The sequence below is a fragment of the Jiangella ureilytica genome (assembly GCF_004348545.1).
Taxonomy (GTDB): Bacteria; Actinomycetota; Actinomycetes; order Jiangellales; family Jiangellaceae; genus Jiangella; species Jiangella ureilytica.
The window spans coordinates 1-47085 of record NZ_SMKL01000045.1; the positions used below are offsets into that span (position 1 = coordinate 1).

Here is a 47085-nt window from a genome sequence, read left to right on the forward strand (position 1 = left end):
ACGCCGCACCACCGAAGGCCTCACACCCCGCGACATCCGCCGCTGCCTCAAGCGCTACATCGCCCGCGAACTCCACCCCATCCTCACCGCAGACCTCGCCGCCTTGACCACATAGGAGCGTCGTTCACCACCCGATTCGGTGCCACAGCAGCTTTCCAGACCTGGTGATGCGCGGACCATCCTCGTGATGCCCGGGCGATCCCTGTGACGTGTGCATCACGAGGATCGCCGGCGCATCACGAGGTCTGCAGGCCTCGTGGGGCAGGGAGTCGGGTGGTGAACGTGGTCATTCCGGGGGAGGGGAGAGGGTGGCGGCGAGGCGATCCAGGAACGCGGCCTGCGCCTTGACGATCTTCTCGCGGGCGACGTCGAGCGGGAACCACTCCACCCGGTCGACCTCGGGGAACTCCTGTAGCCGCCCGGACCGCGGCGGCCACTCCAGCGCGAACGTCCCGGGCACGACCGCGGCCGGGTCGAGGTCGCCGCGCAGAGCCCAGGCCGTGACCGTCTTGCCGCCGGACTGCCGCACCGTCCCCAGCTCGACCAGGTCGCCGTCGGGCACCGGGAGGCCGAGCTCCTCGGTGAACTCGCGCCGGGCCGCGTCCTCGGGCGTCTCGGCGTCGTCGTACTCGCCCTTCGGCAGCGACCACGCGCCGGCGTCCTTCGTCGCCCAGAACGGCCCGCCCATGTGCCCCAGCAGCACCTCGACGCCGCCGGCGCCGTCCCGGTGCAGGAGGATCCCCGCGCTCTGCCTACCCGCCATGACGGCCGAGTCTGTCAGACCCCCTGCGGCAGCGGCTCGGCGACGATGACGGTCGCCTTCCCGGCCACGCGCGTCACGACGAAGGTGGCGACGGCGTCACCCTGCGGCCGGACGGCGGCGCGCAGCTTCTCCGGCTCGACCCCGACGCCGCGCTTCTTCACGGTGAGGATCCCGATGCCCTGCTCGCGGACGTACCTGCGCAGCGTCTTCACGTCGTAGGGCAGCGTGTCGACGACGCGGTAGCCGCGGGCGAACGGGGTGGCGACGGCGTCGTCCGCGGTCACGTACGCGATCGACGGGTCGACGAGGCCGCCGCCCACGAGCGCGGCCGCCGCCGTGACCAACCCGGCCCTGATGACGGCGCCGTCGGGCTCGTAGAGGAAGCCGCCGAGCGGGCGCACCACCGGCCCGGGGTCGTCGCGGTCGGTCAGCGTCGCGCCCGACGGCAGCAGCGTCGCCCGCCGCTGGACCCCGCCGGGCGCCAGTCCGCCGGACCAGAGCGCGGCCTCCTTCACCTCGCCCCGCTCGGACACCCACTCGGCCTCGACGCCGCCGGGCAGCAGGTCGTGCGGAATGCCGGGGGCGACCTTCACACACGCCGTCGCCGCCAGCAGCTCCAGCACGAACGGCCAGGGCGGCCGGTAGGCGCCGGGGTCGAAGACGCGGCCGCGGCTGCCGCGCCGGGCCGGGTCGCACACGACCGCCGCGAACGCCGTCCGGTCGACCGCCGTCGCGTCGCCGCACTCGACCCGGGCGGCGTCCGTCAGCTCCAGGGCGGCCACGTTCGCCGCCGCCATGGCCGCCGTCAGCGGATCCGCCTCGACCCCCGTCACCGCCAGTCCCGCGCGGGCCAGCTCGACCAGGTCGCCGCCGATGCCGCAGCAGAGGTCGGCCACGGCCGCACCGGCGCCCGAGGCGGCGGCGAGACGGCTCGCGCGGTGCCGGGCCACCGCCACTCGGGTCGCCTGCTCGTAGCCGTCGACGGTGAAGAACATCCGGGCGGCGTCGGCCGGCTCGAACTTGTCTGCGGCGCGGGCGCGCAGCCGGGCCTGGGTCAGCGCCGCGGCCACCAGCTCGCCCGGGTGCGAGCGGCGCAGCCGGGTGCCGAGCGCGAACTCGTCCTCGCGCCCGTACGCCGCCGTCGCCTCGGCGAGGAGCGCGGCGCCGGCCGGAGTCAGGAGCGCCTCGAACGTGGCCGTCTGCACGGCGCTCAGCCTCTCACCCCCGGCGCTGTTCCCCGTTCCCCTGCGGGTCCCTCCTCAGCACGGGACGTCGCAGCCGGCCGCGGGGCTGGCACTCTCCAAGACCGAGTGCTAAGTTGGGCGTTGGCACCCTCCACTGGAGAGTGCCAACGGTCGAGTCGCCGGCACCCGCGACGACGGCGGCATGCGGCCGGTCCACCAGAAGCATTCGTGACATCCCGCGAAAGGGGAGGTCAGACAAGTGTCGGTCTCCATCAAGCCACTCGAGGACCGTATCGTGGTCAAGCCGCTCGAAGCGGAGCAGACCACGGCGTCCGGGCTCGTCATCCCTGACACCGCCAAGGAGAAGCCCCAAGAGGGTGAGGTCGTCGCCGTCGGCGAGGGCCGCTGGGACGACGAGGGCGAGAAGCGCATCCCCCTCGACGTGAAGGTCGGCGACGTGGTGCTCTACTCGAAGTACGGCGGCACCGAGGTGAAGTACGGCGGCGAGGAGCTGCTCATCCTCTCCGGCCGCGACGTTCTGGCGATCGTCCAGAAGTGACGCGCTGACGCCCTGACCCGACTCGGCTTCGCCGCCGGCTCGGGTCGGGGCGTTTTTCACGTTCGTTCAGCACGACCCTCCGAAAGGGACCGGTTCCTCATGCCCAAGATCCTCGAGTTCGACGAGGACGCCCGCCGGCGCCTGGAGCGCGGTGTCGACGCCCTCGCGAACACCGTCAAGGTGACGCTCGGCCCCAAGGGCCGCAACGTCGTCCTCGACAAGAAGTTCGGTTCTCCCACCATCACGAACGACGGCGTCACCATCGCTCGCGAGGTGGAGCTGGAGGACCCGCACGAGAACCTCGGCGCCCAGCTCGCCAAGGAAGTCGCCACGAAGACCAACGACGTCGCCGGTGACGGCACCACGACGGCGACGGTGCTCGCGCAGGCCATGGTGCACCGCGGCCTGAAGTCCGTGGCCGCCGGCGCCTCGCCGCTCGGCATCAAGCGCGGCATCGACCTCGCCGTCGAGGCCGTTCGCGCCCGGCTGGTCGAGTCGGCCCGCCCGGTCGACGAGAAGTCCGAGATCGCCGCGGTCGCCGCCATCTCCGCCCAGGACCCGACCATCGGCGAGGTCATCGCCGACGCGTTCGACAAGGTCGGCAAGGACGGCGTCATCACCGTCGACGAGTCGCAGACCTTCGGTACCGAGCTCGAGTTCACCGAGGGCATGCAGTTCGACAAGGGCTACCTCAGCCCGTACTTCGTCACCGACGCGGAGCGTCAGGAGGCCGTCCTCGAGGACGCCTACATCCTGATCCACCAGGCCAAGATCTCGTCGGTGAGCGACCTGCTGCCGCTGCTCGAGAAGGTCGTCCAGGCCGGCAAGCCGCTGCTGATCGTCGCCGAGGACGTCGAGGGCGAGGCGCTGTCGACGCTCGTCGTCAACAAGATCCGCGGCACGTTCACCTCGGTCGCCGTCAAGGCGCCGGGCTTCGGCGATCGCCGCAAGGCGATCCTGCAGGACCTCGCCGTCCTCACCGGCGGTCAGGTCGTCGCCGAAGAGCTGGGCCTCAAGCTCGACCAGGTCGGCCTCGAGGTGCTCGGCACCGCCCGCCGCGTCGTCATCAAGAAGGACGACACCACCGTCGTCGACGGCGGCGGCGCGCAGGCCGACATCGACGGCCGCATCACGCAGATCCGGGCGGAGATCGAGAACACCGACTCCGACTGGGACCGCGAGAAGCTGCAGGAGCGGCTGGCCAAGCTGGCCGGCGGCGTCGGCGTCATCAAGGTCGGCGCGGCCACCGAGGTCGAGCTGAAGGAGCGCAAGCACCGCATCGAGGACGCCGTGTCGGCGACGCGCGCGGCCATCGAGGAGGGCATCGTCTCCGGCGGCGGCGCCGCCCTGGTGCACGCCCGGTCGGCCATCGACGCGCTGGACCTGTCCGGCGACGAGGCCACCGGTGCCGCCATCGTGCGCGGCGCGCTGGTCGAGCCGCTGCGGTGGATCGCCGAGAACGCCGGCGAGAACGGCTACGTCATCGTGGCCAACGTCGAGAACGGCACGCCCGGCCACGGTTACAACGCGGCCACCGGCGAGTACGGCGACCTCATCGCCCAGGGCGTCCTCGACCCCGTCAAGGTGACCCGCTCCGCGGTCGCCAACGCGGCGTCGATCGCCAGCCTGCTGCTCACCACCGAGGTCCTCGTGGCCGAGAAGCCCGAGGAGCCGGTGGCCGAGGGTGGCCACGGCCACGGTCACGGCCACTGAGGTTCTGTCTCATCGTTCGACGGCGGCCCGGGTCCCCTGCGTGGGGGCCCGGGCCGTTCGCTTGAGAGCATGGCCGGCATGAAGGTGTTGCGCTGGGTCGTTCCGCTGGGTGTGGTGACGGTGGCCGCGTGCGGGTCGGCGGCGGCCGACGCCGACGAGCTGGCCTCGCGGGCGGCCGCGATCGGTGTCGACCCTGACGTCGTCTACGCGGTCGCGCTGGACGGGTTCGAGCCGGTGTCGCAGTCGGTCGGCGTGTCCGGCGACGCCGGGTTCAGCACGGCGTACGTGTCGGCGGAGGGCGGCGTCGTGATGCTCACCACCGATCCGCGTGGCGCGACCTCCACCGGCTGCGGCGTCTCCGGCGAGCAGCAGGAGTGCGTCGCCGTGCACGACGGTGTCGCGGTGACGCTGACCGCGCCGGCGGGGGTGGTGGACGAGGACGCCCTGCGGGCCGCCGTGGCCGGCGCGCACCCGCCGTCGTCGGAGGAGCTGGCCGCCTTGTTCGCATCGATGCCCGCTGACGGCGGTGACGGCGGCGGGCCGGTGGAGCGCGGCGACCTGCCGGCCGAGGGCGACGGCGCGCCGCTCGACCCGGAGGGCGCGGCCGGGTGAGCGGTCGGTTCTCGTTGCTGGAGCAGAACGCCGCTGTGTATGCCCGGACGGCGCTGGCCTGCATCGATCGCGAGTACCCGCACCTGCCGATGGTCTACGCCGTCGAGCCGGGGCCGTACCCGCAGCACCGCGACCAGCACCCGGCGTTCTACGGCTCGCTGGACTGGCACTCGGCGGTCGAGATGCACTGGGTCCTGGTGCGGCTGCTGCGGCTGGCGGGTGACGCGCTGCCGCCGACGCCGGCCGCCGCGGCGCGGGAGGCGCTGGGGGCGCACCTGACCCCCGCTCATCTCCTGCGGGAGGCCGAGTTCTTCGAGTCCGGGATCGGCCGCACCCGCGAGCGGCCCTACGGCTGGGGCTGGCTGCTGACGCTGGCGCACGAGCTGTCCCTGTGGTCCGCCGACGCGGACGGGCGCGCGTGGGGCGACGCGGTGCGGCCGCTGGCGGACGTGCTGACGGCGAACCTCCTCGGCTGGCTGCCGGCGCAGACCTATCCGGTGCGCGGCGGGCTGCACCCGAACTCGGCGTTCGGGCTGCTGCGCTCCTACGACTGGGCGCTGGCTGCCGATGGCGAGCTGCGGGCCGCGATCGGCGCCGCCGTCCGCCGCTGGTACCTCGGCGACACGGACTATCCGGCCCACTACGAACCGTCCGGCAGCGACTTCCTGTCCCCGGCGCTGGCCGAGGCGGAGCTGGTGGCGCGGGTGCTGCCCGCTGACGAGTTCGGCGTGTGGTTCGGCCGGTTCCTGCCCGGCGCGGCGTCGTCGTCGCCGGTGCAGCTGTTCGCGCCGGTCACCGTCTCGGACCCGTCGGACGGGCAGTTGGCGCACCTGGCCGGGCTGAACCTCAGCCGTGCCTGGTCGATGATCGCGGTGGCGGGCGCACTGCCGGCCGGCGATGCGGCCGCGGGTGCGCTGACGGCGTCCGCCGCGGTCCACGCCGAGGCCGGCCTGCCCTACGTGGCCGGTGGCGACTACATGGTCGAGCACTGGCTCGCCGCCTACGCCGTCGGCTACCTGACCGCCTGACCGTCCGGCGAGGACGAAGGTGCCCCGGCGCGCAACCGCAACAGGAACGCGCCGGGGCTCGCCGGGATCGTCGGTGCGAGCCGGCCCCGTCGTGCGTCCTTTCAGAACTCCGCCTGCCAGACGCGGGGGGTGCGGATGCCGGGGCCGACCTCGCCGCTCGCGACGACCAGGTCGCCGTCCCAGTTCACGGCGGGCGTGGTGGCCGGCGGCGGGCCGGGGAACCAGCCGTCGACGCTCCAGCGGTCACGCCTCGTGTCGTAGCGCAGCAGTTCTCCGTTGAAGCCGGTGTGGTGGTCGTAGATCCAGGTCACGATGTCGTTCTGCCGCTGCCACTCCGCCGACCCGGGCGGTGCGGCGGCCCGCAGCGCCACATGGTGCTCGATGAGGTTCCAGCGGTCGATGTCCTTGTCGCCGCCCACGACGACCAGCCCGGTCCGGCCGGCGGGGTGGGCGAGGCCGGCCGTCACGCACCACGGGAGGTCGGCGATCCGGTCCCAGCGCCGGCGTCGCGGCGAGTAGGCGTACGCGTCGCGGTGGAAGGTCCAGGACGTGTCCGGGTGCCGGGCCCGGCCGCTGAGCAGGAAGAACCGGCCGTCCTGGGCGGCGCCGACGGCGACGGTGCGCGGCTCGCCCGGCCAGCGCGGCAGCGTCTCCCAGCCGCGACCCGGCCGTTCCAGGTCCAGGCCGTAGAAGTCGCCGCCCTCCGCGACGTACACGACCCCGTCGACGACGCCGGCGACGCCGTAGGACATCGGCCGGGGCAGCGGCGGCAGGTCGGTGCGTTCGAGCCGTGACCGCCGCGCGTCCCAGCGCAGCACGAACACGTCGGCGAACTTCTGCGCCGGCCGCTGCAGCGTGCCGCCGGGCCCGCCGCGGTAGCCCTCGCCGCCGATGACCAGCACGCCGTCGCCGGTGCTCAGCGTCGCCGCGTAGCCGATGGCGTCCGGCAGCTGCCCCGCCGCCCGCCAGCGGCCCGTCCGCCGCGAGTACACGAACGCGTCGGTCCAGTACACCTTGCCGAGCGTGTTCTCCCTGGTCGCGGTCAGCGCGGGCTCCGGAAAGTTGGCCCCGCCGGCGACGATCAGGTGGTCGCCGTGCGCACCGGCGACCGGCCCGGCCAGCCCGAGCTGGGTCCAGTACGGCTCGCCGACCGGGATCGCCTCGTGCCAGTCGGTGGTGTTCGCGGGGACGTCGGGGAGTCGCGTCCAGGTGGCGCCGCCGGCCGGGCCCTCCACCAGGGCCGAGGCTGACGCCGTCGTCGATGAGACTGCCCAGCCGATCGGGCCGGCCGCCGCTGCCAGGGTGAGTGCTGACCGTCGCGTGAGGTCCGTCATATCGGATATCCGACCAAAATCGTCACTGTTCGTCAACGTTCTTGACACATATCCCATATGTGATGTGGGATGGATCTTCCCGACGAAGGAGGACCTCCATGCGCCTGCCCGTCGCCGTCGCCATCGGCCTCACTCTCGCCCCTCCGGCCGGTGTCCTCGCAGCTCACGCCCCAGCCGAAGCGGCGCCACCCGTCCGGCAGACGGTCGTCTTCGAGTCCGGCACCGAGGGCTACGACACCTTCCGCATCCCCGCGATCGTCCGCTCCGAGGCCGGCACGCTGCTCGCGTTCGCCGAGGGCCGGGTCGGCGGCGGGGGCGACACCGGCGACATCGACCTGGTGCTGCGCCGCTCGCACGACAACGGCCGCACGTGGGGACCGCTGCAGGTGGTCGGCGACAACGGCCTCAACGTCTTCGGCAACCCCACGCCGGTCGTCGACCCCGCCAGCGGCGACATCGTCCTGCTCAGCACCCACAACGCCGGTGACGCCACCGAGGCGGAGATCATGCGCGGCGAGGTCACGCCGGAGCAGAGCCGCCGCGTGTTCGTCCAGCGCAGCAGCGACGACGGCGCCAGCTGGTCGCCCGCGCGCGACCTCACCGCCGCGACCAAGCTGCCCGAGTGGCGCTGGTACGCGACCGGTCCGGTGCACGCCATCGCGCTCGAGCACGGCGAGCACCGCGGCCGGCTGGTCGCACCGGCGAACCACTCGACCAGCCCGGCGCCCGGCTCGGCCGACAGCGGGCAGGAGGCGAAGTACTACGGCGCGCACTCCCTCTACAGCGACGACGGCGGCCTGACCTGGCAGATCGGCGACATCGACACCCCGCTGACCGGCGTCGTGAACCCGAACGAGAACACCGTCACCGAGCTCGCCGACGGCACGCTCTACTTCAACGCCCGCGACCAGAACGGCACCGGCATCGGCACCCGGGCGACGACCACCAGCAGCGACGGCGGCGAGACGTTCGACGCGCCGTTCGCGCTGGAGCCGGACATCGTCACGCCGGTGGTGCAGGGCTCGGTGCTGCGGCTGCCGCGGGCCGGCGACCGGCTGGTCTACGCGGGACCGTCGAACCCGACGGCGCGGCGGACGCTGCAGCTGCGGTACAGCTCCGACGCCGGGGCGACGTGGACCGGCGGGCCGGTCCTGCACGACGGGCCGGCGGCGTACTCGGACCTGGTCGAGGCCGGCGGCCGGACGCTCGGCGTGCTCTACGAGAACGGCGACACCGGCACCTACGAGCGCATCACCTTCGCCCGCGTGCCGTTCGCCGCGCTGGACCGCGGGCTGGCGCCGGTGGTGACGACTCCGGACACCTCGGAGAGTGGCGAGGACGCGGTGGTGGGCGGGGCGCCGACGGTGGTGGCCGACGGCGCCGTCGGCGGTGCGCTGCGGCTGGCGGCGGCCGGTGACCACGTGGCGGTGCCGCGCAGTGCGCGGCTGGACGTCGGCGACGGGCCGTTCACCGCGGCCGGCTGGTTCCGCACCGACGTCGCGGCCGACCAGGCGCTTCTGTGGGCGTACAACTCCGGCAGCGGGCGGGACCAGTGGTGGGTCCGGCTGGAGCCGGGGAGCAACCGGATCCGCGCGCTGGTCGACACCTCGCTCGGTACGGGGACGCTGGTCGCGCCCGGCTCGTTCGCCGACGGCGCCTGGCACCACGTCGCGCTCGTGCGCGGCGCCGGCGGGCTCGCGCTGTACGTCGACGGCGCTCTCGTCGCGTCGGGCGCGCCGCTCGCCGGCTCGGTCACCACCGATGCCGCCGTCGGCGTCCACCTCGGGCAGCGGCCCGACGGCGCCAACCAGCTCCTCGGCGACCTCGACGACGTCTGGCTGCTCGGCCGTGCCGCATCGGCCGCCGAGATCGCCGCGCTGGCCGCCGGCGACGCCGCCGACGACCCGCTAGTCCACCTGCCCCTCGACGAGTTGCAGCGCTGACCTCGTACGATGAGTGTCCCTGACGTCGAGAAGGGGGCACGATGAGCCGGGCACGGGTCGGCTACGCGGCGATGCTGGAGCGGTTCGCGCCCTCCGAGGTGGTGCAGCTGGCGGTGGCGGCCGAGGCCGCCGGCTTCGGCGGCGTCATGGCCGACGACCACTTCCAGCCGTGGACGCCGCAGCAGGGACAGGCCGGGTTCGTCTGGAACGTCATGACGGCCATGGCCGAGCGCACCCGTGGCTCGGTCGGCGTGGGCGCGACCTGCCCGTCGTTCCGGTGGCATCCCGCCGTCGTCGCCCAGGCGGCGGCCACGCTGGAGCAGCTGTACCCGGGCCGGCACTGGCTGGGCATCGGGTCCGGCGAGGCCATCAGCGAGCACGTCGTCGGCGGATACTGGCCCGAGGCGCCGCAGCGGATCGCCCGCATGTTCGAGGCGGTCGAGATCATCCAGAAGCTCTTCACCGGCCGCGACGTCCGCCACGACGGCCGGTTCTTCACCCTCGAGCGCACCCGGCTGTGGACCATGCCGGACGCGCCGCCGCCCGTCTACATCGCGACGTCGGGGCCGATCACCGCACGCCGGGCCGGCGCCTCCTGCGATGGCATGATCACCGTCGCCAGCACGCCGGACAAGGTCGCGGCTCTCTTCGGCCGGTTCGACGAGGGCGCCCGGTCGGCCGGCAAGGACCCGTCGACGCTGGCGAAGATCGTGCAGGTGCACCTCTCGTGGGCGCCCGACCCCGCCGAGGCGGCAGCCCAGGCACTGCGCGAGTGGCCCAACGGCGCCATGCGGTTCTCGAAGGCCGACATCCGCTCGCCCTACGACTTCGACCAGATCGCGCGCATGGTCCGGGTCGAGGACTTCGAGGGCCGGGTCACCATCTCCGCCGACCTCGAGGTGCACCGCAAAGAGATCCAGCGCTACCTCGACGTCGGCGCCACCCACGTCTACCTGCACGATGCCGGCCCCGACCAGCGCACCTGGATCGACGTCTTCGGCCGCGAGGTGCTCCCCCACCTCACCGCCTGAGCGACGACGGCGTCAGCCCCGGTCCCGCCGTGGTCGGCGAACCGGCCCTGCGGGCCGAACTGCTCACGATGATGGAGGCCGAGGCCGACCAGGGCGAGCTCGACCGGGGCCCGGCGCAGGGGCTCGGCGCGCTGAAGCGCTCCACCACGGCTGCGGTCCGGGCGCCATCGGTCGCCTTCAGCGAGCCAAGAGGGCACCGTCAGCGTGCCGAGCGCCCAGCGGTCAGAGCGGCGAGAACGTCAGCACCGGCCGGCCGGTGCGGGGACTGAGGTGGATGTCGGCGTCGACGCCGAAGACCGTGCGCACCACCTCTGGGACCAGCACCTCGGACGGCGCGCCGGCGGCCGCCACCCGGCCGCCCGCGAGCACCACCACCTGGTCGCAGTAGGCGGCCGCCAGGTTGAGGTCGTGCAGAGCCGCCAGCGTCGTCACCCCCAGCGACCGGACGTGCGTCAGCAGCGCCAGCTGGTAGTGGATGTCGAGGTGGTTGGTCGGCTCGTCGAGCAGCAGCAGCTCCGGCTGCTGGGTGATCGCGCGGGCGAGGTGCACCCGCTGCCGCTCGCCGCCGGACAGGGTGTGCCAGTCGCGGTCGGCGAGGTCGTGCATGCCGACGGTCTCGAGCGCGGCCAGCGCCAGCGCCTCGTCCGAAGCGGAAGCCCGATGCGGCGTCCGGCCCAGCAGGACCACGTCGAGGACCTGCAGCGGCACGTCCGTCGTCGACTCCTGCTCGACGACGGCGACGCGGCGGGCGCGGTCGCGCCTTCTCATCGTGCCCAGGTCCGAGCCGCCCAGCAGGATGCGCCCGCCGTCGGGGCGGTGGGTGCCCGCCACCGTCCGCAGCAGGCTGGACTTGCCGGAGCCGTTCGGCCCCAGCAGGCCGGTCATCGTGCCCGGCGGGACCGACAGGCCGACGCCGTCGACGATGAGGCGGCCGTCGGCGGACCAGGAGACCCCGGCCACCGACAGCGAGGGCGCGTCCGACGCGGCGGTCGGAACGCGCAGAACGGGAGTGTCGAGAACGGTCATCGGCCTACCCTCCGGCGGCGTAGCAGGACGGCGAACGCGGGAGCGCCGAGGAAGGCGGTGACGACGCCCACCGGCAGCTCGCGCGGGTCGAACAGGGTGCGGGCCAGCGTGTCGGCCCAGATCATGAAGCTCGCGCCGGCCAGCGCCGACAGCGGCAGCACGCGGCGGTGCCCCGAGCCGACGACGAACCGGACGGCGTGCGGGAGCATGAGCCCGACGAAGCCGATGGCGCCGCTGACGGCGACGGCGGCACCCGTGAGCAGCGCGACCAGCGTCAGCAGCACCCATCGGGTCCGGTTGACCTCGATGCCCAGGGACAGCGCCGTGCTGTCGCCGAACGCGAACGCGTCGAGCGTCCGGCTCCGCGACACCAGCACCGCCCCGACGGCGGCGACGGCGACCCAGACGATGGCCGCGTCGGCCCAGGAGGCCCCGCCGAGCGACCCCAGCAGCCAGCTGAGGATCTCGCGGTAGGAGTCGCCCGTCGCGGACCAGAAGATGATGAACGACGTCGCGGCGGAACACAGGTACGACACCGCGAGCCCGGCCAGCACCGTCCGCGTCGGCGCCAGCTCGCCGCGCCGGTTGGCCAGCGCCAACGTCACCAGCAGGGCGAGCAGCGCGCCGGCGAACGCGGCCACTGGCAGCCCCAGCCGGCCGACCCCGAGGATGAGTACGGCCACCGCGCCCACCGACGCGCCGGACGACAGCCCCAGCAGGTACGGGTCGGCGAGCGGGTTGCGGGTCAGGGTCTGCATGACGGCGCCGCAGATCGCCAGCGCGGCGCCGACGGCGGCCGCCGTCAGCACCCGCGGCAGCCGCAACTCCCACACGATGCCGTCGCGCAGCTGCGACAGCGACGACGAGGACAGCCCGAGGTGGTCGCCGATGGAGCGCCAGACGTCGAGCGGGTGCAGGTCGGCCGAGCCGATGGTGACGGCCAGCGTGATCGACGCCGCGAGCACCGCCGCCATCGCCACGATCCAGGCCGTCGTGCGCACCCCGTGCCGGACCGGAGGCGCCGAAGCGCCGCCCGGCGCGGTCGCGGGAGCTGCCGCCGTCGTCGTCACAGTCCCAGCTCCTCCAGCTGCGCGGCGAGGTCGACGACGGCCTGCGCGTTGCGGACGCCGGCCTCGGCGGCCGGGAACGGCAGCGTCAGGTACCGCTCCTCGGCGACGGCGGGCAGCGCGGCGGTCGCGGGGTTGTTCGTCAGCCGCTCGATCTTGCTGTCGGCGGTGTTCCAGGCGGCGTCGACGAGGATGATCACGTCGGGGTTCCGGTCGATGATCTGCTCCCAGCTGACGTTCGACCAGCTCGCCTCGACGTCGGCGAAGACGTTCTCGACGCCGAGCTCGCGCATCATCATGGCCGGCGCGCCGATGTCGCCACCGACGAACGGCGCGTCCTCACCCGAGGAGTACCAGAGCGCCGTCAGGCCCTCGCCGGGCGCGTCGACCTGGTCGAGCAGCGCCTGCTGCTCGGCGACCAGCGTGTCGGCGGCCTCGGTGGCGCCGAAGAACGAGGCGACCTCGTGGATCTCGGCGAACAGCTCGTCGAAGGTCATCGGGTTGGGCTGGTAGGCCGGTTCCTGGCAGGCCGCCGGCGACACGTACGTGGTGATGCCGAAGTCGGCCAGCGACGGCCGCTCGCCGGCGGTGTCGGCGCCGAAGTTGCTCTCCCAGCCGCCGTAGACGAAGTCGGGCTCGACGTCGAGGAGGGCCTCCTGGCCGGGGACGTTGTCGGACAGCACGGGGACGCCGTCGAGGTCGGACGCATACTCGTCCGGCACCGGGCCGTCGGCGAACGCCGTGCCGACCAGCCGGTCGGCCAGGCCGAGGGCGAGCATCATCTCCGTCGACGTCGACTTGATGGTGACGACGCGCTCCGGCGGGCTGTCGACGGTGACCTCGAAACCGCAGTTGTCGACGGTGACCGGCTCGAACTCGCCGGATCCGGCCGTCGACGTCGACGCCGCCTCGGTCGCGTCGTCGCCGGATCCGTCATCGGAACCGCAGCCGGCCAGGATGAGCGCGCCGGCCGCGGCGGCCATCAGGGCAGCGCGCAACGGTGGGGTGGGTGATAGCGCCACAGTGGTCTCCACATGCGAAGGCAGGGTTCGTGGGAGACGGTGCAAGGCGACCGCCGAACCAGCTGCCCACTGACCGGGCAGACGCATCAGAGCACAAGCGGTGCTCCGGGGCTCCTGCCATCTTAAGCAGCCGGACGCGCGGAAATCATCCCTCCGGGCTCACTTTTATCAAAAATCCAATGCGAGCGTACGGAGGAGATCGGCGACGAACGCCTCGCGGTCGACATCGGTGACGACGACGGTGCCGGCCGGCGGTTCCGTGCGGGCGGCGGTGATCCAGGCCGGTCGCAACAGCAGCGCGGCGGCCAGGGCGTCGTGCACCGGCGCGGCCCGGCGGCCCCACCGGCCCTCGTAGGCGTCGATGTAGCGCTCGACGAGGGCGGCGGCGAACTCGCCCCGCGCGGTTCCGGCCGCACGTAGCCGACGCACGGCCTCGTCGTCGGCGACCACCGTCGAGGTGACGTCCACGCCGAGGTGGAGCAGCCGGGTCCTGGGCGCCGCCAGCACGCGGCGGGCCGCCCCGGGGTCGTGGCGGACGTTCGTGTCGCCGGCGGAACCCCCCATGACCAGCACCGACCGGAACAGCGTCAGCAGCTCGGGCTCGAGCTCCAGTGCCAGTGCGACGTTGGTCAGCGGGCCCAGCGTCAGCAGGTCGTAGTGGCCCGGCCGGCCGCGCGCCAGCCCGGCCAGGTATCGCGCGGCGGCCTCGCCGACGGCGGCGCGCGGCGGCGTCTTGGCCGCGACGAGGTCGCCCAGCCCGTCGGACCCGTGCGTTCCCGAGGCGGCGCGCCGCGAGCCGTCCATGGGACCACCGGCGCCGACGGCGACCGGCACGTCCGGCGGTCCGGCCAGCCCGAGCACGTGCCCGACGTTCGCCACGACGGCCTCGACGGGCGCGTTGCCGTGCACCGTCGTGACGGCGGCGAGCTCGCAGTCGCGCGGCCGCCCGGCCAGGTACAGCAGGGCCAGCGCGTCGTCGATGCCGCAGTCGGTGTCGACGACGACGTGCCGGATCTCGCGCCTCGGCTGCGCCGCGAGCCGCTGCCCGCGGCGCGAGTACCGTGAATCCGTGCCAGCACGCCGACCCGCGCTCGTCGAGCGGATGCGTCCGTTCACGTCGACCATCTTCGCCGAGATCACGGCGCTCGCCACCCGAACCGGCGCGATCAACCTCGGGCAGGGCTTCCCGGACACCGACGGCCCCGACGTCATCCTCGACACCGCGACGGCCGCCATTCGCGGCGGGCTGAACCAGTACCCGCCCGGTCCCGGCATGCCGGTGCTGCGCGAGGCGGTGGCCCAGCACCAGAAGCGGTTCTACGGCCTCGACGTCGACCCCGACACCGAGGTGCTCGTCACCGCCGGCGCCACCGAGGCCATCGTGGCGACGATCATGGCGCTGTGCGAGCCGGGCGACGAGGTCGTCACGTTCGACCCCGTCTACGACTGCTACGCCGCGTCCATCGCGCTGGCCGGCGCCGTCAAGCGCACCGTCACGCTGCGCTGGCCCGACTTCGCGCTCGACGAGACCCGACTGCGGGCGGCGTTCGGGTGGCGCACCCGGGTCGTGCTGGTGAACACGCCACAGAACCCGACCGGCAAGGTGTTCGACCGGGCCGAGCTCGAGCTCATCGCCCGGCTGGCGCGCGAGCACGACGCCGTCGTCGTCACCGACGAGGTCTACGAGCACCAGGTCTTCGACGACGGCGTCCACGTCCCGATCGCGACGCTGCCGGGCATGGCCGAGCGCACGGTCACCATCTCGTCGGCCGGCAAGACGTTCTCGGTCACCGGCTGGAAGGTCGGCTGGCTGCACGGCACGGCCGAGCTGGTCGCCGCCGCGCGCGCCGTCAAGCAGTTCCTCACCTTCGTCAGCGCCGGGCCGTTCCAGCCGGCGGTCGCGACCGGCCTCGGCCTCGGCGACGACTTCTACGCCGCGCTGGCCGGCGGGCTGCAGGCCAAGCGCGACCTGCTGGTCGAGGGGCTGCGCGCGGCCGGGTTCGCGGTGTCGGTGCCGCGCGGCACGTACTTCGCCATCGCCGACGCCGCGCCCCTCGGGTTCGCCGACGGCGTCGAGCTCTGCCAGCGGCTGCCCGAGCTCGTCGGCGTCGCCGCGGTCCCGGTGTCGGTGTTCTACTCCGACCCGACGGCGGCGCCGTCGCTGGTCCGGTTCGCGTTCTGCAAGCGCGACGAGGTCCTGCACGACGCCGTCGAGCGGCTGAGCCGGCTGTCGGCGCTGCTCTAACGCCGTCAGTCCAGCGCGAACTCCAGCGCGGCCCGGACGGTGGCCGCCGGGGTGCCGTCGGCCACCTCGAGCAGCGCCGAGCGCCAGGCCGCGACCAGCAGGACCGAGGCGAGGCCGACGCCGTCGGGCAGCAGGCCGGCGAGCGTGGCGCGGACGCGGTCAGGGTGATCGGCCGGCGCGGTCTCGCCCAGCAGCCGGCAGACGCCGAAGCGCACCGTCGCGTCGAACGCGACCAGCAGTGCGGCCCGCGCCGCGTCGCGTCCCGGGCCGCCGACGGTCTCAGCGGCGCCCTCCATGCGGTCGGTGATGCGCTTCTCGAGGTCGTGGCGGACGACGGTGTAGAGCCCGAGCTTCGAGCCGAAGTGGTGGTAGAGCGAGCCCGTGGTGACGCCGGCCTTCGACGCCAGCTCGCTGACGGTGGCCGCCTCGAAGCCCGCCTGCTCGAAGTGGTGCATGGCGGCTTCGATGAGCCGGGCCTTCGCAGACCCGGGTACCGGGATCCACTCCTGCATGCTCCTCACCGTAACACGTTGACGGCGAGACGTAATGTCGTTACGGTCTGAGGACATGAAGCTCACCTTCGTCTACGTGTCCGTGCCGGATCTCGAGGTGGCGCTGCGGTTCTACCGGGACGAGCTCGGCCTGGACGAGTCCTGGCGAGAGGGCGACGGCACAGTCGTCTTCCAACTGCCCGGATCCGAGGTCCAGCTGATGCTCTCCGTGCCGCCGGACGACGGGCCGAGGTGGCGCACCGGTCCGTTCTACGCGGTGGGCGACGTCGAGATGTTCATGAAGGAGCACGACTCGTTCGAGTGGGTCGGTGAGCCCAACGACGTGCCGGGTGGGCGCTCCGTGTCGTTCCGCGACCCTGCCGGCAACATCATGCACGTGTTCGACCGGTCCGCGCCCGAGTGATCCGGCCCCAGGGCTTGAAGACCGACAGCAGGAACGCCACCAGCAGCAGCGACGTCGACACGATCGGCGGGAAGACCATGTCGCCGGGCGCGGGGAGTGCGGCCGTCCCGCCGTCGAGCAGGAGCCGGCCCTGCTCGCCCGCCTCCCGTACGCCCGGGCGCAGCGCGATCAGCACCAGCGTCGACAGCAGCACGTTGAGGCACAGCTTCACCGCCACCCACCAGTACCTCACCAGGCCGTACTTGCCTCCCAGGCCCAGCAGCACGCCGCTGGCCAGGCAGACCAGGCCGGCGGTCGCCATCGGCCAGACGGCGAACAGCTCGAGCGCCTGGTAGGTGACGGCGCGCGTCTCCTCCGAGCTCGTGCCGACGGCGGTGAAGACGAGCACCGCCATGACGATGTCCATGCCGAACCACGTGCCGGCGGACAGGATGTGCGTGACCAGCACGGCCTTGCGGGTCCGGCCGGACAGCCGCCACGGCCTCGTCGGCCGGGCCTCGGATGTCGTCGTGGTCGTCATGCCGTTCAGCCTCGCGGGCCGCGGCCGTCACCGTCGTCGGCCCTGCTGCGTATCCGCGGCTACGTCCGGCTGCGTAGCGCCTGCGGTCCGCACCGTTCAAGGCTGTCCTGCTGCCGTGCTTGACCATGATCATCGACCTTGTGTGTCGGCGGGGCAGTCGGCGGGGCAGCACCACGGGTTGATGATCACGGAGAACCGCACACCCGGCGAGACCTGACCCGACCCGGAAGCAGCCCGCACCATTTGTAAGGGTTTCTGCCCCCCGCAACCCGGTTGCCCGGTGGTGCGTCATGAGGGTCATCACCATCGGGCACCAAGGGGGAACCGTCATGAGACGCACCATTGCCGTCCTGATCGCACTGCTGGCCGCCGTGCTGGCCTCCATGGTCGCGCCGGCCGCATCGGCCGCACCGTACTGCGGCATCCGCTGGGGGTCGCTGCCCGAACGGGCCGCGGCCACCGAGACCGCGCCGCTGGTCGATGTCCGGGCCGGCCGGCACACCTGCTTCGACCGTCTGGTCCTCGACGTCGCCGGCGACGCCGACGGCTACTCCGTCCGCTACGTCTCGGCGGTCCGGATGGACGGGTCGGGGCAGCTGGTGCCGCTGCGGGGCGGCGCCTACCTGGAGGTCGTCGCGATCGCGCCGGCCCACGACAGCGCCGGCCGGCCGACCTACCGTCCCGCCGATCCGCGTGAGCTCGTCGCCGTGTCCGGCTGGCGGACGTTCCGGCAGGTCGCGTGGGCCGGGAGCTTCGAGGGCCAGACGACCATCGGGCTCGGTGTGCGGGCGCGGCTGCCGTTCCGGGCGTTCACGCTGGACGGGCCCGGCGCCGGGTCGCGCCTGGTGATCGACGTCGCCCATCGGTGGTGACGGCCGGTCCGCGGTGCCCGGACCGACGACCGTCCGGGCACCGCGGGTCCACCTCCGGCGTCGGGCCGGGTCAGCCGTCGAGCGGGCTGGTGTGCAGCGCGTACCGCACGTCCGCGACCTCGATCGTCACCCGCACGGGGGCGACCGGGCCCTCGACGGTGAGGGTCAGCAGGTACGGCGTGACGGTCCACCGCTCGACGCCGCCGTGGGTGTGGTCGACCAGCCGCGTGGTGCGCCCGTTCGGGGTGAGCGTCGCCGTGGCCGCCGCCTCGCCGACCGTCTCGCCGGACTCGTCGATCATCCGCAGCGTGCCCGTCCAGCTGCCGCCCCTCAGGTCGACGGCGCCGGCCGCGTGGATCGGGGCGTCGGCGTAGGCGAAGGTGACGCCGAGGTCGTCCAGGGCGCCCTCGAGGAAGAAGTCGGTGGCGTTCTCGGCCTTCGGCTCCCCGAAGGCGACGAACTCCTCGCGGCCGACGAACGTCGCCGGGTTCGTGACGAACAGGTGGCCGAGCTCGTGGTACCCGTCGGCGAACCGCAGCTCCCACGGCACGCCGTCGAGGGCCACCGTGACGTCGGCGATCGCCAGCGCGGTCGTCGTGTGCTCCATGTGGACGCGGATGTTGCCGTCGTTGAACTTCTGCACGTCCTGCTGCGGGTCACCGGCGAGGGTGTACGTGCCGGCGACGGTGACGGTGCCGGCCGGCGCGCCGTCGTCGTCGGACAGCTCGACCGTGGCCCGGAACGTCGAGCCGGTCCAGTCGCTGGTGCCGCTGCCCTCGGCGAGGTGCTCGCCCTCCGGCCCACCCCAGAGCCGCGCCCGCGCCTCGGTGCCGGTCGTGGCCGACCGGGCCAGCGCGATGTCCAGCCCGCGGTCTTCGTCGGCCGCCTCGAGATAGGCGAACGTGACCTCGTCGTCCATCCGCGTCGGCTCACCGGCCGCAGCCGGTGCCGTCGCCGCGAACCCGGACACCAGCGCCGCCACGGCGCCCAGCGTGTCGAGTGCCCCCCTGACTCTTCCCACGTGTGTGTCTCCTGTCGATACGCCCGCGCTCGTGGCGACGGGCTGGCTTGACGTGCGGTATCCACACCATTGACTTCCGGCCCGGTTGTCCGGTTGCATGCGTTGAGAGATGGGTCGCCAAGGGGCGGTCGACGGGGGCCGGCCCGCGACTCACCAGGGGGACTCCATGACTTTCGACTCGACCCTTCCCACGCTCGCCGACGCGTCGGCGCTGCGCGACTCGTGCGGAGCCGTACATCTGCCCGACGATCCGGGCTACGACGTGGCCCGCATGCCGTGGAATGTCGCCTTCGACCAGCGGCCCGCGGCCGTGGCGTACCCGGCCGACGCGTCCGAGGTGGCGTCCGTCGTGCGGGCCGCGGCCGCCGCCGGCCTGCGCGTCGCGCCGCAGGGCACCGGCCACAACGCCGGTGCGCTCGCCGGCGATCTGGACGACGTCGTCCTGCTGCGCACGGCCGGCATGACCGGCGTGACGGTCGACGCCGACGCCCGGACCGCCCGGGTCGGTGCCGGCGCGTTGTGGCTCGATGCCGTCGAGGCCACGGCCCCGTACGGTCTGGCGACGCTGCACGGCTCCTCGCCCGATGTCGGCATCGCCGGGTACTCCCTCGGTGGTGGGCTCGGCTGGTACGCACGCGAACTGGGCCTGCAGGGCAACAGCATCACGGCGGTCGAGCTGGTGACGGCGGACGGGTCACAGGTGCGCGCCGACGCCGGCCACGAGACCGAGCTGTTCTGGGCGCTTCGCGGCGGGGGTGGGAACTTCGGCGTCGTCACCGCGCTGGAGTTCCGGCTCTATCCCATCCCCACCGCGTACGCGGGCATGCTCGTGTGGGACTGGACGCATGCCGCGCGTGTGCTGCCTCGGTGGGCGGAGTGGGCCGTCGAGGCGCCGGACGCCGTCACGACGTCGTTCCGCATCCTGCAGCTGCCGCCGTTCCCGGAGATCCCGGAGCCGGTCAGGGGCAGGCAGCTCGTCGTGATCAACGGGGCCGTGCTCGCGGACGACGAGCGCGCCGCCGCGATCCTCGAGCCGCTGCGCGAGCTCGGACCGGAGCTGGACACGTTCGCGACCGTGCCGTCGGCGTCGCTGGTGCGACTGCACATGGACCCGGAAGGGCCGACCCCGGCGGTGTCGGACAGCTCGCTGCTGGCCGACCTGCCCGCGGCGGGCGTCGACGCCTTCATCGCCGCCGCGGGACCGGACTCCGGTTCCTCGCTGCTCATGGCCGAGCTCCGGCAGCTGGGCGGCGCCTTGTCCCGCACCCATCCGGACGCGGGCGCCCTGCCCATGCTCGACGGCCGGTTCCTCCAGTTCGGGGTCACCATCGCGGCGACGCCGGAGCAAGCGGCGCAGGGCAGCGCGGAGGCCCGCAACCTGGTGACCGCGATGTCGCCGTACGCGACCGGAACGACGTACCTCAACTTCACCGAGACCCCGTCCGACGCTCGCACGGGATACGGCGAGGCGGCGTGGCCGCGGCTGCAGGCCGTCCGGTCGGCCGTCGATCCGGGCGGCTTGTTCGTGGCCAACCACCCGATTCCACCGGCCTAGCGATCGCGGGAGCGAACGAGTCGGTGGATCCGCGCTCGGGGTCGGCCATACGATGGGAGGCACCGCCCACGCCGACTCAGGAATGTGTGATGGACCCCATCCAGTCCGCCCTGCCCGACTCGTTCGCGCCGCTCGCCCTGACCTTCGACGACGTCCTGCTGCTGCCCGGTGAGTCCGACGTCATTCCCAGTGAGGTCGACACCACCTCGCGGGTCTCGCGGAACGTCTCGGTCAGCATTCCGCTGCTGTCCAGCGCCATGGACACCGTCACCGAGTCGCGCATGGCCATCGCCATGGCCCGCCAGGGCGGCCTGGGCGTCCTGCACCGCAGCCTCTCCATCAACGACCAGGCGCACCACGTCGACCTCGTGAAGCGGTCCGAGTCGGGCATGGTCACCGACCCCGTCACCATCGGCCCCGAGGCCACGCTGGCCGAGATGGACCGCATGTGCGGGCAGTACCGCATCTCCGGCCTGCCGGTCACCGACGACGACGGCGTGCTGCTCGGCATCATCACCAACCGCGACATCCGGTTCATCCCGTCGGCGGAGTTCCACGAGCGCCGGGTCAGCGAGGTCATGACCCGGATGCCGCTGGTCACCGGCCCGGTGGGCATCAAGTCCGACGACGCGTTCGCGCTGCTGGCCAAGCACAAGATCGAGAAGCTGCCACTGGTCGACGACGCCGGCCGGCTCAAGGGGCTCATCACCGTCAAGGACTTCGTGAAGTCCGAGGAGTACCCCAACGCCACCAAGGACGCCGAAGGACGGCTGGTCGCGGCCGCCGCCGTCGGGTTCTTCGGCGACGCGTGGGAGCGGGCCATGACGCTGGTCGAGGCCGGCGTCGACGTGCTCGTCGTCGACACCGCCCACGGCCACACCAGCGCGCTGCTCGACATCGTCCGCCGGCTCAAGGCCGACCCCGCCGCCCGCGGCGTCGACGTCATCGGCGGCAACGTCGCCACGCGGGCCGGCGCACAGGCCCTGGTCGACGCCGGCGCCGACGGCATCAAGGTCGGCATCGGGCCGGGCTCCATCTGCACCACCCGCGTCGTCGCCGGCGTCGGAGTTCCGCAGGTCACCGCCATCCACGAGGCGTCGCTGGCGGCCCGGCCGGCCGGCATCCCCGTCATCGGCGACGGCGGCCTGCAGTACTCCGGCGACATCGCCAAGGCGCTCGTGGCCGGTGCCGACACCGTCATGCTCGGCTCGCTGCTGGCCGGCGTCGCCGAGAGCCCGGGCGAGCTGATCTTCATCAACGGCAAGCAGTTCAAGTCCTACCGCGGCATGGGCTCGCTCGGCGCGCTGCGCAAGCGCGGCGCCGAGACCACCGGCTCGCGCGATCGCTACTTCCAGGCCGACGTCACCAGCGACGACCAGCTCATCCCCGAAGGCATCGAGGGCCAGGTGCCGTTCCGCGGCCCGCTCGGCGGGGTCACCCACCAGCTGGTCGGCGGGCTGCGGCAGTCGATGTTCTACACCGGCGCGCGCACCATCACCGAGCTGCAGGAGCGCGGCAGGTTCGTCCGCATCACGTCGGCCGGGCTCAAGGAGTCGCACCCGCACGACATCCAGATGACGGTCGAGGCGCCGAACTACTCCTCGCGCCGCTGAGCCAGCCGGTCGGCCAGGCCGTCCAGAACGAGGTCGAGGCCGTACCCGAACTCGGACCCGTAGGTGTAGTCGCGGCCGATCACCTGCTCCTCGATCATCTCGGTCAGGTACGGGTACTCGTCCACGGGCAGCACCTGCCGCAGGTCGACGGCCAGCTCCTCGGCGCCGGACGGGGAGTCGAACGGCAGGTTCAGCTCGGTCAGCACGAACCCGTAGACGTAGGCGTCGAGAGCCGAGAACGCGTGCGCGGCCAGCGCGACCGAGAAGCCGTTGCGGCGCAGGCAGCCCAGCACGGTGTCGTGGTGGCGCAGTAGCGCCGGCCCGGCGTCGCGCCGCGACTCGATCAGCCCCAGCGCCCAGGGGTGCCCGCCCAGCGTCGCGCGCGCCGACACCGCCCGCGCCGTCATGGCCGGTCGCCAGGGATCGTCCAGGCCGGGCAGCGCGATGCGGGTGAAGATCCAGTCCGCCAGGGCGTCGAGCAGGTCGTCCTTGCCCTTGAGGTGGTGGTAGAGCGACATCGCCTCGACGCCGAGCTCGCGGCCCACGTTGCGCATGCTCACCTGCGCGAGGCCGCCGCCGTCGGCCACCCGGACGGCTGCCTCGACAATCCGGTCGCGGGTCAGGGCCGGGCGCGTGCTCAACGGCGTCACCTCACTCGGGGCTTGTCATCCTTACGAGTGTAAGGCTATCGTGCTCCTGAGACTTACGGGTGTAAGGGAGCGCATCATGAAGGCAGCGGTGTCCAACCGGTACGGCCCGCCCGACGTCGTGCGCGTCGCCGACGTGCCGCGGCCGGAGCCGAAGGCGGACGAGGTGCTGGTCCGGGTGCGTGCGGCTGCGGTCACGTCGGGCGACGCCCGGCTGCGGGCCGCGCGGTTCCCGCCCGGCTTCGCGCCGTTCGCGCGGCTGGCCTTCGGCGTGTTCCGGCCGCGGAGGAAGATCCTGGGCAGTGCCTACTCCGGCGTGGTCGAGGCGGCGGGGTCCGCCGTCACCCGGCTGAAGGAGGGCGACGAGGTGTGCGGCCTGCTCGGCGCGAGGATGGGCGCGCACGCGGAGTACGTGACGGTCCGGGCTGACAAGCCCGCGCTGAAGCCCGCGCCCGTGAGCCACGACGACGCCGCCGGCGTGCTGTTCGGCGGCACGACGGCGCTATTCTTCCTGCGCGACAAGGGACACCTCACGGCCGGACAGACGGTGCTGGTCAACGGCGCGTCCGGCGCCATCGGCACGAACGCCGTCCAGCTGGCCCGCCACTTCGGCGCGACGGTCACGGGGGTCACCGGCGGCGCCAACGCCGCCCTGGTGACCGAGCTGGGCGCGGCCCACGTCGTCGACCACACCCGCCACGACGTCACCCGCACGACCGAGCGCTACGACATCGTGCTCGACACCGTCGGCAACCTCTCGATCAAGGCCGGCCGGCCGCTGCTCACCCCGTCGGGCCGGCTGCTGCTGGCCGTCGGGAGCCTCGGCGACACCGTCCGCGCCCGCGGGAACGTCGCCGCCGGCGTCGCCCCGGAGCGCCGGGCCGACTATGAGCTCCTGCTCGGCCTGGTCGCCGACGGCGCCCTCACCGTCGTCGTCGACGAGGCGTACGACCTCGCCGGCATCGCCGAGGCCTACGCACGCGTCGACACCGGCCACAAGGTGGGCAACGTCCTGCTGCATCCCTGACCGCTCGGCGGCTCCGATATCCTCTGCAGGTGGCGGAGATCGAGATCGGCCGTGGCAAGCGCGGCCGCCAGGCGTATGCGTTCGACGACGTGGCCATCGTGCCGTCGCGTCGTACCCGCGATCCCGAGGAGGTGTCGACGCACTGGCAGATCGACGCCTACCGGTTCGAGATCCCGTTGCTCGCGGCTCCCATGGACTCCGTGATGTCGCCGTCCATGGCCATCGCCCTCGGGCGGGCCGGCGGGCTGGGCGTGCTCGACCTCGAGGGGCTGTGGACCCGGTACGAGGACCCCGAGCCGCTGCTCGAGGAGATCGCCGGGCTCGAGGAGGGCAAGGCGCTCAACCGGCTGCAAGAGATCTACGCCGCTCCGGTGCGCGAGGACCTCATCGCCGACCGGCTGCGCGAGATCCGCGACTCCGGTGTCACGGTGGCCGGCGCGCTGTCGCCGCCGCGCGTGAAGCGCTACCACCAGGCCGTCATCGACGCCGGGGTCGACATCATGGTCATCCGCGGCACGACGGTGTCCGCCGAGCACGTCTCGGGCCGGGCCGAGCCGCTGAACCTCAAGCAGTTCATCTACGAGCTCGACGTCCCGGTCGTCGTCGGCGGCTGCGCCACGTACCAGGCGGCGCTGCACCTCATGCGCACCGGCGCGGCCGGGGTGCTGGTGGGCTTCGGCGGCGGCTCGTCGCACACCACCCGCTCCGTCCTCGGCCTCACCGTCCCCATGGCCACGGCGGTGGCCGACGTCGCCGCCGCCCGGCGCGACTACCTCGACGAGTCCGGCGGCCGCTACGTGCACGTCATCGCCGACGGCTCCATCGGCCGGTCCGGCGACATCGCCAAGGCCATCGCCTGCGGCGCCGACGCCGTCATGGTCGGCTCGCCGCTGGCCCGGGCCACCGAGGCGCCGGGGCGCGGCTGGCACTGGGGTTCCGAGGCCCATCACGCCGATCTGCCGCGGGGCGAGCGGGTGCACGTCGGGAGCATCGGCCCGCTGGCCGAGATCCTGGGCGGGCCGTCCTACCTCGCCGACGGCTCCATGAACCTCGTCGGCGCGCTGCGCCGCGCCATGGCCACCACCGGCTACACCGAGGTCAAGGAGTTCCAGCGCGTCGAGGTCACCGTCCTGCGGTAGACGAGGCACTTCTTGCGCCCCGCACCGTAGGCTGGCGGCGATGAGCAGCACAGTCAGCGTCGACGCCGTCGTCGACCACGATCTCCTCGAGCGGCTGACCGACCGCGTCGTCGCCCGCCCGCGCGCCGAGCGGGTCGTCGCCGTCGCGCCGTTCAGCGGCACCCCGCTGGCCGAGGTGCCGCTGTCCACGCCCGACGACGTCGCCGCCGCGGCCGCCGCCGCCCGCGACGCCGCCCACTGGTGGGCCGCCCGGCCGGTCGCCGAGCGCGCGCGCATCATCGGCCGCATCCACGACCTCGTGCTCGACCGGCGCGCCGAGATCGCCGACCTCGTCCAGGCCGAGGCGGGCAAGGCCCGGCGCGACGCGTTCGAAGAGGTCGCCGACGTCGCGCTGGCGGCGCGGTACGTCTCCGCGCGCGGGCCGCGGGTGTTGCGCGAGCGCCGTCGCCTCGGTGCGCTGCCCGGGCTGACCCGCGCCATCGAGGGTTACCGCCCCAAGGGCGTCGTCGGGGTCATCTCGCCGTGGAACTACCCGCTCACGCTGGCCATCTCCGACTGCCTGCCCGCGTTCGTCGCCGGCAACGCCGTCGTGCACAAGCCCGACTCGCAGGCCGTGCTGACGGCGCTGCTGGCGCGGTCCATCGCCATCGAGGCGGGGCTGCCCGAGGCGCTGTGGCAGATCGTCTCCGGCGACGGCCCGGTCATCGGGGGCGCCGTCGTCGAGCACGCCGACTACGTCTCGTTCACCGGTTCCACCGCCACCGGCCGCATCGTCGCGGCGCGGCTGGGCGAGCGGCTGGTCGGGGCGTCGCTCGAGCTGGGCGGCAAGAACCCCATGCTGATCCTCGACGACGCCGACCTCGATCGCGCCGCCGAGGCCGCCGTCCGGGCCTGTTTCTCCAACGCCGGGCAGCTCTGCATGTCCATGGAGCGGCTGTACGTGGCGGCGCGGGTGCGCGAGCCGTTCCTCGAGCGGTTCCTCGGCCGGGTCGAGTCCATGCGAGTCGGCGCGGCGTTCGACTACTCCTGCGACATGGGCTCGCTGATGTCACAGGCCCAGCTCGACAAGGTCCGCTCCCATGTCGACGATGCCGTCGCCAAGGGCGCACGGGTTCTCAGCGGCGGGCGGGCCCGGCCCGACCTCGGGCCCTGGTTCCACGAGCCGACGGTGCTCGACGGCGTCCGGCCCGGCATGCTCGCGGCCGACCTCGAGACGTTCGGCCCGCTCGCCTCCGTCTACTCCGTCGCCGGCGACGACGAGGCCGTCGAGCTGGCCAACGACACCCCGTACGGCCTCAACGCCAGCGTCTGGACGTCCGACCTGCGCCGCGGCGTGGCCGTCGCCCGCCGGCTGCGGGCCGGGTCGGTCAACGTCAACGAGGGCTACTCCGCCACCTGGGGCAGCCACGACCTCCCCATCGGCGGCATGGGCGCGTCGGGCCTCGGCCGGCGCCACGGCCGCGAGGGCATCCTGCGCTACACCGAGCCGCAGGCCATCGCCGTCCAGCGGGCGCACAACATCGCCCCGCCGGCCGGCATGTCCTACGACACGTTCAGCGACGCGCTGGCCAAGTCGCTGCGCGTCATGCGCCGGTTCGGGCGCCCGTGACGCTCCGCGCGCTGCACGACGGCTGGAGCGTGCGCGCCGCCGGCGGGCCGGTGCCCGCCGCCGTCACCGGCCGCTCGGTGCCTGCCGTGGTGCCGGGCTGCGTGCACACCGACCTGCTCGCCGCCGGCCTGATCCCCGACCCGTACCTCGACGACCACGAGCACCTGGTCGCCTGGATCGGACGGTGCGACTGGGAGTACCGCACCACGTTCGGGTGGTCGCCGGACGGCCACGAGCGGCACGACCTCGTCCTCCACGGCCTCGACACCGTCGCCACCGTGGTGCTCAACGGGCAGGAGCTGGCGCGCACGGCGAACCAGCACCGCACGTACCGCCTCGACGCCCGGGCCGCCCTCGTCGACGGCGCGAACGAGCTGGTGGTGACGTTCGAGTCGCCGGTCCGGTACGCCGACCGGCAGAGCCTCGAACTGGGCTACCGGCCGCACACCATGCACCACCCGTACAACGCCATGCGCAAGTCCGCCTGCAACTTCGGCTGGGACTGGGGACCCGACCTCGCGACCGCCGGCATCTGGCGGCCGGTCGAGCTGCACGCGTGGTCCGGGGTGCGGCTCGCGTCGGTGCGGCCGCTGACCACGGTCGACGGCGACACCGGCCGGCTGGGCGTCCACGCCGGCCTCGAGTACGCCGCAGCGCAGCCGGGCGCGCCGGTCACCGTGACCGTCGCCGTCGAGGGGATCCTCGCTGCCGCCGAGGTGCCCGCCGGCGCGCCGTCCGCCGTCGTCGAGGTCGAGATTCCGGGCGTGCGGCGCTGGTGGCCGCGCGGCTACGGCGAGCAGCCGCTCTACCCGCTCGACGTCCGGGTGAGCACCGGCGGTGCCGCGGCTGACGCCGTCACCGATCGATGGACCGGCCGGGTCGGGTTCCGCACCGTCCGGCTCGACATCGAGCCCGACGAGCACGGCACGTCCTTCGGCTTCGTCGTCAACGACCAGCCGGTCGCCGTCCGCGGCGCCAACTGGATCCCCGACGACGTCTTCGTGCACCGCGTCGACCGCGCCCGGTACGCGCGCCGGCTGGACCAGGCGGAGCAGGCGAACCTCAACCTGCTGCGGGTCTGGGGCGGCGGCGTCTACGAGTCCGGCGACTTCTACGACCTCTGCGACGAGCGTGGCATCCTCGTCTGGCAGGACTTCCTGTTCGCCTGCGCCGCGTACGCCGAGGAGGAGCCGCTGGCCGGCGAGGTCGAGGCGGAGGTCCGCGACAACGTCGTGCGGCTGCTGCCGCATCCGAGCCTGGTGCTGTGGAACGGCAACAACGAGAACCTGTGGGGGTTCGAGGACTGGGGTTGGCAGCCGCGGCTCGACGGGCGCAGCTGGGGGCTGGGCTACTACACCGGGCTGCTGCCGCGGCTCGTGGCCGAGCTGGACCCGCACCGTCCATACACGCCGGGCAGCCCGTTCTCGCCGCCTCCGGTCGCGGGCGGTGCGGGCGACCCGGCGCCGCATCCGAACGACCCGCACCACGGCACCGTCCACCTGTGGGACCAGTGGAACCGCCTCGACCACGCGACCTACCGCGACACCGAGCCGCGGTTCGTGGCCGAGTTCGGCTGGCAGGGCCCGCCGACGTGGTCGACCCTGCGCCGCGCGATCAGCGACGACCCGCTGACGCCGGAGTCGCCGGGCATGATCGTCCACCAGAAGGCCGGCAACGGGAACGACAAGCTCACCGACGGGCTGGTGCCGCACCTGCCGGTTCCCGGCGACGTCGAGGACTGGCACTGGGCGATGTCGCTGAACCAGGCGGTCGCCATCGCGGTGGCCGTCGAGCACTTCCGGTCGCTGGGCTCCCGGTGCACCGGCAGCATCGTCTGGCAGCTCAACGACTGCTGGCCCGTGACCTCCTGGGCCGCGGTCGACGGTGACGGCCGGGCGAAGCCGCTGCTCTACGCGTTGCGGCACGCCTATGCCGACCGCCTGTTGACGGTGCAGCCGCGCGACGGCGGGCTGGTCGCCGTCGTGGTGAACGACTCGCCGTCGGCGTGGGACGGCGAGCTGTCGCTGCGGCGGCTCACCTACGACGGCGACTCCCTGGCCGCCGCGACGGTGCCGGTCTCGGCGCCGCCGCGGGCGAGCGTGCCGGTTCCGGTGCCGGGTGCCGTCGCGGCGGCGGGCGACGCGGCGGCGGAGCTCGTGGTCGCGTCGGTGGGCGACGTGCGTGGCCTCTGGTTCTTCGCCGACTACCGCGACTCGCGGCTGACGGCGCCGCGGCTGCGCGCCGTCGCCGAACCGGCCGGCGACGACGGATACCGGGTGCGGGTGACGGCCGAGTCACTGGTCCGCGACCTCGCCCTCCTGGCCGACAAGGCCCACCCCGACGCCGTCGTCGACGACCAGCTGGTCACCCTCCTGCCGGGTGAGCAGGTGACGTTCCGGGTGAGCGCCCCGCCGGGCCTCGACCCCGCCGCCTTCATGGATCCGCGCGTCCTGCGCACCGCCAACGACCTGCTCCCATCCTCATGACCATGTTCCCTGGCGGCGTGTGAACGACCGAGGGAACATGATCATGGGTCAGCGGGCGTCGGCCGGCGCCGACGACCCGTGCCAGGACTCCCAGAGCGCGGCGTAGGCGCCGCCTTCGGCGACGAGGTCGTCATGCGACCCGAGCTCGGCGATGCGGCCCCCCTCGACAACGGCCACCCGGTCGGCGTCGTGGGCGGTGTGGAGGCGGTGGGCGATCGCCACGACCGTCCGGCCCGACAGCACCGCCGACAGCGACCGCTCGAGGTGCCGGGCCGCCCGCGGATCGAGCAGCGAGGTCGCCTCGTCGAGGACCAGCGTGTGCGGGTCGGCCAGCACGATGCGGGCCAGCGCGATCTGCTGGGCGAACGCCGGCCCGACCTGATGCCCGCCCGAACCGACCACGGTGTCGAGCCCGTCGGGCAGCGCCTCGACCAGCTCCGACGCGTCGACGGCGGCCAGCGCTCGCAGCAGCTCCTCGTCGGTCGCCGACGGCGCCGCCAGCGCGAGGTTGTCGCGCAGCGTGCCCACGAACACGTGGTGCTCCTGAGTGACCAGCACGACCTCGCGGCGCAGCCGATCGACGTCGAGGTCGACCAGCGGCACGCCGCCGACGTCGACGCGGCCCATCCGCGGCGGGTGGATGCCGGCCAGCAGCCGCCCGAGCGTCGACTTGCCCGCGCCCGACGGCCCGACCATGGCCAGCCGCTCGCCGTGCGCGAGGTCCAGCGAGACCCCGTGCAGGACGTCCTGGCCCTCGACGTAGGCGTAGCGCACGTCCTCTGCCGCGATGTCCTCGCCGGACGGCACCGCACCGGACGGCGTCCGGTCCGGCGGCACGTTGGCGATGCCGACGACCCGCGCGAACGACGTCAGCCCCACCTGCAGCTCGTCGAGCCACGAGACCAGCCGGTCGACGGGGTCGACGATCTGGACCATGTAGAGGACGACGGCGGTGACCTGCCCGGCGGTGGCGTGGCCGGCCGACGCCAGCCAGGCGCCCCAGGCCAGCGTGGCCACGACCGGCAGCACGTACGCCAACTCGGCCGTCGGGAACCAGACGCTGCGCAGGAACAGCGTCCGCTTCTCGGCCGCGAACGCCTCGCGCAGGTCGTCGTCGGAGCGCGTGACCCGCATGTCGCCCAGGCCCAGCGCCTCGATGGTGCGCGCGCCGTCGACGGTCTCGGTGATCGTGCCGTTGATGGTCGCGTACGACGCCCGCTCCCACAGGTACCCCGCCCGCGCCCGCTTGAGGTACCAGCGGGTGCCGGCGATGAGCAGCGGCGCGCCGACGATGGCGCCCAGCGCGACCAGCGGCCCGGCCAGCACGGCCGCGGTCAGCGTGAGCACCGTGGTGACCAGCGCGACCAGGATCTCCGGCACCGCGAACCGCACGGTCCGCGACAGCGCGTCGATGTCGCCGGTGGTGCGTGCGACGAGGTCGCCGGTGCCGGCCCGCTCGACGGTGGACAGCGGCAGGCCGAGCACGCGGGTGATGAACGTCTCGCGCAGCTCGGCGAACACCCGCTCGCCGAGCACCAGCGACCGCCGGATGGCCACGCGCGTCAGCAGCGCCTGGACGACGATGCAGCCGGCCAGGACCGCCGCCAGCACGTCCACCCGCGCGGCGGAGCCGGACCCGGTGACCACGTCGACCATCTGACCCAGCAGGAACGGACCGGCCAGCCCCGCGCCGGCCGCCAGGACGTGGACGACCAGCGCGACGGTCAGCGTGGTGCGGTGCCGCCGGAACAGCCGGCCGGCCTCGCGGCGGACCTCGGCCGGGGTCGCCACGGGGAGCGCCGTGCTCATTCGGGGTCCTCCTCTCGGGTCACGGTGCGTCGGTAGGCGGGGGTGGTGCTCATGAGCTCGTCGTGGCTGCCGGTGGCGACCAGGCGGCCGTCGTCGAACCAGGCGACGGTGTCGGCCTTGGCCAGCAGGAGCGGGCTGGCCGTGACGACGACGGTGGTGCGCCCGGCCCGGGCGTCGCGCAGCCGGCCGGCGATGGCCGCCTCGGTGTGCGCGTCGACGGCGCTGGTCGGCTCGACGAGCACCAGCACCTCGGGCTCGCGGACCAGCACCCGGGCCAGCGCGACCCGCTGGCGCTGCCCGCCGGACAGCGACCGGCCGCGCTCCTCGACCATGGAGTCGAGGCCGTCGCGCAGGGTCTCGAGCACGTCGCCGGCCGACGCGGTCTCCATGGCCCTGATCAGCTGGGTGTCGTCGTGCCGGCCGTACGGGTCGAGCCCGCTGCGCAGCGACCCGGTGAACAGCGTGGGCTCGGGGTCGCTGACGACGACGCGGCGGCGCACCTCGGCGACCGGCAGCCGGTCGAGCGGCACGTCGCCGAGCCGTACGCCGTTGCCGGGCACCAGGCGGCCCAGCCGGTCGGCGACCGCGGCGGTGAACGCCGGCTCGTCGGAGACCAGCATGGTCAGCGACCCGGGCCGCACCCGCAGCCCGGTGGCGTCGTCGACCAGCACCTCGTCGGCCGACGACGGCGGCAGCTCACCCGCCGCCGTGGTGGCGCCGGGAGCGACCTCGTCGCGGACCTCGCGCTCGATGGCCAGCACCGCCAGCACACGGCGGGCGGCGACCATGGCGCGGGTGGCCACGAACGCCATCTCGCCGGCCGTGCGGACCGGCATGAGCAGGAAGAACGCGTAGCCGTAGAGCGCCACCAGCGCGCCGGGGTCGATGTCGCCGCTGAGCACCGACCGCGCGCCGACCCAGGTCAGCAGCACCAGGAACACGCCCGGCAGCAGCACCAGGACGGCGTCGAGCAGCGCCTGGGTGCCGGCCAGCCGGACGCCCGCCGCCCGCACGGTCTCGGAGCGCTCGGCGTAGCGGCTGACGAAGACCTTCTCGCCGCCGATGCCGCGCAGCACGCGCAGGCCGGCCACGGTGTCGGCACCGAGCGCCGTCAGGTCACCCAGGGCCTCGCGCTGGCGGCGCTGGCGTTCCTGCAGCGGCCGGATGAGCGGGCCCATCGCGACCACCAGCAGCGGCACGCCGATGAGCACCATGAGCCCGAGCGGCACCGACGTGTCGAGCACGATGACCGACACGAGCGCGTAGGACACGATGGCGCCGGCGAAGCGGGGCGAGACCTCCATGGCGTGCCCGATGTGCATGGAGTCGCTGGAGACCGTGGCCACGACCTCGCCGGTGGACATGGTCTTCGGGACGGCGGGACCGGTGCGCGCGGCGTGCCGGGAGACCAGCTGGATGACCCGGAACGCCGAGTAGAGCCAGTTGGCCACCGACGCCCGGTGCCGCATGACGCCGGCGAGCGCCTGGACGAGCCCGAGACCGGCCACGAGCACCGCCCAGCGGGCCGTGCTGCCGGAGTCGTCGTCGATGATGCCGTCGATGCCGTGACCGATGGCCCACGGCATGAGCGCCTGCGAGACCATCCACACGACGCCGAAGAACGCCCCGACGACGAGCGTGCGCCACTGCGCCCGCGCCAGCCAGCCCAGGAACCTCAGGCGGGAGCGAGTGTCGGGAACGCCGGGGTCGGCGTAGGGGAGAGCGCGCACGACAGACCACAGTACGAACCGTGAAGGGCCGGTCGCACCTGGTTTTCCCGCGGGTGGGAGCGTTCCCACCCGCCCAGAATGACCACGTTCACCACCCGATCCCGTCCCACAGCAGGCCTGCGGGCTTCGTGATGCACAGGTGATCCTCGTGACGTGCGACGGCGACCGCCCGGCCCCGGGCCGGGCGCACGGTGGAGAGACGCCGCGGCGGTAGAGAGACGCCGCGGCGGTGGAGAGACGCCGCGGCGGAGGGGCGCCGCCGCGGCGGAGGTGTGTCGCCGTGGCGGAGGGGCGCCGCCGCGGCGGAGGGGCGCCGCTGCGGCGCCGCGCCTGCATCACCAGGATCCTCCGCCCGTCACGAGGTCCGCAGGCCTCGTGGAGCAGGGAATCGGGTGGTGAACGTGGTCATTCCGAAGCGGCGGCGCGTGAGGTGGGCAGGGACTCTCCGACCGGCGAGCGCAGCCACGCGCGGTGACGGCCTCGACTACTCTTGGCGGGTGGCCGAGACCTCCCATGACACCGTTCTCGTCGTCGACTTCGGCGCCCAGTACGCCCAGCTGATCGCGCGGCGCGTGCGTGAGGCGCGGGTCTACTCCGAGATCGTCCCGCACACCATGCCGGTCGCCGACCTGCTGGCGAGAAACCCGAAGGCGATCATCCTGTCCGGCGGGCCGTCCAGCGTCTACGCCGAGGGCGCCCCGGCCGTCGACCACGCGCTGTTCCAGGCAGGGGTCCCGGCGTTCGGCATCTGCTACGGCTTCCAGGCCATGGCGCGGGCGCTCGGCGGCACCGTCGCGCACACGGGCAGGTCCGAGTTCGGCCGCACCGACCTCGCCGTCCGGAGCGCCGGCACGCTCCTGCAGGGCGTCGACACCGGCACCAAGGTGTGGATGAGCCACGGCGACTCCGTCACCGAGGCCCCCGCCGGTTTCCAGGTGCTGGCCGGCACGCCCGACACCCCGGTCGCGGCGTTCGAGGACGTCGCCCGGGGTCTGGCCGGCGTGCAGTGGCACCCCGAGGTGCTGCACTCCGAGCACGGCCAGGCGGTCCTGCAGCACTTCCTCTACGAGATCGCCGGCGCCGCGCCCACGTGGACCATGGCCAACATCGTCGACGAGACCGTCACGGCCGTCCGCGAGAAGGTCGGCGCCAAGCGGGTCATCTGCGGGCTGTCCGGCGGCGTCGACTCCGCCGTGGCCGCCGCGCTGGTCCAGCGCGCCGTCGGTGACCAGCTGACCTGCGTCTACGTCGACCACGGGCTCATGCGCGAGGGCGAGTCCGAGCAGGTCGAGCGCGACTATGTGGCCGCCACGGGCGTCGACCTCCACGTCGTCGACGCCGCCGACCGCTTCCTCACCCAGCTCAAGGGCGTCGAGGACCCCGAAGAGAAGCGGAAGATCATCGGCCGCGAGTTCATCCGGGTCTTCGAGCAGGCCGCCCGCGACATCGTCGCCCAGGCCGGCGAGGATGGGGTCGAGTCGGTTGAGTTTCTTGTCCAGGGCACGCTCTACCCCGACGTCGTCGAGTCAGGCGGCGGCGAGGGCACGGCCAACATCAAGAGTCACCACAACGTCGGCGGCCTGCCCGACGACCTCCAGTTCAGCCTCATCGAGCCGCTGCGCACGCTGTTCAAGGACGAGGTGCGCGCGGTCGGCGAGCAGCTCGGCCTGCCGGCCGAGATCGTCTGGCGCCAGCCGTTCCCCGGCCCGGGCCTGGGCATCCGCATCGTCGGCGCCGTCGACGCCGAGCGGCTGGCCATCCTGCGCCGCGCCGACGCCATCGCCCGCGCGGAGCTGACGGCGGCCGGCCTCGACCGCGACGTCTGGCAGTTCCCCGTCGTGCTGCTGGCCGACGTGCGGTCGGTGGGCGTGCAGGGCGACGGCCGCACCTACGGCCACCCCATCGTGCTGCGCCCGGTGTCCAGCGAGGACGCCATGACGGCGGACTGGTCGCGGCTGCCCTACGACGTGGTCGAGCGCATCTCCACGCGCATCACCAACGAGGTCCGCGAGGTCAACCGCGTCGTCCTCGACGTCACCAGCAAGCCGCCGGGCACCATCGAGTGGGAGTGATCCGGCCCACCATCCCTTGATCGTCGCGCCACGATTGATGATCATGGGAGTGGTCCTGACCGGAATTGCTGACGGCCGGCCGCTGGGTCACGCGCCAGCGGGGGGAGAATCGCTGACGGTCGGCCGCCAGGTCACGCGCCAGCGGGGGGATATGGGTGCGAGGCCCGAATGTGCGCGTGCGTTGGGCAGCGCGTCACGCCCAGTTCGAATCGGCGTGGTCGGCGTGACACGGTGGATCCCTAGCCTGACCACATGTCGGACACCGTCGGCCGCCCGCGACCCATCGTCATCGCGCACCGCGGTGCCTGCGGTTATCGCCCGGAGCACACGCTGGCCAGCTACCAGCTCGCCATCGACCTCGGCGCCGACTACCTCGAGATCGACCTGCTGCTCACGCGCGACGGCGTCCTGGTCGCGCGGCACGACGCCGAGCTGTCCACGTCGACCGACGTCGCCGAGCGGCCGGAGTTCGCGCACCGGCGCCGCCGCGGGCTCGTCGACGGCCGCGAGCTGACCGGCTGGTTCATCGACGACTTCTCCCTCGCCGAGCTCAAGACGCTGTACGCGCGCGAGCGGATCCCCGAGCTGCGCCCGGCCAACCAGGCCTACGACGGCCGGCTCCGGGTGCCGACGTTCGACGAGATCATCACGCTCGCCGTCGAGGGCGGCCGGCGCCGCGGACGCCCCGTCGGCCTGTACCCGGAGCTCAAGCACCCGACCTACTTCGCCGAGCGTGGGCTGTCGTCGGAGGACGCCCTCATGGAGGTGCTGCGCGGCTTCCGCCTCGAACGGGCCGGCATCCCGGTGTTCGTGCAGTCCTACGAGCCGGCGGTGCTGCGCCGGCTGGCCGCCCGCACGTCGGTGCCGCTGGTGCAGCTGGTCGACATCACCGGCCGCCCCTACGACTGGGAGCGTGCCGAGGACGGGCGCCGGTTCGTCGACATGCTGACCCCGACGGGCCTGCGCGAGGTGTCGGCCTACGCGGCGGTGCTGGGGGCCCACAAGTCGCTGGTGGTGCCGCGCGACCCGGAGGGCCGGCTCGGCCACCCCGGCCGGCTGGTGTCCGACGCCCACGACCTCGGGATGGCGGTGCACACCTGGACGTTCCGGAACGAGAACTCGTTCCTGCCCGCCGACCGGCGACGAGGCTGGGAGGCGGCCGGGCACGGCGACGCGCTGGGGGAGTTCGCCGTGTACTACGGCGCCGGAGTGGACGGCGTGTTCACCGACCACCCCGACACCGCGGTCGCGGCCCGGGATCAGGCCTTCGGGTCGCGCTCGCGGCGCAGCTTGCTCAGCGACGCCATGAGCCCGGCCAGTCCGATCGAGACCAGCAGCACCGGCATGGCGACCTCGAGGCCCGACAAGCCCAGCACGTCGTAGTGCACGAACGGCCACATGGCGCTCACTCCAAGGAAGAGAAGTCCGAAGACGAGGGAGACGACGTCGGTGTCGTGTCGCTTCATCGGGTCACCACCAGCTCGCCCGCGCCGATCTCGGCATGGATGACGATGCGGCCACCCCCCGGGCCGTCGGAGCCGTTGTTCACGACACCGATGTACTCCACGCCGGCCCCGTCGCGCGACTCGTCGAAGACGGTGATGTCGCCGGCGCCGATGGAAGCCCGCTCGACGGTGACGTCGGCGTCCGGCGGCAGGATGATCGTCAGCTCGCCGACGCCCTGCGAGACGTCCAGGTGAGTGGTCTGGCCGTCGGTGAGGGTGACGGCGGACAGGTCGTAGAGGATGGAACCGGCGCCGTGCTCCTGCTTGTCGACGGGTACCTGGCTCGCCGTGGTGTAGCGGTAGGTGGCGTCGCCGACGTCGCTGAAGTCCCACTGCGACAGCCACGTGGCCGGGATCAGCGCCAGCGACAACAGGATGCCGAGGAAGATCAGGCCGCGTGAGCGTCCGTACCAGGCCCCGACCAGCAGGCCGATCGCGACGATGCCCAGCGGCACGGCGACGAACAGGGCCGGCGGGTAGTTCGCCCAGGCGGCCTCGTTGACGGCCAGCACGCCGACCGACACCAGCGCGAGGCAGAACGTGATCAGGCCGAGGTGTGAGCGCTGCTTGGCCGGCTTCTCGGGCGGGAGCGGCGGTGCGGGCGTGGGCGGCGCCGGCGGCGGTCCCCAGTCGGGGCCCTCGGGCCAGCCGCTGGTCGGGCCGGCCGGGCCGGGCGTCGTGGCGGCGCCGGCTGTCGCGCCGGCCGTGCCGGTGGCCGCGCCGGCCGTGCCGGTGGCCGCGCTGGCCGTGCCGGCCGCCGTCGCGCCCGGTGCCGTGGGCGCGACCGTCGGGTCGTAGACGTACGGGGAGTCGAACCAGGCCTCCTGCGGCCCCTCGGCGCGCGCCCGCTCGTCCTCGTCGTCGCGGCGGCGCAGCAGCAGGTAGACGCCCATGATCGCGAGGAGCAGCAGGACGCCGCCGTCCCAGGTGCCGGCGATGATGCCGATGCCGGAGACGAGGCCGACGGTCGCCAGCAGCAGCGCCAGCGGGACGGTGCCCGAGCGGCGGTTCTCGCCGCGGCCCAGCGCCTGGTCGAGGATCGACCGCTCCTCGTCCTCGGCCGGGACCATCAGCCAGGCGATGGCGTAGAGGAGGACGCCGACGCCGCCGAAGATCGCCAGGACGACGGTGGTGACGCGGAGGACGACGGGGTCGATGCCGAGCCGCCGGCCGAGCCCGCCGAGCACGCCCGCGACGACACGGTCCGACCGGCTGCGGCGCAGAGACCGGAACTCGTCGGTGACGCGCGGCGTGGCGGCCGCGGCGGGGGAGGCAGGAGGCAGATCACTCATGGCACCGATGATGCCGAGGCGAGGGCCCCGAATGCATCGGGGATGACCCGGAACGGCCCCCGAGTCGCGATCTCCGGGAGGTCCCTCATGGCGGCGCGCGCTCGCGCGTGTGACCATCGATGTCATGAGCACTGTGCCGACGCCCCGTGCCGCCGGTCCGGCGGCGCGTGGTCCGGCGCGTCCCGACGAGGCCGGCGGCGACACCGCCAGCCCCGTCGACGGCGACATCACCCGCCCCGTCGACGACCGCACCGCTGACGCCGTCGCCGACCCCGTCGACGACGACCCGGTCCCGGAGTCCGAGGCGGCCGCGGCGACGGAGCGGAGCCCGCGTGCGCTGCCGCCCGGTGAGCCGCCGGCGGGCAAGACCGGCCGCACGCCCCACCCCACCGCCGACCCGGGCGCCCCGCCGCGGTTCGCCCGGTCGTCCGACGGCCGCATGGTCGCCGGTGTCGCCGTCGCACTGGCCGCGCAGTTCAAGGTGCAGCCGCTGGCCGTGCGCATCGCGTTCAGCCTGCTCAGCGCCGTTTCCGGGTTCGGCGTCGTGCTCTATCTGGCGTTGTGGATCTTCACGCCGCTCGACCAGGCGCTGGCGCGCGAGGCCGAGGATGAGCAGGCGCCTGCGGGCCTCGCGGCCGCCACCCGCACCGGCAAGCGCAAGCGGCGCACGTTCGTGCAGCGCACGGGCGACCTCGGGCAGCTGGCGGCGCTGGTCGTGCTCGGCGCGGGCGTGTGGCTGCTGGTGCAGCAGACCCCGCTCGGCGTCAGCCCGGCCGTGTTCTTCCCGCTGCTGCTGGCCGCCGCCGGCCTGACGCTGGTGTGGCGGGCCGCCGACGAGCAGGAGCGCAGCCGGCTGTCGGCCATCTCGCCGCGGCTGCCGTGGCTGGCGGCGCTGACCGGCAGGGGCGGCTGGATCGCGGCCATGCGCGTGGTCGCCGGTGCCGGTGTCGTCGTGGCCGGCGTCGTGGTCTTCCTGGTGGGCCAGGGGCAGTTCGACGCGACCATGGACGCGCTGGGCGGCGTGCTGGTCATCCTCGTGGGCGTCGGGCTCATCACCGGGCCGTGGCTGTGGAAGCTGTGGCGCAACCTCGAGACCGAGCGGCGCGCCCGCATCGTCTCGCAGGAGCGCGCCGACATGGCCTCCCACCTGCACGACTCCGTGCTGCAGACGCTGGCGCTCATCCAGAAGCAGGCCAATGACCCCCGCGCCGTCGTCCGGCTGGCCCGGGCTCAGGAGCGCGATCTGCGCGCCTGGCTCTACAGCGACCTCGTCGACGACGGCTCCTCGCTGGCGGCCGCGCTGACGAAGATGGCCGCCGAGGTCGAGGACGCGTTCGGCACGCCGGTCGAGGTGGTCACCGTCGGCGACGCCGAGATCGACGACGTCGCGCGGGCCGTCCTCAAGGCCGCCCGCGAGGCCACCGTCAACGCCGCCAAGCACTCGGGCGCCGCCAAGATCGACATCTTCGTCGAGGCCGGCGACGACGGCGTCGAGGTCTTCGTCCGCGACCGCGGCGCGGGATTCGACCCGGACTCCGTCCCCGAGGACCGGCTGGGTGTGCGACGCTCGGTCATCGGGCGCATGGAGCGCCACGGCGGCGAGGCCACCATCCGGTCCGCACCCGGCGAAGGCACCGAAGTACGACTGTCGACCAGGAGATCCTCGTGAGCGAGACCAAGCCAGACGACGCCAGGCCCGCCGACGCCGGCCCGGTGAGGGTCGTCCTCGTCGACGACCACGCCATGTTCCGCACCGGAGTCCGCGCCGAGCTCGCGCAGGCACCGTCGGTCGACGTCGTCGGCGAGGCCGCCGACACCGCCGAGGCGGTCAAGGTGGTCCTCGAGACCAAGCCCGAGGTCGTGCTGCTCGACGTGCACCTGCCGGGTGGCGGTGGCGCCGAGGTGATCCGCCAGGTGCACCCTAAGGAGCCCGCCGTGCGGTTCCTCGCGCTGTCGGTCTCCGACGCCGCCGAGGACGTCATCGGCACCATCCGGGCCGGTGCCCGGGGCTACGTCACCAAGTCCATCACCGGCGACGACCTCGTCTCCGCCGTCGGGCGCGTGGCCGACGGCGACGCCGTCTTCTCGCCGCGGCTGGCCGGGTTCGTGCTCGACGCGTTCGCCGGCACCGAGGCGCCGTCCGTCGACGACGACCTCGACCGCCTCACCCAGCGCGAGCGCGAGGTGCTGCGGCTCATCGCGCGCGGCTACGCGTACAAAGAGATCGCGAAGGAGCTGTTCATCTCCGTCAAGACGGTCGAGACGCACGTGTCCGCCGTCCTGCGGAAGCTGCAACTGTCGAACCGGTACGAGCTGACCCGGTGGGCGACGGACCGCCGGCTGGTCTGATCGCCCCCGCCGCGGCGAAGTACGACGCGCCGTAGTAGGGTGACTCCCGCCTCGATGCGGGAAGGGTGATCATGGAGTTCGTCTACGACCTCGTGCTCGTGCTGCACTTCTTCGGCCTGGCCAGCCTGCTCGGCGGGATCATGGTCCAGCTCAGCGCGCGCGGCGGCCGGGTCGTGAACCTGGCCATGCTGCACGGCGCCCTGACGCAGCTCGTCACGGGCGTCGCGATGGTCGGCATGGGCGAGGCGATCGCCTCGCTGGGCAAGGACGTCAACCAGGTGAAAGTCGGCGTGAAACTCGTAGTCGTGCTGATCGTGACTGCGCTCTGCTTCGCCTATCGCAAGCGCACCTCGATCGCCGACGGCGTGTTCTTCGCGCTGTTCGGGCTGTCCGCGGCGAATGTCGTCATCGCCGTCTTCTGGAGCTGACTCCGGCGCTGTGCTGCGCGGTTCGGCCGGCCGGAGGCGTTCGGGTTAGGGTGGCGGGCAGCCGAGCCCGACCGGGAGGTCCTGCCTGTGACGCCGATCCGCCGCCTGACCGCCGCCGTAGTGGCCGGCATGTTGTCGTTCTCTCTGGTCAGCGGCTATGTGCCGGCTGCGGCGGCCGCTGAGCACGACGGCGGGTGCGGCGGCCTCGAGCTGTGTCTCTTCTACAATTCCGGCCAGCGCGGCGCCAGTCACGACTTCCGGTACAAGGTCACCGATTTCGGGCCGTACGCGTTCCTCGGTGCCGGCGCGGGCGCCGGGCAATCGGTCAAGAACCGCGCCGCGTCGGCCTGGAACCTCGACGGATACTTCACCGCGCGCATCTATTTCAATTCTGGTTATGCTGGGCCGGCTGACGACGTGACGCCGCTCACGAAACGCAATCTCGGCGACACGTACAACGACAACGCATCGTTCAACTGGTGCCACAGGTCGCCGCTGGTGTGCGGCTGATCGGTGGCATCCGAAAGGCCTCAGGCATGACTGCCGCACGTCTCGTCCGAACCGCCGTCGTCCTCGTCCTTCCCGTCGCCCTCGTCGGCTGCGGCAGCGCGCCGGGCGACGTCGCCGTCCCGTCGTCGGATGCCGCCGGCGAGGCCATTCAGGTGCGGTCGGCGGGATCGGTGGCGCCGCGGACGGGCGGCCTCACGCTGCCGCTCGACGCATACGCGCTCACCGCGGCCGAGGACCAGGCGCTGGGGCGGGCGGCCGAGTCCCGGGTGCGCGAGTGCGCGGCGTCGGCCGGACTCGACGCGACACAGGTCGGCCCGCTCCCGTTCGGCACCGCGGCCGAGTCCGCCGCCGCCGTCGCCACTCGCCACGACCGCCGCTACGCCGTCGCCGACCCCGAGATCGCGGCCACGCACGGCTACCACCCGCCGGCGACGGCCGACGTGCGGCGCGAGTTCCACGAGGCGCACACAGACGCCGAGCTCGAGGTGCTGGTCGCCTGCCTGAGCGAGACGACCCGGGCGTCCGCCGCGAGCGACGAGGCGGGGCTGCGGGCCGGCGCGGAGCTGGTGTCGGAAGTCCAGACCGGCGCCTGGCACGCCGCCATGGCCGACCCTCGCGTGGCCGACGCGTTCGCCGCCTGGTCGTCCTGTCTGGCCGCCGCGGGCTTCGACTACGCCGCGCCCATGGAGGCCAACGACGATCCGCGCTGGTGGGCCTCGGACGTCGCGAGCGCCGAAGAGATCGCCACCGCCGTCGCCGACGTCGCCTGCAAGCAGTCCACCGGGCTCATCCCGGTCTGGTCCGCCGTCGAGGCCGAGCACCAGGAGACCCTGATCGCGGAGCACCGGGCCGAGCTGGACGCGTACCGGGCTCTTCTCGACGCGCAGGTCGCGTCCGCGTCCACGGCCAGGTGATCAGGGCCCACACGGCGACGATCAGCGTCGTCTCGACCACCAGGTACCACGGCCAGGGGCCGAACAGGTCGAGCAGCGACGCGGAGTCCGGCTTCTCGTTGAGGAAGCCGTAGTTCACGTCCGCGGCAGAGTTGAAGGCGAACACCGTCGCCGCCCACACCGCCGTCGCCGTCACCGCGACCCGGTAGGAGTCCCAGCCGGGCCGGATGCCCAGCCCCCACGTCAGGAACACCGCGGCGACCACGGTCAGGCCGTGCATCGCCCAGTAGAGGACGAACGCGGGGTCGGGGAACTGCGCGTCCAGATCCGGGGTGAGGATCGGCTGGACGCTGAGCGTGAGGCCCCAGTAGTACGTCAGTGCGGCCGACCAGCGGCGGCGGGTCAGCAGCGCGTGGATCGCCGCCAGCCAGGCCAGGTCGCACAGCTGGACCGGCAGCGACAGGCCCAGGTCGAAGCGGCCGGGCAGGTTGAAGTACACCTGCAGCGGCAGCGTCACTGCCAGGAAGACGACGGCGAAGCCCGTGCTCAGCCGGTCCGCCGCGGGGGTGCCGCGGACCGCGCGGCCCTGCCGCACCAGCCACCAGGCCAGCGCGGTCAGCACCGCCAGTACGGCCACGTGGGAGGCGCCGTACGGCGTGAACGTGTCGTCCGCCATCGCTCCGCTCCCACGCCGATCGTTCCCGTCGGCGGCGAGGTCATGCGTGGGAGGTCATGCGGGGCGAGGTCGTGCGCGGGCGACCACCCGGCGCCGTCCTCGTCGTGCACCCTGGTGGTCGCCGTCCCGAACTCGCTCGCACGAAGGGCCGCGCTGGTGTCGGCGAGTCCGCCCGCGAAGACCAGCAGCCCTCGGCGATCAGCGGGCGCCCGGCCGGCCGGGAGACCTGCATCGTCACGCCCCTTCGAGTCGACGCGCGACTAATCGGGTCGGGCCCGAGATCCGGGCCGGTCTGCGCGAACGGTCGCGCCCTGCCGGGAGTGTCTCGGACGGCGGTCGCGGATCTCCGGACAGGACGGTGGTGCCCGATCGCGGCTCCTCTGCCGTGGCGCAGCCCGTCGTGGGCGGGCCTCATCCCTGCGACGAACCCCACCACCGCGATCCGACACCGCCTCCCGGATCTCTTCGGCGACACGTCCGCCGATCGAACGGGCGTTCGTAAGCGTGTTCGGGCGGAGTCTGTCGGCGGACGGGCATAGGCTGGGTGCGCCAGCGCCAAGCGAGTGAGAAGGCGAGTGTGACCCGCCGGCAATGAGTGCCCTTTTCGACGACCTCACCCTGACCGACGCGGCCGTGCCGCAGAAGCCGGTCAAGCGTCGGTCACGCGACCCCGAGGCGTTGCTCGACGGCCTCAACGGGCCGCAGCGCGACGCGGTGACCCATCAGGGCGCGCCGCTGCTCATCGTCGCCGGCGCGGGGTCGGGCAAGACGCGGGTGCTCACGCGGCGCATCGCGTATCTGCTGGGCGAGCGCAACGCGCATCCGGGATCCATCCTCGCCATCACGTTCACCAACAAGGCCGCCGGCGAGATGAAGGAGCGGGTCTCCGACCTCGTCGGGAAGCGGTCGGACATCATGTGGGTGTCCACGTTCCACTCCGCGTGCGTGCGCATCCTGCGCCGCGAGGCCAAGCACTTCGGCTACACGTCGTCGTTCTCCATCTACGACCAGGCCGACTCCCACCGGCTCATGGCCATGGTGTGCCGCGAGCTCGACCTCGACCCGCGCCGCTACCAGCCGCGGCAGTTCAGCTACACCATCAGCAACTTCAAGAACGAGCTCGTCGACTACGAGACCGCGCTCGCCCGGGCCGACACCCACCAGCAGAAGATGGTCGCCGAGGCCTACGAGCTGTATCAGCGCCGGCTCACCGAGGCCAACGCGTTCGACTTCGACGACCTCATCATGACGACGGTGCACCTGCTGCAGGCGTTCCCCGACGTCGCCGAGAACTACCGGCGGCGGTTCCGGCACATCCTGGTCGACGAGTACCAAGACACCAACCACGCCCAGTACGTGCTGGTGCGCGAGCTCGTCGGCACCGGCGTCATCTCCGGCGAGGACGAGCCCGCGGTGCCGCCGGCCGAGCTGTGCGTGGTGGGCGACGCCGACCAGTCCATCTACGCCTTCCGCGGCGCCACCATCCGCAACATCCTGCAGTTCGAAGAGGACTACCCCGACACCCGTGTCATCCTGCTCGAGCAGAACTACCGCTCCACGCAGACCATCCTGTCCGCGGCCAACGCCGTCATCTCCCGCAACTCCGGCCGCAAGCCGAAGCGGCTGTGGAGCGACAGCGGCGACGGCGCCAAGATCGTCGGTTACGTGGCCGACGACGAGCACGCCGAGGCACAGTTCGTCGCCGACGAGATCGACCGCCTCACCGACGACGGTGAGGCCAAGACCGGCGACGTCGCGGTGTTCTACCGCACCAACGCCCAGTCCCGTGTGCTGGAAGAGATCTTCGTCCGGGTCGGCCTGCCGTACCGCGTCGTCGGCGGCACCCGGTTCTACGAGCGGCGCGAGATCCGCGACGCACTGGCCTACCTGCGGTTCTTTGCCAACCCTGAGGACTCCGTGTCGCTGCGGCGCATCCTCAACGTCCCCAAGCGCGGCATCGGCGACCGCGCCGAGGCCATGGTCGAGGCGCTGGCCCAGCGCGAGCGCACCACGTTCTTCCAGGCGCTGCGCCGGGCCGCCGACGCCCCCGGCATCGCCACCCGCTCGGTCAACTCCATCGAGGGGTTCGTCCAGCTCACCGACGAGCTGCGGGCCCTGGTCGACGACGGCGTCGGCCCGGCCGCCGTCCTCGAGGCGACGCTCGACCGCACCGGCTACGCCGCCGAGCTGTCCGAGTCCGACGACCCGCAGGACGAGACGCGCCTGGACAACCTGCGCGAGCTGGTCGCCGTCGCCGGCGAGTACGAGGCGGGCGACGGCTCCGACGGCTCGCTGTCCGGGTTCCTCGAGCAGGTCAGCCTGGTCGCCGACGCCGACGAGATCCCCGAGGGCGACGACCACGACGGCATGGTCACGCTGATGACCCTGCACACCGCCAAGGGCCTCGAGTTCCCGGTGGTGTTCCTCACCGGCCTCGAGGACGGCGTCTTCCCGCACCAGCGCTCGCTCGGCGGCAACTCCCAGGAGCTCGAAGAGGAGCGCCGGCTCGCCTACGTCGGCATCACCCGGGCGCGCGAGCGGCTGTACCTGTCGCGGGCATTGCTGCGCAGCGCGTGGGGCTCGCCGGCACACAACCCGGCGTCGCGGTTCCTGGCCGAGATCCCCGACGAGCTCATCGACTGGCGCCGCACCGAGGCCGACCAGACGAAGTGGAACACCCCGCCGCCCCCGCGCCGCCAGCCGGTCAGCGGCCGGCCCACGGGTGCGGGCAACCGCCCCGTCGTCGCGCTGTCCGCCGGCGACCGTGTCACCCACGACGCGTTCGGCCTCGGCACCGTCGTCGCCACCGCCGGGCAGGGCGAGCACGCCAAGGCCACCGTCGACTTCGGCGACAACGGCCTGAAGACGCTGCTGCTGCGCTACGCCCCGGTCGAGAAGCTCTGAGCCAGGGCGGCCGTCCGCCGGCGCCCGTTCCGGTACAGCACGTAGGCAGTGCCGATGCTCAGGGCGGCGACCGCGACGAAGGTGATCCAGAACACCATCGGCGTCAACCAACCGTCGGTGGTGCACGTCTGGTAGGTGCTGCCGTCCTCCCGCATCCCGCCGCCGCACACCTCGGTCGATCCGGTCGTGAACAGGCCGACGAACAGCAGGATGCCGACGCCCGGCAGCAGGAACGTGCCGGCCAGCTTCTCCAGCGGCGTCCACAACGGCGAGATCCAGAGCACTGCCCAGCCGCCCAGCATCACGAACGGCAGCAGGAAGATCCCCCCGATCGTCGCGAGCAGCGTCAGGACCAGCGGGCCGATCAGCAGGCCCACCATCACGAAGCCGGGCACCCAATCACGTTGCAGCATCGGGACTGTGCGAACCCGGTCGTCCTCTGAGGCGACCGTCGCGGGACCGGGGCTGCCGCCGTCGTCGCCGGTGGCCCCGGCCGCGATGGTGAGCGGGTCACCGAGCGCCCGCAGCACCTCGTCGACGTCGTCATCGGTGATGCCGCCCCGGTCGGTCAGAGCGGCCTCGATGTGCTCGCGGACGCCGGCGACGACGTCGGCCCGCTCGGTCTCGGGCAGGCCGCCGAGCGCGCCGTCGAGCTCGGCCAGGTAGCGGTCGATGCGCTGGTGCTGCGTGGCGGTGAGCATGGGCTCCTCCATGGCGGTCACGCTCGCCCGGCCGCGAGCACGCGGTCGACGGCGTCGCGGAACGGCTGCCAGGTCTTCTCGAACGTGTCCAGCGCGGCGCGCCCGTCGGGCGTCAGCCGGTAGTAGCGGCGCGGCGGCCCGGACTCGGACTCCTGCCACGACGACGCGACCAGCCCGCCCTTGCGCAGCCGCGAGAGCAGCGGGTACAGGGTGCCTTCACCGGCCATGAGCACGCCGTCGGTCAGCTCGCGGGCGATGTCGAGCCCGTACCGCTCGCCGTCGCGGACCAGGGCCAGGATGCAGTACTCCAGCGCCCCGCGCCGGAGGTTGGTCATGATCTGACCCTCGCCAGGTACCATGCGATACAAGATACCAGCCGTGAGCGCACTCCGGAAGGGTGCGTCGCGTGGGTCAGGCGGCCTTTCGCGCCACATAGAGGCAGGTGTAGAACGCCCGCCAGGCGAGGTCGGCGTCGGTCAGGCCCGCCTCCGCCAGCGCGTCGAGGTGGTCGAGCATGCTCGGGAACGGGAAGTAGTGCGGGTGCGACGGCTTCCCGGCGTGCGGCCCGGCGAAGATCGGCAGCACGTCGCGGTAGCGGCGGTCCCAGTCGCCCGGCGGCAGGATGTGGTCGAGCGTCACCAGCCAGCCGCCCGGCACGAGCAGCCCGGCCGCGTCGCGGTAGAACGCCTCGAGCCCCGGCCGGTCGAAGTGGTGCGCCACGCGCGAGTTCAGTACGACGTCGGCGTCGCGGGCGGCCTCCATGGCACTGAGGCCGGCCGCATCCCCGACGACGTACTCGACCCGGCCGGCGTACGGGGCCAGCGTCTCAGCCGCGCGCTCCCTCATGTCCGGCGAGGCGTCGATCCACACGCCGCGCGCCTCCGGGTACGCCTCGAGCAACGCGGCGAGGAACGTCCCGGGCCCACTCCCGACGTCGACGACACGTTGCGGCGCACGCTCGTGCCCGACCAGCGTCGTCGCGATGGCCCACGGCAGCCGCAGCATCGCCGACATCCCGTCGGCCTGCTGCCACTGTGCCGCGTACCCGGACTCCGACCACGAGGCGATCACCCTGTCGTTCGTCATACCGTGAAGATAATGGATACACGATGCTTCCCGTCACCGCTCCCCCTCACCGCTTCCCGTCACCGCTTCCCGTCACCGCCACTCGCTCAGCCAGCCCCGGTTGATCTTGGAGTAACTGCGGAATCAATCGGGCAAATCGCCCGGCAACTCTGCAGTTACTCCAAGATCAACTTCGGGGCGGGGCGGGACGGCGCGAGGC

Annotated in this window: 40 protein-coding genes; 22 read left to right on the plus strand and 18 right to left on the minus strand. The window is 73.1% G+C overall.

Features of this window, described 5'->3' with window-relative positions; all coding sequences use genetic code 11:
- Positions 1–286 precede the first annotated feature (286 nt).
- Positions 287–763, minus strand: a complete 477-nt coding sequence (locus tag E1212_RS18905; RefSeq protein WP_131985274.1) for an NUDIX hydrolase — start codon at positions 761–763, stop codon at positions 287–289.
- A 14-nt stretch (positions 764–777) separates the two neighbouring features.
- Positions 778–1968 carry a class I SAM-dependent methyltransferase gene (locus E1212_RS18910; protein ID WP_131985276.1) on the minus strand — a complete coding sequence of 397 codons (1191 nt, stop codon included), beginning with the start codon at positions 1966–1968 and terminating at the stop codon, positions 778–780.
- Between the two features lie 238 nt (positions 1969–2206).
- On the opposite strand from E1212_RS18910, the gene groES reads away from it, so the two are divergent.
- From groES to E1212_RS18930, 4 genes are all read left to right on the plus strand, one after another.
- Complete coding sequence (gene groES / locus E1212_RS18915; protein WP_111255010.1) at positions 2207–2506, plus strand: co-chaperone GroES; 300 nt, start codon at positions 2207–2209, stop codon at positions 2504–2506.
- Positions 2507–2605: 99 nt separating this feature from the next.
- Positions 2606–4219 carry a chaperonin GroEL gene (groL, locus tag E1212_RS18920; protein WP_131985278.1) on the plus strand — a complete coding sequence of 538 codons (1614 nt, stop codon included), beginning with the start codon at positions 2606–2608 and terminating at the stop codon, positions 4217–4219.
- A 78-nt stretch (positions 4220–4297) separates the two neighbouring features.
- A complete protein-coding gene (locus E1212_RS18925) occupies positions 4298–4831 on the plus strand; it encodes a hypothetical protein (RefSeq protein WP_131985279.1) in 534 nt (177 codons plus the stop codon).
- On the plus strand, positions 4828–5859 hold the full coding sequence (locus E1212_RS18930) for a DUF2891 domain-containing protein (protein ID WP_131985281.1): 1032 nt from the start codon (positions 4828–4830) through the stop codon (positions 5857–5859). The genes E1212_RS18925 and E1212_RS18930 overlap by 4 nt, the downstream gene beginning before the upstream one ends.
- 101 nt (positions 5860–5960) lie before the next feature.
- Here the strand turns inward: E1212_RS18930 and E1212_RS18935 are convergent, their stop codons facing one another.
- Positions 5961–7094, minus strand: a complete 1134-nt coding sequence (locus E1212_RS18935; RefSeq protein WP_131985283.1) for a galactose oxidase — start codon at positions 7092–7094, stop codon at positions 5961–5963.
- 197 nt (positions 7095–7291) lie between these two features.
- Between E1212_RS18935 and E1212_RS29555 the strand changes: the two genes are divergently transcribed.
- Both E1212_RS29555 and E1212_RS18945 read left to right on the plus strand, forming a co-directional pair.
- Positions 7292–9136, plus strand: a complete 1845-nt coding sequence (locus E1212_RS29555) for a sialidase family protein (protein ID WP_203417004.1) — start codon at positions 7292–7294, stop codon at positions 9134–9136.
- Between the two features lie 41 nt (positions 9137–9177).
- The gene (locus tag E1212_RS18945) at positions 9178–10167 is read left to right on the plus strand and encodes a TIGR03557 family F420-dependent LLM class oxidoreductase (RefSeq protein WP_131985285.1); all 990 of its coding nucleotides are present in this window, start codon (positions 9178–9180) and stop codon (positions 10165–10167) included.
- A 222-nt stretch (positions 10168–10389) separates the two neighbouring features.
- Here E1212_RS18945 and E1212_RS18950 read toward each other — a convergent pair whose 3' ends face one another.
- The 4 genes from E1212_RS18950 to E1212_RS30525 form a co-directional block, all read right to left on the minus strand.
- Positions 10390–11193: an ABC transporter ATP-binding protein gene (locus tag E1212_RS18950; protein ID WP_131985287.1), complete on the minus strand. Its 804-nt coding sequence runs from the start codon at positions 11191–11193 to the stop codon at positions 10390–10392.
- Positions 11190–12167, minus strand: a complete 978-nt coding sequence (locus tag E1212_RS18955; protein WP_131985344.1) for a putative F420-0 ABC transporter permease subunit — start codon at positions 12165–12167, stop codon at positions 11190–11192. The genes E1212_RS18950 and E1212_RS18955 overlap by 4 nt, the downstream gene beginning before the upstream one ends.
- Positions 12168–12259: 92 nt before the next feature.
- Positions 12260–13243, minus strand: a complete 984-nt coding sequence (locus E1212_RS18960; protein WP_131985346.1) for a putative F420-0 ABC transporter substrate-binding protein — start codon at positions 13241–13243, stop codon at positions 12260–12262.
- Between the two features lie 207 nt (positions 13244–13450).
- Complete coding sequence (locus tag E1212_RS30525; protein ID WP_162605544.1) at positions 13451–14398, minus strand: nucleoside hydrolase; 948 nt, start codon at positions 14396–14398, stop codon at positions 13451–13453.
- On the opposite strand from E1212_RS30525, the gene E1212_RS18970 reads away from it, so the two are divergent.
- A complete protein-coding gene (locus E1212_RS18970; RefSeq protein WP_420814397.1) occupies positions 14385–15527 on the plus strand; it encodes a pyridoxal phosphate-dependent aminotransferase in 1143 nt (380 codons plus the stop codon). The genes E1212_RS30525 and E1212_RS18970 overlap by 14 nt on opposite strands.
- Before the next feature lie 5 nt (positions 15528–15532).
- On the opposite strand, the gene E1212_RS18975 is transcribed toward E1212_RS18970, so the two are convergent.
- Positions 15533–16039, minus strand: a complete 507-nt coding sequence (locus tag E1212_RS18975; RefSeq protein WP_131985293.1) for a TetR/AcrR family transcriptional regulator — start codon at positions 16037–16039, stop codon at positions 15533–15535.
- A 55-nt stretch (positions 16040–16094) separates the two neighbouring features.
- On the opposite strand from E1212_RS18975, the gene E1212_RS18980 reads away from it, so the two are divergent.
- Positions 16095–16442 (plus strand): VOC family protein, encoded by a 348-nt coding sequence (locus E1212_RS18980; protein WP_162605545.1) that lies wholly within the window; start codon positions 16095–16097, stop codon positions 16440–16442.
- On the opposite strand, the gene E1212_RS18985 is transcribed toward E1212_RS18980, so the two are convergent.
- Entirely contained in the window at positions 16408–16962 is a 555-nt protein-coding gene (locus E1212_RS18985) for a hypothetical protein (protein WP_131985297.1), read from the minus strand. The two genes, E1212_RS18980 and E1212_RS18985, sit on opposite strands and share 35 nt — an antisense overlap.
- A gap of 329 nt (positions 16963–17291) precedes the next feature.
- On the opposite strand from E1212_RS18985, the gene E1212_RS18990 reads away from it, so the two are divergent.
- Positions 17292–17834, plus strand: a complete 543-nt coding sequence (locus E1212_RS18990; protein ID WP_131985299.1) for an AMIN-like domain-containing (lipo)protein — start codon at positions 17292–17294, stop codon at positions 17832–17834.
- Between the two features lie 70 nt (positions 17835–17904).
- Here the strand turns inward: E1212_RS18990 and E1212_RS18995 are convergent, their stop codons facing one another.
- Positions 17905–18855, minus strand: a complete 951-nt coding sequence (locus tag E1212_RS18995) for a hypothetical protein (RefSeq protein ID WP_131985301.1) — start codon at positions 18853–18855, stop codon at positions 17905–17907.
- Between the two features lie 166 nt (positions 18856–19021).
- Here E1212_RS18995 and E1212_RS19000 point away from each other — a divergent pair, with 166 nt between their 5' ends.
- Together E1212_RS19000 and guaB are read left to right on the plus strand one after the other, a co-directional pair.
- Positions 19022–20410: an FAD-binding oxidoreductase gene (locus E1212_RS19000; protein ID WP_131985303.1), complete on the plus strand. Its 1389-nt coding sequence runs from the start codon at positions 19022–19024 to the stop codon at positions 20408–20410.
- Between the two features lie 89 nt (positions 20411–20499).
- Complete coding sequence (gene guaB, locus E1212_RS19005) at positions 20500–22023, plus strand: IMP dehydrogenase (protein ID WP_131985305.1); 1524 nt, start codon at positions 20500–20502, stop codon at positions 22021–22023.
- Here guaB and E1212_RS19010 read toward each other — a convergent pair.
- Positions 22005–22664: a TetR/AcrR family transcriptional regulator gene (locus tag E1212_RS19010; RefSeq protein ID WP_131985307.1), complete on the minus strand. Its 660-nt coding sequence runs from the start codon at positions 22662–22664 to the stop codon at positions 22005–22007. The genes guaB and E1212_RS19010 overlap by 19 nt on opposite strands.
- Positions 22665–22749: 85 nt before the next feature.
- Between E1212_RS19010 and E1212_RS19015 the strand changes: the two genes are divergently transcribed.
- The 4 genes from E1212_RS19015 to E1212_RS19030 are packed head-to-tail and all read left to right on the plus strand — an operon-like array spanning position 22750 to position 28931.
- Positions 22750–23697 (plus strand): NAD(P)-dependent alcohol dehydrogenase, encoded by a 948-nt coding sequence (locus tag E1212_RS19015; protein WP_131985309.1) that lies wholly within the window; start codon positions 22750–22752, stop codon positions 23695–23697.
- Between the two features lie 29 nt (positions 23698–23726).
- Positions 23727–24836: a GuaB3 family IMP dehydrogenase-related protein gene (locus E1212_RS19020; protein WP_131985311.1), complete on the plus strand. Its 1110-nt coding sequence runs from the start codon at positions 23727–23729 to the stop codon at positions 24834–24836.
- 40 nt (positions 24837–24876) lie between these two features.
- Entirely contained in the window at positions 24877–26445 is a 1569-nt protein-coding gene (locus tag E1212_RS19025; RefSeq protein ID WP_131985313.1) for a succinic semialdehyde dehydrogenase, read from the plus strand.
- Complete coding sequence (locus E1212_RS19030; protein WP_131985315.1) at positions 26442–28931, plus strand: glycoside hydrolase family 2 protein; 2490 nt, start codon at positions 26442–26444, stop codon at positions 28929–28931. The genes E1212_RS19025 and E1212_RS19030 overlap by 4 nt, the downstream gene beginning before the upstream one ends.
- 48 nt (positions 28932–28979) lie before the next feature.
- Here the strand turns inward: E1212_RS19030 and E1212_RS19035 are convergent, their stop codons facing one another.
- Together E1212_RS19035 and E1212_RS19040 are read right to left on the minus strand one after the other, a co-directional pair.
- Positions 28980–30740 (minus strand): ABC transporter ATP-binding protein, encoded by a 1761-nt coding sequence (locus E1212_RS19035; protein ID WP_131985317.1) that lies wholly within the window; start codon positions 30738–30740, stop codon positions 28980–28982.
- On the minus strand, positions 30737–32470 hold the full coding sequence (locus E1212_RS19040) for an ABC transporter ATP-binding protein (protein WP_131985319.1): 1734 nt from the start codon (positions 32468–32470) through the stop codon (positions 30737–30739). The genes E1212_RS19035 and E1212_RS19040 overlap by 4 nt, the downstream gene beginning before the upstream one ends.
- A 497-nt stretch (positions 32471–32967) precedes the next feature.
- Between E1212_RS19040 and guaA the strand changes: the two genes are divergently transcribed.
- Positions 32968–34542 carry a glutamine-hydrolyzing GMP synthase gene (gene guaA, locus E1212_RS19045; RefSeq protein ID WP_131985321.1) on the plus strand — a complete coding sequence of 525 codons (1575 nt, stop codon included), beginning with the start codon at positions 32968–32970 and terminating at the stop codon, positions 34540–34542.
- 252 nt (positions 34543–34794) lie between these two features.
- Positions 34795–35925 carry a glycerophosphodiester phosphodiesterase family protein gene (locus E1212_RS19050; RefSeq protein WP_131985323.1) on the plus strand — a complete coding sequence of 377 codons (1131 nt, stop codon included), beginning with the start codon at positions 34795–34797 and terminating at the stop codon, positions 35923–35925.
- A gap of 79 nt (positions 35926–36004) precedes the next feature.
- Here the strand turns inward: E1212_RS19050 and E1212_RS19055 are convergent, their stop codons facing one another.
- Positions 36005–37339 (minus strand): PspC domain-containing protein, encoded by a 1335-nt coding sequence (locus tag E1212_RS19055; RefSeq protein ID WP_162605546.1) that lies wholly within the window; start codon positions 37337–37339, stop codon positions 36005–36007.
- Positions 37340–37463: 124 nt separating this feature from the next.
- On the opposite strand from E1212_RS19055, the gene E1212_RS19060 reads away from it, so the two are divergent.
- The 4 genes from E1212_RS19060 to E1212_RS19075 all read left to right on the plus strand — a co-directional run bounded on the left by E1212_RS19060 (position 37464) and on the right by E1212_RS19075 (position 40626).
- Positions 37464–39008: an ATP-binding protein gene (locus E1212_RS19060; RefSeq protein ID WP_131985327.1), complete on the plus strand. Its 1545-nt coding sequence runs from the start codon at positions 37464–37466 to the stop codon at positions 39006–39008.
- A complete protein-coding gene (locus tag E1212_RS19065) occupies positions 39005–39688 on the plus strand; it encodes a response regulator (RefSeq protein WP_275296190.1) in 684 nt (227 codons plus the stop codon). The genes E1212_RS19060 and E1212_RS19065 overlap by 4 nt, the downstream gene beginning before the upstream one ends.
- Before the next feature lie 71 nt (positions 39689–39759).
- On the plus strand, positions 39760–40116 hold the full coding sequence (locus E1212_RS19070; protein WP_131985331.1) for a hypothetical protein: 357 nt from the start codon (positions 39760–39762) through the stop codon (positions 40114–40116).
- 87 nt (positions 40117–40203) lie between these two features.
- Positions 40204–40626 (plus strand): peptidase inhibitor family I36 protein, encoded by a 423-nt coding sequence (locus E1212_RS19075; RefSeq protein WP_131985333.1) that lies wholly within the window; start codon positions 40204–40206, stop codon positions 40624–40626.
- A 786-nt stretch (positions 40627–41412) separates the two neighbouring features.
- Here E1212_RS19075 and E1212_RS19080 read toward each other — a convergent pair.
- A complete protein-coding gene (locus E1212_RS19080) occupies positions 41413–42195 on the minus strand; it encodes a YwaF family protein (protein WP_131985335.1) in 783 nt (260 codons plus the stop codon).
- 591 nt (positions 42196–42786) lie between these two features.
- Here E1212_RS19080 and pcrA point away from each other — a divergent pair.
- A complete protein-coding gene (gene pcrA, locus E1212_RS19085; RefSeq protein ID WP_131985337.1) occupies positions 42787–45099 on the plus strand; it encodes a DNA helicase PcrA in 2313 nt (770 codons plus the stop codon).
- On the opposite strand, the gene E1212_RS19090 is transcribed toward pcrA, so the two are convergent.
- From E1212_RS19090 to E1212_RS19100, 3 genes are read right to left on the minus strand one after another with little or no spacing between them, the layout of a single operon-like run.
- The gene (locus tag E1212_RS19090; protein ID WP_131985339.1) at positions 45075–45812 is read right to left on the minus strand and encodes a DUF1700 domain-containing protein; all 738 of its coding nucleotides are present in this window, start codon (positions 45810–45812) and stop codon (positions 45075–45077) included. The genes pcrA and E1212_RS19090 overlap by 25 nt on opposite strands.
- Before the next feature lie 5 nt (positions 45813–45817).
- Complete coding sequence (locus E1212_RS19095; RefSeq protein WP_131985341.1) at positions 45818–46159, minus strand: PadR family transcriptional regulator; 342 nt, start codon at positions 46157–46159, stop codon at positions 45818–45820.
- A gap of 52 nt (positions 46160–46211) precedes the next feature.
- On the minus strand, positions 46212–46886 hold the full coding sequence (locus E1212_RS19100) for a class I SAM-dependent methyltransferase (protein WP_131985343.1): 675 nt from the start codon (positions 46884–46886) through the stop codon (positions 46212–46214).
- Positions 46887–47085: the final 199 nt, after the last annotated feature.

What these genes read in the sequence shown, in the direction of transcription:
- E1212_RS19055 (WP_162605546.1), bottom strand. Translation starts at nt 37,339, where the DNA reads ATGAGTGATCTGCCTCCTGCCTCCCCCGCCGCGGCCGCCACGCCGCGC.
- guaB (WP_131985305.1), top strand. Translation starts at nt 20,500, where the DNA reads ATGGACCCCATCCAGTCCGCCCTGCCCGACTCGTTCGCGCCGCTCGCC.
- E1212_RS18985 (WP_131985297.1), bottom strand. Translation starts at nt 16,962, where the DNA reads ATGACGACCACGACGACATCCGAGGCCCGGCCGACGAGGCCGTGGCGG.
- E1212_RS19025 (WP_131985313.1), top strand. Translation starts at nt 24,877, where the DNA reads ATGAGCAGCACAGTCAGCGTCGACGCCGTCGTCGACCACGATCTCCTC.
- pcrA (WP_131985337.1), top strand. Translation starts at nt 42,787, where the DNA reads ATGAGTGCCCTTTTCGACGACCTCACCCTGACCGACGCGGCCGTGCCG.
- E1212_RS18980 (WP_162605545.1), top strand. Translation starts at nt 16,095, where the DNA reads ATGAAGCTCACCTTCGTCTACGTGTCCGTGCCGGATCTCGAGGTGGCG.
- E1212_RS19080 (WP_131985335.1), bottom strand. Translation starts at nt 42,195, where the DNA reads ATGGCGGACGACACGTTCACGCCGTACGGCGCCTCCCACGTGGCCGTA.
- E1212_RS18970 (WP_420814397.1), top strand. Translation starts at nt 14,385, where the DNA reads ATGCGTCCGTTCACGTCGACCATCTTCGCCGAGATCACGGCGCTCGCC.
- E1212_RS18950 (WP_131985287.1), bottom strand. Translation starts at nt 11,193, where the DNA reads ATGACCGTTCTCGACACTCCCGTTCTGCGCGTTCCGACCGCCGCGTCG.
- E1212_RS19090 (WP_131985339.1), bottom strand. Translation starts at nt 45,812, where the DNA reads ATGGAGGAGCCCATGCTCACCGCCACGCAGCACCAGCGCATCGACCGC.
- E1212_RS18960 (WP_131985346.1), bottom strand. Translation starts at nt 13,243, where the DNA reads ATGGCCGCCGCGGCCGGCGCGCTCATCCTGGCCGGCTGCGGTTCCGAT.
- E1212_RS18905 (WP_131985274.1), bottom strand. Translation starts at nt 763, where the DNA reads ATGGCGGGTAGGCAGAGCGCGGGGATCCTCCTGCACCGGGACGGCGCC.
- E1212_RS19050 (WP_131985323.1), top strand. Translation starts at nt 34,795, where the DNA reads ATGTCGGACACCGTCGGCCGCCCGCGACCCATCGTCATCGCGCACCGC.
- E1212_RS19000 (WP_131985303.1), top strand. Translation starts at nt 19,022, where the DNA reads ATGACTTTCGACTCGACCCTTCCCACGCTCGCCGACGCGTCGGCGCTG.
- E1212_RS19015 (WP_131985309.1), top strand. Translation starts at nt 22,750, where the DNA reads ATGAAGGCAGCGGTGTCCAACCGGTACGGCCCGCCCGACGTCGTGCGC.
- E1212_RS18975 (WP_131985293.1), bottom strand. Translation starts at nt 16,039, where the DNA reads ATGCAGGAGTGGATCCCGGTACCCGGGTCTGCGAAGGCCCGGCTCATC.
- E1212_RS18925 (WP_131985279.1), top strand. Translation starts at nt 4,298, where the DNA reads ATGAAGGTGTTGCGCTGGGTCGTTCCGCTGGGTGTGGTGACGGTGGCC.
- E1212_RS18945 (WP_131985285.1), top strand. Translation starts at nt 9,178, where the DNA reads ATGAGCCGGGCACGGGTCGGCTACGCGGCGATGCTGGAGCGGTTCGCG.
- E1212_RS19095 (WP_131985341.1), bottom strand. Translation starts at nt 46,159, where the DNA reads ATGGTACCTGGCGAGGGTCAGATCATGACCAACCTCCGGCGCGGGGCG.
- E1212_RS19060 (WP_131985327.1), top strand. Translation starts at nt 37,464, where the DNA reads ATGAGCACTGTGCCGACGCCCCGTGCCGCCGGTCCGGCGGCGCGTGGT.
- E1212_RS19100 (WP_131985343.1), bottom strand. Translation starts at nt 46,886, where the DNA reads ATGACGAACGACAGGGTGATCGCCTCGTGGTCGGAGTCCGGGTACGCG.
- E1212_RS19070 (WP_131985331.1), top strand. Translation starts at nt 39,760, where the DNA reads ATGGAGTTCGTCTACGACCTCGTGCTCGTGCTGCACTTCTTCGGCCTG.
- E1212_RS18955 (WP_131985344.1), bottom strand. Translation starts at nt 12,167, where the DNA reads ATGGCGGCGGTGCTCGCGGCGTCGATCACGCTGGCCGTCACCATCGGC.
- E1212_RS18990 (WP_131985299.1), top strand. Translation starts at nt 17,292, where the DNA reads ATGAGACGCACCATTGCCGTCCTGATCGCACTGCTGGCCGCCGTGCTG.
- E1212_RS19035 (WP_131985317.1), bottom strand. Translation starts at nt 30,740, where the DNA reads ATGAGCACGGCGCTCCCCGTGGCGACCCCGGCCGAGGTCCGCCGCGAG.
- E1212_RS29555 (WP_203417004.1), top strand. Translation starts at nt 7,292, where the DNA reads ATGCGCCTGCCCGTCGCCGTCGCCATCGGCCTCACTCTCGCCCCTCCG.
- groL (WP_131985278.1), top strand. Translation starts at nt 2,606, where the DNA reads ATGCCCAAGATCCTCGAGTTCGACGAGGACGCCCGCCGGCGCCTGGAG.